Raw genomic sequence first — 54,652 nt, 5'->3', positions numbered from 1 at the left:
AAACATGCGGTCTAGGGCGGGCTTTTCCGTGGCCAGAAAAGCGACCCAGTCGGCATGGCGACGCAAGTCGGCGTACTCGTGGTAGTCCAAACCAGCTCGCCGCATGTGTTTGTCATCCATGGAAAACCCCAAGGGTTCAATCAGGTGCAGGGTGCAACCCGTGTTGGCCGCCAAGCGAATGACATTGCCGGTATTCGGGGGGATTTCGGGCTCAACCAAGACGATATGAAACATGGTTGGTATTGTGCCTGCCCTCAAAATTCCTCTGGAGCCTCGGTGCGTGCCAGCACCAAAGCACTGACTTTGGCTGCCCCCGCTTGTCGCAAAACCTGTGCGGCGGTGTGCAAGGAAGCCCCGCTGGTCATGACGTCATCGATCAAGACCACGTTTTTGCTGCGCAATTCGCAGGCCCGCAAGGGCTCCACTGCAAACGCCCCCACCAAATTGGCCAAGCGTTCGGCTCGGGGCAGGGTGCGCTGCGAAGGCGTGTCCCGTGTGCGCAGCAGCAAGTGGGCATCGGCTTTGCTGGGGCTGAGTTGCTTGGCCAATTGCCAAGACTGGTTGTACCCACGTTGCGCCAAACGTTGCGTCGACAGGGGAATGGGCAGAACCCAATCTGCTGCGTCCAGCGCGTCCTCGACCCCTGCTGCACTCAGCATCAAGGTGGCCAAAGGGCCGTCCCAACCCGCTTGTTCTTGAAATTTAAAGCGCGTGATCAGATCTATCCAAGGCCATTCGTAGCTGATGGCGGTGAGACACAGGTCCAAGGGCGGAGGGCTGCGCAGGCAGGCGCCACAACGTTTGATGCCTAAGGGTAAGGACAGTGCGCAGCTCAGACATCGGTGCTGGGGTTGTGCAAAGCGACTGATGCAAGCTTCACACAAGGGCGCATGTGGCCAGTTTTGGCAGATGGCGCAGCGACTGGGCAAGGCGTGCCAGAGTGGCGCTGGCCCGATCCAGTGGAGCTTTGAAACCACCCTTTGAAACCATGGAGATCGCATGAAATCAATATACTGCGGCCTGCCCCTGACCACAAGCCGACCATGACGCTTGATGTTTGCAGGCCTTTTTCCCTCTTTGCCTTGGCCATGTCTGCACCTGAACGCCCCCCCTCGTTGGACCCTGTTGCCGCTGCCCGGTGGTCGACGTACTGTGCGGGGGAGGCTTCGCCTTGGCTGCATGAAGAAGTGGCTTCGCGCATGCAAGACCGGCTGGAATTCATCAAGCTTCAGCCCACGCGCTGGGTCCATTGGGGCCCATGGCAGGGTGGCATGGCCGCCCACGCCGCTTTGCAAAAGCGTTACCCCGAGGCACAAGCCTGGCTCAGCAGCGAGCACCCTCAGCAGGATTTGGCGGCCCAAGCGGTGTTGCAAGGCAAATGGTGGCAAGCCAAGCGCTGGTTCGGTCCGCGTCTTCATTCGGGCATGCCACCAGAAGGTCAAGCCCACATGTTGTGGGCCAACATGCAGTTGCACAATTCAGCCCAGCCTCAAAACCTGCTCAAAACATGGCACCGTGCCTTGGCCGTGGATGGGTTCTTGATGTTTTCATGCTTGGGGCCCGATACTTTGCGTGAGTTGCGCGAAGCTTATGTTCAGCAAGGTTGGCCCGCTCCTGCCCATGAATTCACCGATATGCACGACTGGGGTGACATGCTGGTGGAAGCCGGTTTTGCCGAGCCTGTGATGGACATGGAGCGCATCACGCTCACCTATGAAACGCCAGAGCGTCTGCTGGCCGAGTTGCGCAGTTGGGGGCGAAATCTGCATGTGCAGCGTTTTTCGGGTTTGCGGGGGCGCCGATGGCTGGCGCAGCTCAAACAGGTGCTCATGACCTTGGCCAAGCCCGAGGAAGGTGGGCGTTTGACGTTGAGCTTTGAAATTGTGTATGGACACGCCCTCAAACCATCACCCCGCGTTCCCGTCAGCGCCCAGGCGGCGATTGGGCTCGATCAGATGCGGCAAATGCTGCGCAGCGGTGCCCGGATTCCCGACAAAGTTTGAGATGAATCAAAACCCCCTTTGTTCTCGGGTAAAATCCGCCCGGTTTCAGAGGCATTTGGTGCCTCCCGGCGTGTTAGTTTATTGAAAGTTGACGCGTGTCAAATCCAACTTATCAGTTTGCTCAGGAGTCTGGACCTGCCATCCATTGGCAGTTACGGCGCAATTGTTCGGTAACGCCTACCCAATTGGGTTGGTTTTATGTTTCTTTGTGCATGTTCTCTTTGGCCATTGGTTTGTTTTTTTGGTATCTGGGTGCAACGCTGGTTTTGGCGTTCGCTGGTCTTGAAATCGCGGTGGTGGGCGTGGCATTTTTGATTTATGCGCGCCATGCCACCGACGGTGAAAAGATTTCGATCCAAGGTGGCCAGCTGGTGGTGGAGTGTGAGTCTGCTGGTCGCTTGGAGCGGGCAGAGTTTGCGCGTCAATGGGTGAGGGTAGAGCCCAAATCGGGTGACCACAGCTTGATCGAGTTGTCGGGCCAAGGTCGATCGATTCAGGTGGGGCGCTTTGTGCGGCCCGAGTTGCGCCAAGTGTTGGCGCGAGAAATCAGAAAGGCGTTGCGTTCAGCGTGATGTCTGGCGGCAAATGGGGCGAAGCCCGGTTTGCCTGAGGTGTGAGTTCAACAGTGTCTTGGAAGTTAGTGAGAACCATGAAGAATATTTCCAACCAATTGGCTTCGCTGCTATCCCGCGCGGGCATCTTTGCAGGCGCATGGGCAGCCACTGCGGCCTACGCGGTCAATGATCTGCCGGGCGGCCCTGCTGTCAATCAGCTCAATTTGCATCCAGCAGCCACCAAAATTGCTGAAGAACAGCAATGGCTGCACTGGTTCATGCTGATCATTTGCACGGTGATCTTCATTGCCGTGTTTGCGGTCATGTTTTATTCCATTTGGAAGCACCGCAAATCGGTCGGTCACAAGCCTGCCACCTTCACGGAATCCATCACGGTGGAAGTGATTTGGACTGCCGTACCCTTCCTGATCGTGATTTTGATGGCGCTGCCTGCAACCAAAGTGTTGGTGGCCCAAAAAGACACCACCAACGCCGACCTGACGATCAAGGCCACCGGTTACCAGTGGAAGTGGGGTTACGACTACATCAAGGGTGAGGGCGAAGGCCTGAGCTACATCTCGACCTTGGATTCTGGCCAGCGCGCCATGTCCGATGCGGGTAAGCCAGAAGGCGACAACTATTTGCTCAAAGTGGACAACCCTTTGGTGGTCCCTGTGGGCCAAAAAGTCCGCGTCATCACCACGGCCAATGACGTGATCCACGCATTTGCAGTGCCAGCCTTCGGTATCAAACAAGATGCGATTCCGGGTTTTGTGCGCGACACATGGTTCCGTGCTGAGAAAACCGGTGACTTCTACGGCCAGTGCCAAGAACTGTGCGGTAAAGAGCACGCCTACATGCCCATCCATGTGAAAGTGTTGTCTGCACAAGACTATGCGGCGTGGGTGGTGGGTGAAAAGAAAAAACAAGCGGCCAAGGCAGACGACCCTGCCAAAGTCTGGGCTTTGGACGACCTGTCCAAGCGTGGTGAAAAAGTGTATGCGGCCAATTGCGCAGCTTGCCACCAAGCTACGGGTAAAGGCGCTGGCGCCATCAAAGCCATTGACGGTTCTGCCGTGGTGCTCGATGCGGACAAGTCCAAGCAAATTGCTGTGCTGCTCAATGGCCAAAACAATGGCGCCATGCCTGCATGGAAGCAGTTGTCGGACACTGAAATTGCCGCTGTGATCACTTACACCAAGAACAACTGGTCCAACAAGACCGGGCAAATCGTGCAACCGGCTGAAGTTTTGGCCGCTCGCAAATAAGCCGTACCGTATTCAAATCAAAGGAAATCAAGATGAGTGCCGTTCTAGACCATCACGATCACGCCCATGACGACCACGGTCACGCGCCTGCGGGCTGGCGTCGCTGGGTGTATGCCACCAACCACAAAGACATTGGTACTTTGTACTTGCTCTTCAGTTTCGCCATGCTGATGATTGGCGGTGTGTTGGCTTTGGGCATCCGCGCTGAGTTGTTCCAGCCTGGCCTGCAAATTGTCAACCCTGAATTGTTCAACCAATTCACCACCATGCACGGCATCATCATGGTGTTCGGCGCGATCATGCCGGCCTTTGTGGGCTTTGCGAACTGGATGCTGCCCCTGCAAATTGGCGCGTCTGACATGGCCTTTGCCCGCATGAACAACTTCAGCTTCTGGCTGATGATTCCTGCTGGCGCCATGTTGGTGGGTTCCTTCTTCATGCCTGGCGGCGCACCCGCTGCCGGCTGGACTCTGTATGCCCCCCTGACCCTGCAAATGGGTCCATCGATGGACGCTGGTATTTTTGCCATGCACATCCTGGGTGCTTCGTCCATCATGGGTTCGATCAACATCATCGTGACCATCTTGAACATGCGCGCCCCTGGCATGACCTTGATGAAGATGCCTATGTTCGCTTGGACATGGTTGATCACCGCTTACTTGCTGATTGCTGTGATGCCTGTGTTGGCCGGCGCGATCACCATGACACTGACAGACCGCCATTTCGGTACCAGCTTCTTCAACCCCGCTGGTGGTGGTGACCCGGTCATGTACCAGCACATTTTCTGGTTCTTCGGACACCCTGAGGTGTACATCATGATCTTGCCGGCCTTCGGCATCATCAGCCAGATCGTGCCCGCTTTTGCGCGCAAGAAGTTGTTCGGCTATGCCTCCATGGTGTACGCCACTTCGTCCATCGCTATTTTGTCGTTCATCGTGTGGGCTCACCACATGTTCACGACCGGCATGCCTGTGACGGGTCAGCTGTTCTTTATGTACGCGACCATGTTGATCGCCGTGCCGACCGCTGTGAAGATCTTCAACTGGATCGCCACCATGTGGCGTGGCTCCATGACTTTTGAAACCCCCATGCTGTTTGCAGTGGGCTTCATCTTTGTGTTCACCATGGGTGGCTTCACGGGTTTGATCTTGGCCATGGCCCCGATTGATATTCAGTTGCAAGACACTTATTACGTGGTGGCGCACTTCCACTACGTCTTGGTGGCCGGCTCCTTGTTTGCCTTGTTTGCCGGTTTCTACTACTGGGTGCCCAAGTGGACCGGTGTGATGTACAACGAAGGTCGCGGCAAAATCCACTTCTGGTGGTCCCTGATCTCGTTCAACGTGACCTTCTTCCCAATGCACTTCTTGGGTCTGGCCGGTATGCCACGTCGCTACGCCGACTACCCCATGCAATTCGCCGACTTCAACATGATCGCTTCGGTGGGTGCATTCTTCTTCGGTTTTGCTCAGGTCTACTTCTTCTTGTTCGTTGTCTTGCCAACCATGATGGGCAAAGGCGCGAAGGCTTCCCAGAAGCCTTGGGAAGCGGCTGAAGGTCTGGAATGGGAAGTACCTTCGCCTGCACCTTTCCACACCTTCGAGAACCCACCCAAGCTGGATGCGACAGCAACCCGCGTGATCGGTTGATCGACATGGCCATGACACCTGAACAAAGAAAAAGCAATGTGCGATTGGGCCTGATTTTGGCGTCGGTCGCATGTGCAGTGTTGATTGGTTTTGTGGCCAAGTTGATGCTCTTGAATTCCTGAAAGACCCAAGATGAACCTGCGTGGTGAAAATCTGAAGATGGTGGGCAAGCTGGCGGTTGTGACCGCAGGCATGTTCTGCTTCGGATACGCGTTGGTGCCCATCTACAAGGCCATTTGCGAAATGACAGGGATCAACATCCTGTCGATTGCTGAAACCCAAATTCCGGGCAGTGCCAAGTCGGGTAAAGCGGCCGAAGTGCTGCGCAACACCCAGGTCGATACCACTCGCACCATCACCGTCGAGTTTGACGCCAACGTGCGTGGCCCTTGGGAATTCAAGCCTGAAAAGCGTTCCATGCAAGTTCACCCCGGTGAGCTGAGCACGGTGATGTACGAATTTCAGAATGTCCAAAACCGCCGAATGGCGGCCCAAGCCATTCCGAGCTACGCACCTCGTCAAGCGGCCAACCATTTCAACAAGCTCGAGTGTTTCTGTTTCAACCAGTACACCTTGGAGCCGGGCGAGAAGAAATCATGGCCAGTGGCCTTTGTGATCGACCCCAAGTTGTCCAAAGACGTGACGACCATCACCCTGTCTTACACCTTCTTTGAAGTGGGTGGCAAAACACCGGCGGCACCTACGGCGCCTTTGGCTGCAGCTGTGCAAACACTGCCAGCCAAGACAGGATGGGGTTCATGAACACACCGGTTCACAAAACTTCTTGGCTGCGCACCGTTCAAGCGGTGTTGTGGTCGTTTGTCGGACTTCGTAAGAATTCCGAGTACCAGCAAGACATTGAAAAGCTCAACCCGTTCCACATCATTGGTGTGGCCATCGGTGCGGCATTGTTGTTTGTTTTGGGTTTAATTGCCTTGGTCAATTGGGTGGTTGTCCAACCAACTGGCCTTTAAACCCCAAAGTTTGATTTCGAATAAGAGAGCAGGAGTTCCTATGAGTTCAGCAGCACACGGCACCACGCCTTATTACTACGTACCTCACGAGTCGCGTCATCCCGTGATGGCAGCTATCGGCTTGTTTTTTCTGATTCTGGGCGCAGGTCAGTGGATCAACGGCGCTGATTGGGGCATGTATTGCCTGTTTTTCGGCATGGCTTGGTGGTTGATTGTTCTGTATCAGTGGTTCTCTGAAGCGATTCAAGAGAGTGAAGGCGGCATGTATGGCCGCAAGATCGACCTCTCATTCCGTTGGAGCATGACCTGGTTCATCTTTTCCGAGGTCATGTTCTTCGGTGCCTTCTTCACGGCACTCTGGTGGGCCCGTTCGCATTCAGTGCCTGCTTTGGGCAGCCTTGAAAACGCACTGCTTTGGCCTGACTTCAAAGCCGCATGGCCCAGCGTGGTAGCCGGCGCTACCACCTCGCCCGCGGGCTTTGTGGAGCCCTTCCAAACCATGGGCCCATTTTGGTTGCCCACCATCAACACCGCCTTGTTGTTGACATCTGGCGTGACCTTGACCATCGCCCACCATGCTCTGCAGGTTGGTGATCGCAGCAAAACCATCAAGTTCATGTGGATGACGGTTTTGTTGGGCGTGGCCTTCCTGTTTGTTCAGGGTTACGAATACGCACATGCTTGGAGTGATCTGAACCTGAAGTTGTCCTCTGGCATTTACGGCTCGACCTTCTACATGCTCACCGGCTTCCATGGCTTCCACGTTTTCGTGGGCATGTTGATGCTGCTGTTCATCACCTTGCGCTTGCAAAAAGGTCATTTCACCAAAGACCGTCACTTCGGTTTCGAAGGTGCAGCTTGGTACTGGCACTTTGTGGACGTGGTGTGGCTCGGTTTGTACATCTTGGTTTACTGGATGTAATCTGGCCGCGGCCCAACAAAAAAGCGCCTTTGGGCGCTTTTTTGTTGGGCGATTGGGGATTCAAAGGAGGCTGATTTCAACAGGAAGCCAATGGCCTTCCAGTGGTTTTCAAACCTCAAGCGCCAGCGGGAATTCCAGTGGGTTGGATCCAACCCATTTTCCAAGAAACAAGAACACAAATGAAGAGGACAATCGAGAAACCAACCCGAAAGGCGAGGGCGGTGGCCATGCTGCCTTTTTTAGGGGCTTGACCCTCAACAGGTGGCGTGTTGCCGCGCATCATGTAAACCAAAGCCGAGCCCAAGCTCAGCACGATGCCTATGAAGGCGATGACAACCAGTATTTTCATGATCACATTATCTTATGACTGACAAAGCCCCAGGATGGCAAAGATGGCTGGTCCTCGGCATGGCGGCTATGGGCGTGGCCATCACATTATCTTTGGGGCTTTGGCAGCTGGGCCGAGCCGCTGACAAAACGGCCTTGCAAAATGCCAAGCAACAGCAAGCTGAACAAGTCGTGCTGGATGGTCGCAGCTTGGGTTCGGCCGAGAGAGATGCACTGCAACGCCAAGCCTTGATCCACAGACGCATGACGCTCAAAGGGCAGTGGTTGCCAGCGCACACGGTGTTTTTGGACAACCGACAGATGAACGGTAAGCCAGGTTTTTTTGCGCTGACCCCTTTGCAGTTGGAGGACAAGGGGACGGTGGTGTTGGTGCAGCGTGGATGGGCACAGCGTTCGTTCACTGACCGAACGGCTTTGCCTGCGCTGCTCACACCCGCAGGCCCGGTAGAGGTGCAGGGGCATTTGGCCCCATGGCCTTCAAGGCTCTATGACTTCGGCGGGACCGAGACCGGCCCAATACGGCAAAATCTCGACTTGACTGCGTACCGTCAAGCCACGGGTCTGCCTGTGCTTGAAGTCACCTTGCTGCAGTCTGGTGCGGCCTCTGAGGGCTTGCTGCGCGAATGGCCCGTGGTGGCCAGTGGTGTTGAAAAACACCACGGATACGCTTTTCAATGGTTTGGCCTGAGTGGCCTGATCGCTTTACTTTATGTCTGGTTTCAAATTGTCCAACCCCGCCGCCAAAAAAGACTTGACTGACAGCCCTCTGGCCATGACCGTGCACGAGATGCCTTTCCCGGGCGATGTGGTGCAGGCTGACGCCCAACGCACCCGCATGGGCCGATGGAAGATGATCGCCATGATGCTGATTTGCGCATCGCCAGTCATCGCTTCTTATTTCACTTACTACGTGATCCGACCTGAGGGTCGCCGCAATCACGGTGAACTCATCCAACCTCAAAAAGACATGCCGCAAGTGGCAGCCAAAAACCTGCAAGGTGAAGTGGTGCCCTTGGCCAGTCTGAAAGGACAGTGGTTGCTGGTGAATGTGAGCACGGGCGCATGCGCAGAGCGTTGCCAAGAAAACCTGTATTTCCAGCGTCAGTTGCGCGAAATATTGGGTCGGGACAAAGACCGACTGGACCGTGTTTGGCTGATCACCGACGAGTCGCCAGTCGCTGAAACCCTGCTGCCAGCGCTCCACATGGCCCATGTGCTGCGCCTCGATTTGGCCACGTTGCAAAGCTGGATCCAACCAGCCGCTGGACATCAGTTGCAAGACCATCTGTATGTGATCGACCCCATGGGCAACTTCATGATGCGTTTTCCGGCGAACATGGATGTGACCGGCGCCTCCAAAGCCAAACGGGACCTGGAGCGCTTACTCAAAGCTTCTGCGTCTTGGGACCAGGCAGGGCGCTGAGACATGACGCAAGTCGACCTGTACAACTTGGCGCCAGTTTTCCAACTCATGGCGGTGGGCTTGGCCGTGGCGGCCTTGCCACTGGCTTGGTGGTTTTGGCGTCAACGAGGTGCCACACCTGCCAGCCGTTTGAAGGCTTTGACCCTGATCACCTTGTTCCTGACTTTTGACTTGGTGCTCTTTGGTGCGTTCACCCGTTTGACCGATTCCGGGCTGGGTTGCCCTGACTGGCCAGGCTGCTACGGCAGTGCCACCCCCATCGGCGCTCAAGTCGAGATCAACGCGGCTCAGACCGCCATGCCCACCGGACCGGTCACGCACGGTAAGGCCTGGATTGAGATGGTTCACCGTTACTTGGCCACAGGTGTGGGCGTGTTGATCCTGACGCTCGCCAGCATGACCTGGTGGCTGCGCCGCCGAAGTGCTGCGGTCAGCCCATGGTGGCCCACCTTCACGCTGGTTTGGGTTTGTTTGCAAGGGGCTTTTGGCGCCCTAACGGTGACCATGAAGCTCTTTCCAGCCATTGTCACCTTGCACCTGATGTTTGGTATTGGTTTGCTGGCACTGCTCATGGCCCAGGCTGTGCGCTATGACGGCGCCGGAACGCGGCCTTTGCCCGCGACATTGCGCACGGGTTTGTGGCTGGGGTTCGGGGTGCTGTGGCTGCAAATTGCTTTGGGCGGATGGGTCAGTACCAACTATGCGGTGCTGGCCTGCCCGGATTTTCCGACCTGCCACGGCCAGTGGGTGCCTGAGATGAACTGGCAAGGCTTCAGTGTTTGGCGCGAGTTGGGCCATACCCCTTCGGGTGAGTTGTTGCCATTCATCGCTTTGTCGTCGATTCATTTTGTACACCGGTCAGCCGCTTGGCTGGTGCTGGGCGTCTTGGTGTGGCTGGGTTGGCGCTTGCGTCAGCAACCGGGATTGTCTTCCGCTGGCCAATGGTTGCTGGGTTTGTCGGCCCTTCAATTCATCACCGGTCTCAGCAATGTGGTGCTGGGCTGGCCATTGTTGGCCGCCGTCATGCACACAGGCGGTGCCGCCGCCATGGTCCTCAACTTGACCTGGGCCTTGAGCATCAGTCGCACCGATAATCCCCGGTCTTCTTCCAATTTCAAAAAGTCTGCTCCATGACCGCCGCCACAGCCCCGTTGCCTACTTCTGCATGGCGTCAGTACTATGCGCTGACCAAACCGCGTGTGGTTCAGTTGATTGTTTTTTGTGCCTTGATCGGCATGGTTTTGGCTGTGCCCGGCGTGCCCAGTTTGGCCGAGTTGATGCTCGGTTTGTGGGCCTGTATCGGCATCTGGTTGGTCGCAGGGGCTGCCGCGGCTTTCAACTGCCTGGTTGAAAAAACCATCGATTCCAAAATGAAGCGCACGTCTTGGCGCCCCACCGCTAAAGGGGAACTGAGCGACCGTCAGGCGCTGTTGTTTTCGGCAGTGCTGTGTGCATTGGGCTCGGCTGTGCTCTACGTCTTGGTCAACCCCCTCACCATGTGGCTGACCTTTGCCACCTTCGTGGGCTATGCCATCATTTACACCGTGATCCTGAAGCCACTCACCCCGCAAAACATTGTGATTGGTGGGGCCAGTGGGGCCATGCCCCCTGTGTTGGGTTGGGCCGCCATGACGGGACAGGTTGGGCCTGAGGCGCTCATTTTGTTTTTGATCATCTTTTTGTGGACGCCGCCGCACTTTTGGGCCTTGGCGCTTTACCGCGTGGAGGATTACCGCAAGTCGGGTCTGCCCATGTTGCCCGTGACGCACGGCAACGAATTCACGCGCTTGCAAATTTTGCTCTATACCATCGTGCTCATGGCCTCTTGCTTGATGCCTTTTGTGTATGGCATGAGCTCATGGCTATACCTGGTGGCGGCGGTGGTGCTCAGCATCGGTTTCATTGGCTATGCGGTGGCGTTGTACCGTGAATATTCGGATGAGCTGGCCCGTAAGACCTTCCGCTTTTCATTGGTCCACCTGAGCGCCTTGTTTGCCGCTTTGCTGCTTGACCACTACATTTTTTAAGGCCTGAACATGTCGCGCAGAGTTTTTGCAAAAGCCGCTGTGGCGCTGGGCGTGGCCGCAGTCATGGTCGGTTTGGTCGGTTGTGGCCAAGATAAACCTGCTTTTCGGGGCGTGGACATCACCGGAGCCGATTACGCCCAAGGTTTTGAACTGAGCGACCAAAACGGCCAAGTGCGCACGCTTAAAGATTTTGCGGGCAAGGCGGTGGTGGTGTTTTTTGGCTATACGCAATGCCCCGATGTTTGCCCCACTGCTTTGCAGGAAATGGTTCAGGCCAAACAGCTTTTGGGCGCTGATGCAGACAAATTGCAAGGCGTATTCATCACGGTTGATCCAGAGCGCGATACACCCGAGTTGCTCAAGGCCTACATGGTCAACTTTGGGCCAGACTTTGTGGGCCTGCACCCCACGGCGGAGCAACTGCCCAAAGTGACCAAAGACTACAAGATTTATTTCAAAAAGGTGGAGGGCAAAACCCCGACCAGCTACACCATGGACCATTCCGCGGGCAGCTTCACCTTTGACCCCAAAGGCCGAGTCAGGCTTTACAACCGCCACGCCAGTGGCGCCGAGGCGCTGGCCGCCGACGTGAAGATCCTGCTCAGCGGCAAGTGAGGCCTGGCCTCATGGCCAGGGCTTGCATCTGCCGTTTCAACACCTCAGTTTTGTTCGATTTTCTGGCTGCGGATGATGTCACCCAGTGCTTTGGTGTCGGACTCAATACGGTTGCGCAAGCCTTCGGGTGAAGAGCCCACCACCTGCCAGCCTTGCTGGAACAAGCGCGCTCGCATCTCGTGCGCACGCACGATGTCACTGACCAGGGCCGATAGCTTGCTGGCCACAGCCGCGGGCATCGAGGCAGGGGCGGCCACCGCGTTCCAGATTTCGAGTTGGTAATCCTTCACGCCGATTTCTGACAGGCTGGGCACCTCGGCTGCCACGGGGCTGCGGCCCGTGCTGGAGGCACCGATGGCCCGCAGTTTGCCGCCGCGCACTTGCGCAGCTGAGAGCGCTGGAGGCAGCAAGGCCAGTTGCACCTGGCCACCCAACATGGCGGTGATGATTTGCGGGTTGCCGGGGTAGGGCACATGCACTGGGGCAATGCCAGCCTTGGTCTTGAGCAGCTCCATGCCCAGGTGCGCCACAGTGCCGACACCGGGCGATGCGTAACTGAGCTTGTCACCTGCTTTTTGGGCTTGGCTCAGCCATTCGGCGGCGGTTTGGCCAGGTGCATTGGCTGGGACAGTCAGCACCAAGGGCGCCTTACCGATCAGGCTGATGGGCGCGAGGTCTTTGAGCGGGTCGTAAGGCACCTTGGGGTTCAGGATGCGGGCAATCGTCATGTTGCCGTTGATCATCAGGCCCAGGGTGTGGCCATCGGTGGATTTGGCGACGAAGTCAGCGGCAATGTTGCCGCCAGCCCCCACTTTGTTCTCGACGATCACGTTTTGACCCAATGCCTTAGACAAGGGCTCTGCCAAAGCCCGAGCCGTCAGGTCGGGGCTGGATCCAGCCGGGAAGCCCACCACCAAGCGCACGGTTTGGATGGGCCATTGGGCCGCCCATGTCTGCATCGAGCCAAATAGCAAAACAGTCCCCATGGCTTGTGCCAGCAGACGGCGAGAAAAACGAGAAGTGGTGGGCTGGGGCATGGTCAAAAAATTTCTAACAAATTAAAAAACACTTTAGCGCAAAGCGGGCGAAAAAATACCCGGTCAAAACCGGGTACTTGAGCGTTAGACGCTACAAATGGAATAGGGCATCAAGCGAACTCGACCAGCGCCTTTTTCATTTTTTTCATGGCCGCGACTTCGATTTGGCGGATGCGCTCAGCGCTCACACCATATTCGTCAGCCAAGTCGTGCAAGGTCATGCCACCAGAGCCGTTGTCGTTGACCTTGAGCCAGCGCTCTTCCACGATGCGGCGGCTGCGTTCGTCCAGCGCATTGAGGGCAGTGACCAGGCCATCGCTCGCCATCACATCACGCTGATGTGCTTCGATCATGGCGGTGGGTTCGTGGTTCTCATCGGCCAGGTAAGCGATGGGACCAAAGGCCTGTTCACCATCGTCGGAAGGTGCCGGGTCCAGCAACACATCGCCGCCGGACATGCGCATTTCCATCTCCCGCACTTCCTCGCGTTTAACGTTGAGGCTGTGCGCCATCGAATCGACCTGGTCAGGCGTCAGGGTGTCGCGGTGTGTACCTTCGTCGGCATCGGCTTTGTAGCCCTGCTTCATGGATCGCAGGTTGAAGAACAGTTTGCGCTGAGCCTTGGTGGTGGCCACCTTGACCATGCGCCAGTTTTTCAGGATGTACTCGTGAATTTCGGCTTTGATCCAGTGCAACGCGTAACTGACCAAGCGCACGCCTTGATCAGGGTCGAAACGTTTGACGGCCTTCATCAGGCCCACGTTGCCTTCTTGAATCAGATCGCCGTGGGGCAAGCCGTAGCCCAGGTATTGGCGCGACACCGACACCACCAAGCGCAGGTGCGAGAGCACCAGTTTGCGCGCGGCTTCCAAGTCGTCGTTGGCTTTGAGTTGTCGTGCAGCCTCTTGCTCCTCCTCAAGGGTGAGCATGGGCATGCGGTTGACCGCAGAGATGTAAGCGTCCAAATGGCCGAGCGAGGGCACGACCGCCCAAGGATTGCTCAGCGCGATGGCTGTGGCGGGCGAACCAGTTTGAATGTTCATACCAGAACTCCTTTCAGAATACCCCAATATTAGCACTCTCTGGTGAAGAGTGCTAAAGGACAGCGTTGAGTGCTGTTTGCTCCTCGGGTTTTCCCTGATTTTAAGGATTGCGGCTGGCGCGTCTGTGCGTTTGGGAACGTCGAGTGTTTGGGGGCTCAGCTCAGCAGGGCTTGGGCAAACTCGCGGGCATTGAAGGTTTCCAGGTCTTCCAGCTTCTCACCCACGCCAATGAAGTACACCGGAATCGGCTTTTCGCGGGCGATGGCGCACAACACGCCGCCCTTGGCGGTGCCGTCCAGTTTGGTCACGATCAAGCCCGTCAGGCCCAGCGTGTCGTCAAACGCTTTGACCTGGGCCAAAGCGTTTTGTCCGGTGTTTCCATCGATGACCAGGAGCACCTCATGCGGGGCGGTGCCATCGGCCTTTTGCACCACGCGCTTGATCTTTTTCAGCTCTTCCATCAGGTGGGTTTGGGTGGGCAGACGGCCCGCCGTGTCCACCAGCACCACATCACGCCCGCGTGCACGGCCAGCGCTGACCGCGTCAAAACTGACGGCAGCCGGGTCGCCGCCTTGTTGGCTGACGATCTCGACCGTGTTGCGGTCGGCCCAAACGGCGAGCTGCTCCTTGGCGGCGGCACGAAAGGTGTCGGCGGCGGCCAGCAGCACGCTCAGACCCTCATCGGCCAGGTGTTTCGTCAGTTTGCCAATGGACGTGGTTTTGCCCGCGCCGTTGACGCCGGCCACCATGATCACGGTGGGGTGGTGGTCGCCAATGCTGAGAGGCTTTTGCAGGGGCGTCAACAAGTCGGTGATGGCGTCGGCCAGTAAGGTTTTGACTTGGGACGGCTCGGTGGCCTTGCTTTCTTTCACGCGGCGCTTGAGGTCTTGCAGCAAGTGCTCGGTGGCTTTCACCCCGGTGTCGGCCACCAGCAGCGCGGTTTCCAGCTCTTCATAGAGCTCGTCGTCGATGCGTGTGCCCGTGAAAACGGTGGTGATGCTGGAGCCGGTTTTGCGCAGGCCCGCTTTCAGGCGGTCCATCCAGCCCTGGCGGGCGGCCGGAGCGGGCGCGGGTTCAGCCTGCGTGGGGGGTGCTGCGACAGGCTGAGCCACAGGGGGTGCAGGCGTCACGGGAGGCGATTGCACCTCGGGTGGGGGGGATTTTTTTTTGAAGAAACTGAACATGGCGTGGATTTCAAGGATCATGCATTCTATGAAACCGAACTTTCTCTTGGGACTTTTGCTGGCAACAGCCCTGCTGGCCAGCAGCTTCAACGCCACCGCGCAGGCTACGCAAGGCACAGCCAACTCACAAGCCACAGGCAAAACCCCAACGTCCAGCGTGGCCCAAGTGCACACCTTCACTTTGGCCAACGGCATGGGCCTGTGGGTCAAGCCCGACCGCCGCGCCCCCACAGCGGTGCACATGGTGTGGCTGCGCGTGGGCTCCATGGACGAGGTGGACGGCACCAGTGGCGTGGCCCATGTGCTCGAGCACATGCTGTTCAAAGGCACGCCCACCTTGGCCGTTGGCGAATTCTCCAGGCGCGTGGCCGCTTTGGGCGGGCGCGAAAACGCCTTCACCGCCAAGGACTACACCGGTTATTACCAGCAAATTCCGTCGAATCAACTTGAAGCCGTGATGCGCCTCGAGTCGGACCGCTTTGCCAACAACCAGTGGCCCGATGCCGAATTTGCCAAAGAGCTGGAGGTCGTGAAAGAAGAGCGTCGCCTGCGCACCGACGACAACCCCCGTGCACAGTTGCACGAAATGCTGTCGGCCACCGCTTTGTCGGCCTCGCCCTACCGTCGCCCCATCGTTGGCTGGATGAGCGATCTGGAGGCCATGACCGCGCAAGACGCCCGTGACTTTTACCGCAAGTGGTACACCCCGGCCAACGCGGTGGTGGTGGTGGCAGGCGATGTCGATCCCCTGCAAGTCAAGGCGCTGGCTGAAAAATACTACGGTGTCATTCCCACCCGCGCCGTGCCTGAGCGAAAACCCCGTGACGAGCCCGCGCAACAAGGTCTGCGCCGCTTTGAATTCAAAGCCCCGGCCGAGCAGTCGTATGTGGCCCTGGCCTTCAAGGTGCCGCGCTTGGCCAGCCTCGCGGCTTCGCCTGAGCACGACGATGCCCTGGCCCTGACGGTGCTGGCCGCCGTGCTCGACGGTTACAGCGGTGCCCGTCTGGACCGTGCCCTGACCCAAGGTGAGAACCGACTGGCCGATAGCGCGGGCGCTTACAACGGCCTCATGGGCCGGGGGCCGCAGTTCTTTTATTTGGAGGGCGTGCCCGCTAAGGGCCAAACACCGCAAGCGCTCGAAGCAGCTTTGCGGGCACAGGTGCAGCGCGTGGCCAACGAGGGCGTGAACGAGGCCGAGCTGCAGCGCGTCAAAACCCAATGGGTGGCGAGCGAAATCTACAAACTTGATTCCGTGTTCAACCAGGCCCGCGAATTGGGCGTGGCTTGGACGCTGGGCTTGCCGCCGGACTACGGGGCGCAACTGATCGCCCGGTTGCGACAGGTCACGCCCGCCCAAGTGCAGGCCGTGGCGCAAAAGTATTTTGGTGACGACAGCCTCACCGTGGCCACCTTGCTGCCCCAGCCTTTGTCGCGCCAGCCCCGGGCGCGTCGCGCCCTGCCCGGTGCCCGCCATTAAGGCGCTTTATGAAAGTTTCGCACCCCATGTTCGTGATCACTTCCTTGAACGCCCAGGCTTGGCGGCGACCGGCCTTGGCATTGGCCTGTTGGGCTGCAGCCAGCTGGGCGCACGCTTCTTTGCCCATTCAACACTGGACCCAGCCCAGCGGTGCGCGGGTTTATTTGGTGGAGAGCCACGCCATCCCCATGGTCGATGTGCAGATCGACATCGACGCGGGCAGCCGCCGTGACCCAGCGGCGCAGGCGGGCTTGGCTTCGGTCATGGCAGGGCAAATGGCCAATGGCACCCGCGCCGAACCCCAAGTGCAAGGGCAGGGCCAAGGCCCTTACCCTAAGGCCATGGACGAAAACCAGATCGGTGAAGCCTGGGCCGACCTGGGGGCGAGTTTTGGCGCGAGTGCAGGCTCAGACCGCATGAGTTTTGGCCTGCGCAGCCTGAGTTACCCCGATCTTCTGAGCAAAGCCGCCGCCTTGGCTGCTCGCCAAATGGCGCACCCGGCATTCCCCGAAGCCATGTGGCTGCGCGACCTCGAACGCATCAGCGCGTCCATCCGCGAATCGCTGACCAAGCCCGGCACCGTGGTGCAGCACCGCTTTGCCGAGGCTGTGTATGGCGTGCACCCCTATGGTTACCGAGTCACACCCGAGAGCCTCTCGCGCATCACCGCACAAGACCTGAAAAATCTGCACGCACAGGCCCTGCGGGCTTGCCGCGCCACAGTCAGTGTGGTGGGGGCTTTAACCCGAGCCCAGGCCGACGACTTGGTGCAGCGCCTGCTGGCGCAGTGGCCCCGTGAGTCAGGCTGCCCCAGCTTGCCGCCCGTGCCCGAAGTGGCACCACTTGCCGCTGCACAAAGCCTGAACCTGCCCTTTGACTCGGCCCAGGCCCATGTGCTGATCGGCCAGCCCGGCTACAAGCGCACCGACCCCGACTTTTTTGCCTTGCTGGTGGGTAACCACATTTTGGGCGGTGGCGGTTTTGTCTCGCGCCTGACCGAGCAAGTGCGAGAAAAACGGGGTCTGAGCTACAGCGTCTACAGCGGTTTTGCACCAGGCCTGCACGCCGGGGCCTTCACGGTGGGGCTGCAAACCCGACCTGACCAGGCCAAGCAAGCCGTGGCCGTGGCCCAAGAGGTGGTGCAAGACTTTGTCCGCCAGGGCCCAACCGAAGCCGAGCTGACTGCGGCCAAATCCAATCTGGTGGGAGGCTTTGCGCTGCGCATCGACAGCAACCGCAAGCTGCTGGACAACGTGGCCAACATCGCCTGGAACCGTTTGCCGCTGGACTATTTGAGCGGTTGGACGCGGCAGATCGAGCGCGTCAGCGCGGCCGATGTGCAACGCGCCATGGCCCGTGTGTTGCAGCCTGAGCGCATGGTGACGGTGGTGGTGGGTGGTCAGCCCTGAAGGAGACGTCAGGTGACAAGGCTTTGGGCCTTTACACTCACAAGCTATGTCCTCAGCCTCTTCCAAACGACCCCCACTGACCGGCGCAGCCCGTCATGCCGCCGAGAAAAAACCGAAGAACCCGGTGCCCAAAGGCCCGTCTTCTCATGAAATTCGCATCATCGGCGGTCAGTGGCGGCGCACACGGCTGAAAGTCATCGACAAACCTGGCTTGCGGCCCACACCCGACCGGGTGCGCGAGACCTTGTTCAACTGGCTGGGCCAGGACCTGAGCGGCTGGCGCTGCGTGGACGCGTTTGCGGGCACAGGCGTGCTGGGACTGGAAGCCGCATCGCGGGGTGCTGCCCATGTGCTGATGGTCGAGCAGGACGCTGTGCTGGTGCGCGATTTACAAGACAACGCCACCCGCCTCAAAGCCGGTATGGTCAGCGTGCAGCGCGGCGATGGCGTTGCCACTTTGCTGCGCCTGCCATCGGGCAGTGTGGACTTGGTCTTCATCGACCCACCGTTTGACGGACCGTTGTTTGAACCTGCCTTGAAAGCCGCTGCCCGAGCCGTGCCTGTAGGCGGCTGGATTTACCTGGAAGCGCCTGTGGCCTGGCCTGCCGATGCGCTGGAGGCTTTGGGGCTGCAGTGCGAGCGCCACCTGAAGGCAGGCGCGGTGCATGCGCATTTGTTGCAACGGGTCAGTTCTGAGTCTGTGCCCACCCCAGCTGCCAACCCTGTTGAAGGAGAAACACCATGAGCCGATCTGCAAACACCGCTGTGACCGCTGTTTACTCCGGTACCTTCGACCCACTGACCCTAGGACATGAAGATGCCATCCGCCGAGCCGCGCAGATGTTTGACCAGGTCATCATCGCCGTGGCCCGGGCACACCACAAGAACACCATGTTCACCCTGGATGAGCGGCTGGCGCTGGCCCAAGCCGCCTTGGCCGATTGCCCCAACGTCAAGGCCCTGCCTTTTGATGGTTTGATCGTGGAGTTTGTGCGAGCGCAAAACGCCCAGGTGATCGTGCGCGGCCTGCGCTCGGTGACCGATTACGACTACGAAACGCAAATGTCGGGCATGAACCGCCACATGGCCCCGGAAGTGGACACCGTGTTTTTGCACACCAGCGCCCATGTGCAGCACATCAGCAGCACGCTGGTTCGGGAAATCTCCAAGCTCGGCGGCGATGTGTCGGGCCTGGTGTCTGCTCCCGTGCTCAACGCCTTGCAGGCCAAAGTCGCGACCAAGCATTGAGCCATCGGGGGTTTTAAAGCTCAGCGCCTTCCACCAAAAATCGCACCCGCTTTTGGCCTTGCCACTCGTCGGCGTCCAGCCTGTAGGCCAGTTTCACCCGCGCAGGCAGCGGCTCGGTGCGGCCAAACCAGATACCCTCGACCGGCTGGCCTTGGTGCTTCATTTTGAGTGACAGGTGCTTCTCGCCCACCAAGCGTTGCGACACGATCTCGATCTCTTCGCAAAACACGGGTGGTGCAAAGCCTTGGCCCCAGACCTCGTGGTGCAGCATCTCCACCAAGTCCACGCGGCGGTATTCGGCGGGCAGCGGCCCATCGGTTTCCAGGCGGCGCTGCAGCGTGGCGGCGTCCAGCCATTCCATGGCGACTTGGTTGAGCGTTTCTTCAAACACATCGAGGTGTTCTTCGGCAATCGTGCAGCCCGCCGCCATGGCGTGACCACCAAAGCGCAGCAACACGCCCGGGGCGCGTTTGGCCACCAAATCCAGCGCATCGCGCAAATGAAAGCCTGCGATGGAGCGGCCCGAGCCTTTGAGTTCATGCTCCTTGCCCGGTGCGCTGCTGGCCGCGAACACAAAGGTGGGGCGGTGCAGCTTGTCCTTGATGCGCGATGCCACGATGCCCACCACGCCTTCGTGAAAATCCGGGTCGAACACACAAATGGCGGGCGGCGGCTCGTCGCCTTCGTCAAACAGCGACTCGGCCATCTCCATCGCCATCTCGCGCATGTCGCCCTCGATCACGCGGCGTTCGCGGTTGATGGCGTCCAGCTGCTTGGCCAGTTCGTCGGCGCGGCCTGCGTCGTCGGTCAGCAGACACTCGATGCCCAGGGTCATGTCGGCCAGGCGGCCTGCCGCGTTGATGCGCGGCCCCAAGGCAAAGCCAAAGTCAAAGGTGGTGGCCTTGGCGGTTTCACGGCTGGCAGCCCGCATCAGCGCGGCCATGCCCGGCGGCAAGGCCCCGGCCCGCACGCGGCGCAGACCTTGCGCCACCAAACGGCGGTTGTTAGCATCCAACTTGACCACGTCGGCCACGGTGCCCAAGGCCACCAGCGGCAGGAGAGCGTCCAAGCGCGGCTGGTTGCTGGCGTCAAACACCCCACGCTGGCGCAGCTCAGCCCGCAGGGCCAGTAGCACATAAAACATCACGCCCACACCCGCAATGAATTTGCTGGTGAAGCTGCAGCCGGGTTGGTTGGGATTGACGATGACTTCGGCGCTGGGCAGTTCGCTGCCGGGCAAATGGTGGTCGGTGACCAGCACCTGCAGGCCCAGCGCTTGTGCGGTCTGCACACCCGCCACGCTGGCAATCCCGTTGTCCACGGTGATCAGCACATCCGCGCCTTGCGCGTGCACCCGCTCTGCAATGGGTGGGGTCAGGCCATAGCCGTCAACCACGCGGTCGGGCACCAAGTAGTTCACGTTTTGCGCCCCCAGCATGCGCAGGCCGCGCACACCCACGGCGCAGGCGGTCGCGCCGTCGCAGTCGTAATCGGCCACGATGCACAGGCGCTTGTTTTGCGCGATGGCGTCGGCCAGCAGCTTGGCCGCTTCTTGCGTGCCCAACATGCCTGCTGGGGTCAGCAGCAGGTTCAGCGCGTCATCGAGTTCGTCTTTAGACAGCACGCCACGCGCCGCATAGAGGCGGGCCAGCAGGGGGTGGACGCCCGCTTGTTCCAGCGCCCAGGCGCTGCGGGGGGGCACATCTCGGGTGAGTAAATTCATGGCGTGATTCAGGGGTGTTCAGGAGGTGATGAGCGCTTGAAGTGCCGCTGCTGGAGAAGGTTGGTTGAACAACCGGGTTAATGTGCGGGTGGTGCGCTGGTACCAAGCGACAGGTGCGGCGGTGTAGGTGTGGGCCGCGTGTTCGCTGCACAGGCTGAGCTGGCCTTGGCCTGTGGCTTTGACGTGTTGCAACAGCTCGGCCACAGCCGTGGCATCGAGTTTTTGCCAAGCTTGGCGCCAAGCTTGCTCGTTGCCGTGCAGGGCGCTGGGCCGCAGGTCGGTGGCCAGGGTGACAGGCTGCGCCGTGACCCGGGTGCCCTCGGGCAGCGTTCCTGCGCCGTGCAGCCAAAAGGCGTTGACGGTGTGCTGCCTGCGGGCGTCGCGGGCGTCGTTGACAGGGTGGTTGTAGAGCAGCATCTGCATCTCGCTTTGCAGGCGTTGCAGCGGCCGGGCAGCAGGGTGGTCCGGCATCCAATCTTTCACGTTTTGGTCAATCACCCGGTCGAGCGATGCGGTATTCAGTTCGGCCAGCAGCCGTCCTTGGGCATGCCAGAGCAAGGCGCTGTGCCAAGTCACTTGCAAGCCGTCTTCTTGCAAAAACGGTTGCATGGCCTGCAGCAGTTGCTGCGACTCTTCGTCTGAGAGGTGCAAATGCGCGGGGTCGGCCATCACCACTTGGTCCATGCCGACTTGCCAGTGGCAGGGCGTCATCCAGGCTTGGGGGGCGGTGCTGAGCAGGCCTTGTTGCGCTTGGTGCCAAGCGGCCCAAGGCAGGTTTTTTGCATCAAGAGGCCAGTCCAAGGCTTGAGCTTGCAGGCGTTCGTGTGGCAGATGCAGTGCGGGACCCTCAGGCGCTTGCAAGGCCTGCTCTCGCTTCATCAGGCCGAGCAGATCTTGCAAATGGGGCAATTGCAAATTGGCCCACACTTCGGGGCCGGAGAGCGCGTGGCTGGCTGCGTAAGGAATGATCAGGTGCATGGGCCATCATTGTCGCAGGCCCCCCAATGACCTTGCGCGGCTGAACTTGGCAAGCTTCAGGCGGCGTTCATGCCGTAAATCACCGCCAAGGCGATCGCCAAAATCACCGCCCAAATGGCACGGTTGTTTTTTTCGATGAATTTGAGCACCACGTCTTCAAGGCTTTTGGAGGTGTGCGGGGGACGATCGGGTTCCATCTGCGGCTTTCGGTGGGTAATGGGGGTGGCAATTTTTGGGGTCAAGCCCAGTCTTCGCCTGTATCCCAAGAACTGTCGCCCGCATCGTCTGACAAAGCCTGCTGGTTCACCAGGCCGGGCAAAGTGTCATCTTGGGCGTTGCTCAAAGGGGATGCGGCGTTGGACTCGGGCGAGGGTTTGGAGCCTCCCATGAGGTTTTGCACCCCCTGAAACAACAAGCCGCCCGCCACCACGCCCGCTGCGGTGGTCGCCATCTGGGCCATCATGCCGCCGCCCCAAGCGCTCGCAGGGGCTGGGGCAGGCATGGCCGCTGTTCGAGCAGCCACAGGCGCAGGGGGCGTGAAACGGGCGGTGGAACTTGGAATGGACTGTGCGGGTGTCTCTCCCCCACGGCCCCAGGCCTGTGAGCCAGATATCCAAGACCCGTTGGCGTCAGCTGCAGTGGCCGGGGTGGCCTGGTTTCTTTGGAGCTGGGCCAATTGGTCCAGCTGCTGAGCGCATTGGGCCTCCAGTTGCTGAATGCGGCTTTGGGCCGCATCCAGCGCGAGGCTCAAACCCATGGCCCGCTGCACCAGCAAATAGGGTGCATCGGCTTGCGAACGGACTGCTTCGCGGATCAAGTCGTCTGCTGTGGCGTCTTTCGGGTCAGCGCGGGTCTGGCGCAAAGCACTCAAAAATTGCTGCAATTGGTCACGTTCGGCGGCGTTCATAGGGGGCCTTTTTGGCAGTGGTTGGCTCATTATGGGTAAACAAAATGGGCCGGGTGCGGGGCGGATTTGAATCCGTTGATTGGCGAGGGCTTGCCTGCGTTCAGCGGGCTGAGCCCCCATCCGCTTGGTACGACAACAAAACGATCAAGGCGCAGGGCTTCAAAGGCACAATCAGAGGCATCTCAAAAAAAACGGAGACCCGATGAAAGAGACCCCTTATGCCTGGGTGGTGGTGTGGGCCACCTTTGTGTGCCTGGCACTGATCTTTGGGGTGTCGTATTCATTTGCCGCGTTTTTTGAATCGTTCGCAGCCGAATTTTCAGCGCAGCGGGCCGATGTGTCCTGGATCTTTGGTCTGTCGGGCTTTGTTTACTTTGTGCTGGGTGCGGGCGGCGGCATGCTGGCCGACCGCTTTGGACCCCGCATCGTGTGCTCGGCAGGAATGACCATGATTGCGCTGGGCCTGCTGGCCACAAGCTGGGCCACGTCCTTGCTGGCGGTGTATGTGAGCTATGGCTTGTTGGTGGGCTTGGGCATTGCGCTGGTGTACACGCCCTCCATTGCCAGCGTGCAGCCCTGGTTCACCACACGCAGAGGTCTGGCCGGGGGCATTGCCAGCTCGGGTGTGGGTGCGGGCACTTTGCTGGTGCCTGTGTTGGTGGCCATGGCGATTGGCCCCATGCCTTGGCGCGAGGCCATGCAGCTGCTGGCCTTGGCGGTCTTGGTGCTGGGCTTGTTGGCGGCGGGCTTGTTGCGCCGCGCCCCTGCAGCACCAGCTGCCCCCGGTGCAACCCCTGCAGGGGGCTCAGCCTCTGGCCTGAGTTTGCGCGAGACCTTGCGCAGCCCCACTTTTCGCTGGCTTTACTTGGCCACCGTGCTGGCCTCGCCCGTGATGTTCATTCCCTTTGCGCATGTGTCGGCCTCGGCACGCGATCTGGGTCTGGGCGAAGCCTTTGCCGTGGGGCTGGTGGGCCTGATTGGCGTGGGCAGTTTGGTGGGGCGCTTTGCAATTGGCCTGCTCGCTGATCGGCTAGGCCGGGCACAAACGCTGGTGCTGATGCAACTGTCCATGGGCGCGTCTTATCTGCTGTGGGGCGCGGCGGGCGGGCAGGCCATGCTGGTGCTGTTTGCGCTGTGGTTTGGCCTGAGTTATGGCTCCATCGTCTCGCTTTTGCCCGCCATTTGCATGGACTACTTTGGCGGCCGCTCGGTCGCCAGCGTGGTGGGCACGCTCTACAGCGGGGCGGCTGTGGGGAATTTGTTAGGCCCCGTATTGGCCGGTGCGGTGTTTGACCACAGCCGGCATTATCTGGGGGTGATGGTGGTGTGCGGCGTGCTGTCGCTCATGGCCACCTGGGCCTCTCGGCAAATGAAACGCAGCGGCCAAGCGCGGTATTGATTCTTGAGAAAGAAACACCTGATGCACAACAATTTGCACGCGCTGCGGCGCATCCTCAAAAGTTGCACCACCATCGCCGTGGTGGGGCTGTCTGCCGAGTGGCACCGGCCCAGCTATTTCGCGGCCAAGTACATGCAGTCGCACGGCTTCAAGATCGTGCCGGTCAACCCGCGCTATGCAGGCGGTGAGATCCTCGGTGAAGCTTGCTACGCCAGCCTGGGCGACATCCCGTTCAAGGTGGACATGGTCGATGTGTTTCGCCGCAGCGAAGACGTGCTGCCGATTGCCGAGCAAGCCGTGCAGATCGGCACGAAGTGCCTGTGGCAGCAGCTGGGCGTGGCCAACCCCGAGGCCGATGCGCTGGCAAGGCAGGCTGGCATGGATTCGGTGAGCAACCGCTGCGTGAAGATCGAGCACGCCCGGTTGTTTGGCGGCTTGAACTGGGTGGGCGTCAACACCGGCATCATTTCTGCGCGGCGGCTGGTGTGAGGCATGCCATCGCCCACGGGGGTGGGCTCCTTCATATTCAAGCCAACTTTTCAAACCGAACACCATGACCGACCGCCAATTCCATCCCGAGACCCTCGCCATCCACGCCGGGCAGATTCCCGATGCGGCCACGGGCGCTCGCGCCTTGCCCATTTACCAAACCAGCAGTTATGTGTTTGACAGCGCCGAGCATGCGGCGTCGCTTTTCAACCTGCAAACATTTGGGAATGTCTACTCGCGCCTGAGCAACCCCACGGTGGCGGTGCTCGAAGAGCGTGTGGCCGCGCTCGAAGGCGGGCGTGCTGCGGTGGCCAGTGCCTCGGGCATGGCGGCCGAAACCATGGCGCTGATGACCATTCTGCAAGCGGGCGACCATGTGGTGGCGGCTGGGGCCTTGTACGGCGGCTCGGTCACGCTGCTCGCCGTGAGCCTGGCCAAGTTCGGTATCGAGACCACCTTTGTGGACGCGACAAAACCCGAGGCATTTGCCGCCGCCATGCGCCCCAACACCCGGGCGGTGTATGCCGAGAGTCTGGGCAACCCGAGCATGGTGGTGCTGGACATCGCCGCCGTGGCCGAAGTGGCCCACGCCCACGGCGTGCCGCTCATCATCGACAACACCGTGCCCAGCCCCCTGCTGTGCAACCCGCTGGCACTGGGCGCAGACATCGTGGTGCATTCGGCCACCAAATATTTGGCTGGCCACGGCACCACCTTGGGTGGCGTGGTGGTGGAGGGCGGCAAATTCCCTTGGGACAACGGCAAGTTTCCGGGCATGACCGAACCGTCCAAGGGCTACCACGGCGTGAAGTTTTTCGAGACCTTTGGCGACTTTGGCTTTTCCATGCGCTGCCGCATGGAAAGCCTGCGCGTGTTTGGCGCATCGCTCAGCCCTATGAGCGCCTGGCAAATTTTGCAGGGCGTCGAGACTCTCCCGCTGCGCATGCAAAAGCACTGCGACAACGCTTTGGGCGTGGCCAAATTTTTGCAGGCCGATGCGCGTGTGGCTTGGGTCAATTACCCCGGCCTGCCTGACCACCCGCAACACGCCCTGATGCAGCGCCAGATGCGCGGCGCTTCAGGCTTGCTGTCGTTTGGTGTGAAAGGCGGTTTGGCGCAAGGCGTGACCTTCATCGAGTCGGCCCAGTTCATGAGCCACTTGGTCAACATCGGCGACACCCGCACCCTGATCAGCCACCCCGCCAGCACCACACACCGGCAGCTCGACGACGCCCAGCAACTGGCAGCGGGCGTGCCGCCCGACATGGTGCGCATTTCGGTGGGCCTCGAGAATCTGGACGACATCCTGTGGGACATCGACCAAGCGCTGGACAAGGCCAGCCGCTGAAAGCCCATGTCGGAGCTGAAGCCGCAGATTTGCGAAAACCGTAGGCCTTGTTTGTCAGCGCTTGAGGGCTGCAGCTTCGGCAGCGCAATCTGGCCGGTCTGACTTCAGGCCTTTGGCTCGGGCGGCGGCAATTTCGGCTTTTGCCAGTTGAGCTTGGGCCTGAAACACCGGATCGGCTTGCAGGCGTGCCACGGCGGCAGCGCCCACCACGCGTCCGGCTTCCAAGTCACTTTGCCAGTGCACGCCACACACCATCCGGCTGTCGCCAAAGGCCTGTGCACGTTGCAGCAGGGCATCAGCTTTGTCGGGCGCCACACTGGTCAGGATCAAGCCCCAAGCCCACCCCAGGGCAGCGTGGCCCGAGGGGTAGGAACCGTCTTTGGATAAATGGGCTTCTTCTTTGGGTGAACAGGTGGTGCCACCCAGCTCGGCAAAAGGCCGCTTGCGCTGGTAATGGTCTTTGGCTTTGTAAGTGGCAAATCCCGCATCAATCAGGCTTCGGCGCAGCAGCATGTTCAGGTGGGGCGTCGCCTCTTGCGAGATGGGCATGTCCAATGCACACGAGAACACCCCAGCCGCTTCAGGAAACTTCAGGTTCACGTCCTTGTAGGCCTGATCCCAGCGCGGCGTGTTGCGCAGGGCGCGGGTTTGCTGGTGCAACTGGACATCTGCCGCATGGCGGGCTGAGCCTGCTGCGGGCGGCGGTGGCACCAGGGCCAAGCTGTCAGGCAGGACCTTGCGGTCCAGATAACCGTTCAGATAGCCCGTGCCCTTGCGGAACTCACCCACCACTTCGGGTGAAGTCGGTGGTTCGGGCGGTTTTACTTGAGTCGTTTGACATGCACTCAGTACCAAGGCCGCTGTCAAAATGATGGATGCTGCGAAACTTGTTTTCATAGTTTCTCCAAGAGTTACTTTCAATGTGACAAGGCGCTATTTCAGCGCCTCTGCATCGTTCTAAACGTCTCGGCGGTGACTTTTGAATTCAAACAACATGAGCAGTCGACTGAGGCCGGGTGGTTTCTGGCTTCGATCAATTGGTCACAATAGCGGCTTATGTCTTTTTTAAAAAACATCCCCTATGAATTGTTGCTGGGCTGGCGCTACACGCGTGCAGGCCGTGCAACTCGGCGAAACGGCTTCATTTCTTTCATTTCTGGGGTGTCCATGATGGGCATTGGCCTGGGCGTGGCGGCACTCATCATCGTGCTGAGCGTCATGAATGGCTTCCAAAAAGAGGTGCGCGATCGCATGCTCGGTGTGGTGTCGCACATTGAGGTGTACGCGGCCGATGGCGCGGCCGTGGCCGATTTGCCCGCCTTGCTGGCCCGTTTGAAGGCCAACCCGCAGGTGTTGGGCGCGGCCCCCTTCATCACCGCCCAGGCCTTGCTGGCGCGGGGCGAGGACATGAAGGGAGTGCTGGTGCGCGGCATCGACCCGGCGCTGGAGCCCCAGGTCAGCGATTTGTCGAACGACACTCAAGCCGGGGTGCTGCAGCGCCTGCAGCCAGGTGCGTTCAGCCTGGTGCTGGGCCGCGATCTGGCCAACAACCTGGGTGTGCAGTCCGGCGACCCGGTGACGCTGGTGTCCCCATCTGGCCAGGTCACCCCTGCAGGTGTGGTGCCGCGTATGAAGCAAATGGCCGTGGTGGGCACCTTTTCTTCGGGTCACTACGAATACGATTCGGCGCTGGCACTCATGCACGTCGACGACGCGGCCCGCATGTTCAGGTTGGAAAGCCCGAGCGGCGTGCGCCTCAAATTGCGCGACCTGCACCAAGCGAGAGAGGTGGCGCGGGATCTCCAACTGGACTTGGGTCCGCGCTTTTTTGTGCGCGACTGGACGCAGCAAAACAAGACCTGGTTTGCCGCTGTGCAGGTCGAAAAACGCATGATGTTCATCATCCTTACCCTCATCGTGGCGGTGGCGGCTTTCAATTTGGTCAGCACGCTGGTGATGACGGTGACCGACAAACGCGCCGACATCGCGATCTTGCGCACCTTGGGGGCCAGCCCACGCAGCATCATGGGTATTTTTGTGGTGCAGGGCGCCACTGTGGGCGTGATCGGCACCATGAGCGGATTGGGCCTGGGGCTGCTGGTGGCTTTCAACATCGATGTCATCGTGCCCGCGCTGGAGAAGCTTTTCAACGCCAGCTTTTTGCCGCGCGACATTTACCTGATCAGCCGCATGCCCAGCGAACCGCTTGCCAGCGACATCTTGCCTGTGGCCATCATTTCCTTGGTACTGGCTTTTGTGGCCACGCTTTACCCCAGCTGGCGTGCCAGCCAGGTTAACCCGGCGGAGGCACTGCGCTATGAATGACACGACAAAACCCGTGGTGCTGCAGGCACAAGGTCTGACCAAGCGTTTCACCGAAGGCCGCTTGGACGTGACTGTGCTGCAAGGCGTGGACCTGACCGTGTACGCGGGCGAAACATTGGCGATCGTGGGGGCCTCGGGCTCGGGCAAAAGCACTTTGCTGCATTTGCTGGGCGGCCTGGACGCCCCTAGCCAAGGCTCGGTGCAATTGAAGAGCCAGTTGCTGTCGGCCCTGAGTGCGGCCGAGCAAGGTCAGTGGCGCAATCGCTACTTGGGCTTTGTTTACCAGTTCCACCATTTGTTGCCCGAGTTCAGTGCCTTGGACAACGTGGCCATGCCGCTGTGGATTCGCCGCCAAGACCGCGCCGAAGCCGCTGCCGTGGCCAGCCAATGGTTGCAGCGGGTGGGGCTGGGCGAGCGCCTGCACCACAGGCCATCTGAGTTGTCGGGTGGTGAGCGCCAGCGCGTGGCCCTGGCCCGCGCTTTGGTGAATGACCCGGCCTGCGTTCTGGCCGACGAGCCCACCGGTAACCTGGACCGCGAGACGGCGGACGGTGTGTTTGCGCTGATGCTGCAACTGGCCCGCGAGCGCGGCACCGCCTTTGTGGTGGTCACGCACGACCAGGCTCTGGCCGCTCGATGCGATCGGCAGCTGCACCTGGTCAAGGGCGTGCTGCAAGCGCCTGTTTGATTGGCGTGACGCGCCATGTGGATCGACACGCACTGTCACCTGGACGCGGCCGAGTTTGATGCCGACCGCGATACGGTGCGCGAAACGGCTCGTACCGCAGGTGTGGTGCGCTGCGTGATTCCAGCGGTCCACGCCGCCCACTGGCCCCAAGTCGCGCAGTTGGCTCTGCGGCATGGCGACGCCTATGCCTTGGGCATCCACCCTTTGTATGTGCCTGAGGCCCAAGAAAATGACTTGCTGGCGCTGGACCTCGCCTTGACCCAGCGCCGAGATGACCCGCGCCTCGTGGCGGTGGGTGAAATCGGTTTGGATTTTTTTGTGCCCGAGCTGTGCACGCCCCATATGCGCGAGCGGCAATGGTTGTTTTACACCGCGCAACTGAAGCTCGCGCAAAAGCACGACCTGCCCGTGATCTTGCATGTGCGCCGCTCGGCCGACCTCTTGCTCAAAGGCTTGCGCCAGTGCCGCATCTCCTCAGGCATTGCCCACGCTTTCAACGGCAGCGCCCAACAGGCGCAGGCCTTTGTGGACCTGGGCTTTGCGTTGGGCTTTGGCGGCACCTTGACCTATGAGCGCTCATTACAGCTGCGTCGCCTGGCCTGCGAACTGCCCTTGAGCGCCTTGGTGCTGGAGACCGACGCGCCCGACATCCCGCCGCAGTGGCTTTACCAAACTGCCGAGCAGCGGGCGCTGGGCGCAAAGCAGGGGCGCAACAGTCCAGCCGAGCTGCCGCGCATCGCACAGGTCTTGGCTGAACTCAGGGGTGTGTCGCTCAACGATTTGGCAGCCGCCATCACCGCCAATGCCTGCCGTGTTTTGCCCCAGTTGGCCGCTCTGTAACATCTCGCCCCATGACCCGAAAAAAAACCTCTGCCCCGAGCCTCGAACTGCCCGAAGTCAATTTCTCCGAAGACGGCGACATCCGTTACCTGCACCTGGGCACCGAATGGATTCAGGGCTCCATGTTTCTGGACCGGCCCTACGACATTGAGCTGGAATATGTGCAGCGCATGTTCGGCTGGCTGCTGTTTTTTCCACCAGCCGAAGTCAAGGGTGCACACGCCATGCAGCTGGGGCTGGGCGCAGGCACCATCACCAAGTTTTGCTACAAAAAACTCAAGATGACTTGCACTGCGGTGGAGTTGAACCCCGGCGTGTTGCACGCCTGCCGGGGTTGGTTCCGCCTGCCGCCTGACGACGAGCGCTTGCGCGTGGTGTTGGCCGACGCGTCCCTGGAAATCCAGAAGGAGGAGTGGCGCGGCACGGTCGATGCACTCCAAGTGGATTTGTATGACGAAGAAGCCGCGGCCCCTGTGCTGGACACGCCCGACTTTTACCGCCACTGCCGTGAGCTGCTCACCCAGCAAGGCTGCATGACGGTGAACTTGTTTGGCCGCTCGTCAAGTTATGCCGAAAGCGTGGAAAAAATATGCGCCGCTTTTGGCGAGGACGCCGTTTGGGCTTTCAAGCCCACCCGCGAGGGCAATGCGATTGTGTTGGCGCAGCGCACGGCCAGTCGCCCATCCCGTGAAGACATGACCCGCGCGGCAGAAGCTTTGCAAGCCCAGTGGGGATGGCCTGCCTCTTTGTGGCTCAAGGTGTTCAAGCCCTTGGTCAAGTGAATCGTGCGTCGCACAACAGCATGATTCAAGATACGGCATCAGGGTAAACCATGAATTAATTGGGGCCGTTCCGTAGGTGTAACCCACATTCACAAGCCCTGTTTAGTCCAACACAATGGGCCCAACTCAAATCAGAGGAGATATCTCGTGAACATCAAGAGTCAGAAAGACTTTTTCGCTGGGCTGTTCTACACCGTTGCCGGTGCAGCCTTCGCCATTGGCGCGACCAATTACAGCGTCGGAACGGGTGCCCGCATGGGCCCCGGTTATTTCCCCTTGTTGCTGGGCATTTTGTTGGCGGTCATTGGCGCCTTCGTCATGTTCAAAGCCTTGACTGTGGAAACACAAGACGGAGACAAGATCGGTGCATGGGCCTGGAAGCCTTTGGTCTTCATCATTGCCGGTAACGTGCTGTTCGGTATTTTGTTGGGCGGCTTGCCCAGCTTGGGTGTGCCCGCCATGGGTTTGATCGTGGCGATTTTCGGCACCACCTTGGTGGTCAGTTTGGCAGGTGACACCTTCAAGCTCAAAGAGGTCTTGATTTTGGCGACGATCTTGTCGATCGGTTGCTACTGTGCTTTCGTGTTGCTGCTCAAGTTGCAGTTTCCTGTCTGGCCTACCTTCATCACCGGTTGAGGAGAAATAATTCATGGAACTGTTTGACAACTTGGCTCTTGGTTTTGGGGTGGCTTTCACCTTTCAAAACCTGATTTATGCATTCATTGGTTGTTTGCTGGGCACCTTGATCGGTGTGTTGCCTGGCGTTGGCCCTGTGGCCACCATCGCGATGCTCTTGCCCGCCACTTACGCGCTGCCACCTGTGGCTGCGTTGATCATGTTGGCCGGTATTTACTACGGTGCGCAATATGGTGGCTCCACCACTGCGATTTTGGTCAACTTGCCCGGCGAGGCCTCGTCGGTGGTGACCATGATCGACGGCTACCAAATGGCCCGCAAAGGCCGCGCGGGTCCCGCTTTGGCGGCAGCGGGTTTGGGTTCGTTCTTCGCGGGTTGCGTGGGTACTTTGATCTTGGCTGCATTTGCTGCGCCTTTGACCGAAGTGGCTTTCAAGTTCGGTCCAGCCGAATACTTCTCGCTCATGATTTTGGGCTTGATCGGTGCGGTGGTGTTGGCTTCCGGCTCCCTCATCAAAGCGGTCGGCATGATCGTGTTGGGCCTGCTGATGGGCTTGATCGGTACCGACGTGAACTCGGGTGTGGCGCGTTTCAGCTTCGACATTCCTGAGTTGACCGACGGCGTCGGCTTCATCGTGATCGCGATGGGTGTGTTCGGTTACGGCGAAATCATCTCCAACCTGTCCAAGCCCGAAGAAGACCGCGAAGTCTTCACGGCCAAAGTGACTGGATTGATGCCCAATGCGGAAGACTTCAAGAACATGGTGCCAGCAGTGTTGCGCGGCACTTTCTTGGGCTCGGCTCTGGGCATCTTGCCCGGCGGCGGTGCCTTGTTGGCGGCTTTTGCGGCTTACACCATCGAAAAGAAAACCAAACTTCGTCCAGGCGAAGTGCCTTTCGGTCAGGGCAACATCCGCGGTGTGGCGGCCCCCGAGTCAGCCAACAACTCGGCCTCACAAACTTCTTTCATTCCTTTGCTGACACTGGGCATTCCACCCAACGCGGTGATGGCTTTGATGGTGGGCGCGATGACGATCCACAACATCCAGCCTGGCCCTCAGGTCATGACCAGCAACCCGGAGTTGTTCTGGGGCTTGATCGCTTCGATGTGGATTGGCAACGCGATGCTGATCATCTTGAACTTGCCTTTGATCGGCATCTGGATCAAGTTGCTGTCGGTGCCTTACCGTTGGTTGTTCCCAGCCATCGTGTTGTTCTGCGCCATTGGCGTGTACTCGACCAACAACAACACTTGGGACATTTGGATGGTGGCGATGTTCGGTGTGGTGGGTTACACCTTCATCAAACTGGGCATGGAGCCAGCGCCTTTGCTGTTGGGCTTCATCTTGGGCCCGATGATGGAAGAAAACCTGCGCCGGGCTATGTTGCTGTCGCGTGGTGACTGGAGCGTGTTTGTCACGCGCCCCTTGTCGGCTGGTTTGCTGGCTGCTGCGCTCTTGCTCTTGGTCATCGTGGCTTTGCCATCCATCAAGTCCAAGCGTGAAGAGGCTTTCGTCGAAGATTGACCGGGCTTCTTTGACAACGATCAACGGCCTCCTTTGGGAGGCCGTTGTCGTTCAAGGCCGCTGTTTTGCAGCGTGTGTGGTCTTGTCACTTGGGCGCTGCCCAAAACAGGCCGCTCTGAGAAAATACCGAATTGGTATCTGAGGATGTTGTCTTTGACAGGAGTACGGGCATGAAAAAGAGAAATTGGCTTCGTGGTATGTGTGCGATCACGCTTGCCTTGGCAGGCGTGGGCATGGCTCAGGCACAGTCTTATCCCACCAAGCCCGTGCGCTTGATCGTGCCCTTCCCAGCGGGTGGCGCGACCGACTTGTTTGCCCGCACCTTGTCGCAAAAAATTAGCGAAAAACTCGGCCAAACTTTGGTGGTGGAAAACCGCCCCGGCGCTGGCGGCACCTTGGGCTCTGACCTGGCCGCCAAAGCCACGCCCGATGGCTACACCTTGCTGCTGTCGACCTCCAGCACCCACTCGATCGGCCCCAACCTGAACCCGCGCATGCCCTACGATGCTGTGCGCGACTTCATCCCCGTTGTGCATTTGGGCAATGCGCCCAGCATCATGCTGGTGCCCAACAACTCGCCCGCCAAAACCGTCAAGGAATGGGTCGACTACGCCAAGAAAAACCCCGGCCGCCTGAACTACGCATCAAGCGGCAACGGCACCATCGTGCAGTTGTCAGCCGAGTTGTTCAAGGCATATGCAGACGTGTTCGTGGTGCACATTCCCTACAAGGGCACGGCGCTGGCCATTCCCGACCTGATTTCGGGCAAAGTAGACGTGCTGTTTGACAGCTTGCCCACAGGCATGCCGCATGTGCGCGACGGCCGCTTGCGTGCGCTGGGCGTGACCACGCTCAAGCCCACGGCGCTTGCACCCGGCGTTCCGCCCATTGCCGATGTTTTGCCGGATTATGAATCCAATACCTGGTTCGGTGTGTTTGGCCCCAAAAACCTGCCTGCCGAGGTGGTCGCCCGCATCAACACCGCCGCCAACCAAGTCCTCAAAGACCCTGAGGTGATGGACAAGCTTTTGCGCTTTGGCATCGAGCCGGTTGGTGGCACATCCGCCCAGTTCACCACCATGCTGGCCAGCGAATCGGCCAAGTGGAAAAAAATCATCACCGAGCGCAAGATCACATTGGATTGACATGAATTTCGATTACCAGTTCCCCTACACCAGCACCCGCTTGCCGCTGTTTGCGCGCAATGTGGTGTCCACCTCGCACCCTTTGGCTGCACAGGCTGGTTTGCGCATGATGCTCAAGGGTGGCAACGCGGTCGATGCTGCCATTGCCGCCGCCGCCGTCATCACATTGACCGAGCCGGTGAGTTGTGGTTTGGGCTCTGACGCGTTTGCCATCCTTTGGGACGGCAAAGAGCTGCACGGACTTAATTCCTCTGGTCCAGCGCCTGCAACCTGGACGCCCGACTACTTTCACCGCAAATACGGTGCTGAGACCAAAACACCGCCCAAGCGCGGTTTTGATTCGGTCACCGTGCCAGGTGCCGTAGCCGGATGGGTGGCCCTCAGTGACCGATTTGGCAAGCTGCCTTTTGCCGACTTGATGGAGCCCGCCATTGAGGTGGCCGAGCGCGGTTATTTGATCCCCGTGGTGGTGCAGCAAAAGTGGGCTGCTGCCACACCCGAGCTGCAGTCGCAGCCCGGTTTTGCGCAAAGCTTTTTGCCCTGGGGCCGTGCACCGAATGTGGGTGAGTTGTTCCAGTTCAAAAATGCGGCCCGGGGTCTCAGGGCCATCGCGGCCACCAAAGGCCAGGCGCTGTACGGCGGCGAGATCGCCGAGGCGATTGAAAAGTTCGCCAAAGAAAACGGCGGCAGCATCACCGCCAAAGACCTGGCCGACTTCAAGCCCGAATGGGTCAAGCCCATGGCGCAAGATTACCGCGGCTACACCCTGCACGAGATCCCGCCCAACGGCCAAGGCATCGCTGCGCTCATCGCACTGGGCATCTTGTCTAACTTCGATATGGCCAGCCACAAGGTCGACAGCGCCGATTCGCAACACCTGCAGATCGAGGCGATGAAACTCGCCTTTGCCGACACCTACCGCTACGTGGCCGATCCGCGCTTCATGGAGTTGCCACCCGAGCAAATGCTGGACCCGGCTTATCTCGCCAGCCGCGCCAAGTTGATCGACATGAACAAGGCGCAAGACTTCAAGGCGGGCAACCCGGTCAAGGGCGGCACAATTTACCTCACGGCGGCCGACGAAAACGGCATGATGATCAGCTTCATCCAGAGCAACTACATGGGCTTTGGCTCGGGCGTGGTCGAGCCCACTTATGGCATCAGCTTGCAAAACCGGGGCCACGGTTTCAGCACCGATTTGCAGGGCCAAAACCCCGCCAACTTGGTCTTGCCGGGCAAGCGCCCCTTCCAGACCATCATCCCGGCCTTCGTCACCAAAGACGGCCAACCCGTGATGAGCTATGGCGTGATGGGCGGCAACATGCAGCCCCAGGGCCACATGCAAACCCTGGTGCGCATGCTCGACTACGGCCAGAACCCCCAAGCGGCGTGCGATGCACCGCGCTGGCGCTACAACACGGGCCTGAACATCAACGTCGAAGCCGCGATGAACGGTCAAACGGTGCAAGACCTGATTGCCCGTGGGCACCAGCTCGACATCATCAACGACTCTTACCAAGACTTTGGTGCAGGCCAGTTCATCTGGCGCATGGGCGATCCGGCAGTGCAAGGCTACCAAGCCGCCAGTGACCCGCGGCGCGACGGTCAGGCAGTGGGATTTTGATGAGGCTGAGCTTGCGAGCTTGGTTGCTGCTGTGCACGGCTGTTTGCTGCAGCGCTGGAGCTTTGGCTCAACCTCAAACTTGCGCTGTGGTTTTGATGCATGGCAAATGGGGAACGGCACAGTCGCCTTATCTCAAGCCTGTGGTGGACAAACTGGAGCCCTTTTGCCAGGTCAAGATGCTCGAAATGCCTTGGTCTCGCCAGCGCTTGTATGACAAACCGTATGCGGATGCCTTGGTTCAGGTTCAAGAAGCTGTGAATGCATTTCGGCAATCGGGGGCGCAGTGGGTTGCGGTCGGTGGACAAAGTTTCGGTGCCAATGCCACTTTGGCCTACATGGCTCATGTGGGTGATGCCGATGCATTGCTCCCGATGGCTCCCGGCCATGTGCCCGAAGTTTTTTACGCCATGCCCGATGTGCGCCGCAGTGTTGACAAGGCCAGGCAATTGGTGGATTCAGGGCAAGGCAGCGACTTGGTGGAGATGACCGACATCAACCAGGGGCAACGCCGCCCCGTCCAACCGACAGCCAATGCCTTGTGGAGTTATTTCAACCCGCAAGGCTGGGGCAATATGCGCTTGAGCGCTGCGGCGTTCCGCAAGCCCGTGCCTGTGTTCTGGGCCATCGGCACGGCCGACTCACTTTATCCTGAAGGGTCCGCCGCCATTTACAAAAATATGCCGGTACACCCCGAAAGCCGTTATGAGGTGGTTCGCGCCAACCATGCCACCACACCCGAGGTGGCCTCTGATGCTTTGGTCGCTTGGGTCAAAGCCCGTGTTGGACGCTGAGCCATGGCGTTGTTAACTCCCCCGCACATGACTGCCGGACTGCTCATGGCCGTCGCCGGTTCCATTGCGTTCAGTGGCAAGGCCATCATCGTCAAATTGGCTTACCGCCACGGGGTGGATGCGGTCACCCTGCTCATGTTCCGTATGTTGTTTGCGCTGCCCATGTTCTTGCTGATGGCTTGGTGGGCTGGGCGTGGCAAAGGCCCGATCGCTGCGCGTGACTGGTGGGGCATTTTGGGTTTGGGTGTTTGTGGGTATTACCTTGCGTCGTTTCTGGACTTTTGGGGGCTGGAGTACATCAGCGCATCGTTAGAGCGTCTGATTCTTTACCTCAACCCCACATTCGTTTTGGTGCTGGGTTGGCTGCTTTATGGCCGAAAAATCTCCCGCCGCCAGGCTGTGGGCATGCTCATCAGTTATGCCGGTGTGTTGCTGGTGTTCGGCCACGAAGCGGCCCTGGATGGCCAGAACGCCTTGCTGGGCGCTGGGCTGGTGTTGGCCAGTGCGATCAGCTACGCGCTGTACCTGAGTTACAGCGGACAGTTGGTGCAGCGTCTGGGGTCTTTGCGATTGGCCGGCTGGGCCACATCGGTGGCTTGCGTGTTGTGTATCGGTCAATTTTTGCTGTTGCGACCGCTGGGTGCAGCCGAAGTGGCCGAGCCTGTGCTTTGGTTGTCGCTGCTGAACGCGACCGCCTGCACGGCGGTGCCCGTGCTGTTGGTGATGATGGCGATTGAGCGAATTGGCTCGAGCTTGACGGCGCAGACCGGCATGATTGGCCCCATGTCCACGCTCTTGATGGGTGTGCTGATTTTGGGCGAGCCGTTCAACGTATGGATTGTCGGCGGCACTGTGCTGGTGCTGTCCGGGGTGTTTTGGGTGACGCGTGCACCCAAAGTTTGAAACTAAGAGGAGATTGACATGGATTTGGGCATTGCAGGCAAATGGGCATTGGTGGGTGGCGCAAGCAAAGGCTTGGGCTGGGGTTGCGCACGGGCCTTGGCCATGGAAGGCGTGAATGTGGTCATGGTGGCACGCGGTGCTGAAGTGCTGAACAAAGCGGTAGACGACTTACGTGTCGAAACAGGTGGCCGTGTGCAGCTGATTGCCGTGGCGCAAGACATCACTACCGAAGCTGGACGCGATGCGATTTGGAACGTGGCGGGCGGCCCTGGCAAAGACTACGACATTGTGGTGACCAACGCAGGCGGCCCACCCCCTGGCGATTTCCGCGACTGGGACCGCGAGGCTTGGATCAAGGCGATCGACGGCAATATGCTCACGCCCATTGAACTCATCAAAGCCACCGTAGACCGCATGGCCGCACGGGGTTTTGGCCGCATCATCAACATCACCAGCAGCGCCGTCAAAGCGCCCATCGACGTGCTGGGTCTGTCCAATGGTGCGCGCAGTGGCCTCACGGGTTTTGTGGCGGGCGCCTCTCGCAGCAAAATTGCAGCGCAAGGCGTGACCATCAACAACTTGTTACCCGGTAAGTTCGACACCGACCGCATCCGCGCCACGTTGCCTGCGATGGCGCAAAAGCAAGGCAAAACCGTGGAAGAAATGCGTGCTATCCAGCAAGCGCAAATTCCGGCTGGGCGCTATGGCAACCCGCAAGAGTTCGGTGCGATTTGCGCCTTCTTGTGCAGCCAGCACGCGGCCTACATGACGGGACAAAACGTGCTGGCCGACGGCGGGGCTTACGCGGGAACGTTCTGACGTTTTTGGGGCCAAATCTTTGGCCCGGTTTCACTGCCGCGATGACACCCAGATTCCGCCAATGATGAGCGCAAAAGCCGCCACGTGGTACTGGTGCGGCAATTCGCCCAAAAACGCAGCCGACATCACCGCAGCAAACAGCGGTGTGAGGTTGGCAAAGAAGCCCGCCACCGTGGGGCCTGCCTGCTGGATGCCCAGGCCCCAGCAGCGGTAGGCCAGCACGGCTGGGCCCACGGCCACAAAGGCGAGGGTCGCGATCAGTGGCCAGCCCCAGGTGATGTGGGCATCGGTTAGGCCCCACTCCATGCCCGTGAACAGGCCTGACCAAGCCAGTCCAAAGACCACTTGCCCCAGCAAAAAGGCGGCCCAGTCGTTGCGAATGGTTTCGGGCTCGTCGCGTCGGCTGAGCAACCAGCTGTACCAAGACCAGCAGGCCGTGGCCAACAAAATGAAGAAGTCTCCGATGACCCAACGTACCGCCAAGAGCTGTTGCCAATCGCCGCGAGACAGCACCACCAGCACCCCGGTGACGGACAGCATCGCGCCCAGCAGTTGCTTGCGCCTAACCGGCGCTTTGAAAAACAGTGCGCCGATGACCAGCATCCAAAATGGCCCGCTGGCCGCGACGAGTGTCACGTTGAGTGGCGTAGAAGTTTGCAGCGCCAGGTACTGCAGCGCGTTGTAGCAGCCCACACCCAGCAGACTCAGCAAGGCAAAACGCCGCCAGTGCGACCACAGGCCGCTGGCTGGGCGCAGAACCCTCCAAGCCAGAGGCAGCAAAATGAAAAATGCGACCAACCAGCGCAGGAAGTTGAGCGTGATGGGCGGGACCAGGTCGGTGACCAAGCGGCCCACCACCGCATTGCCTGCCCACATGAGCGGCGGCACCGTCAGCAGCAATGCGGTGATCGGAGAGAGTTTTTGGGACATGGGGCACTGTAGCGGCACTCGGGTTTTCCCGCTGTCGCCGACCTGTCCCCACCCTGAACGCCGTCATGAGATTCGTGGCAAAGTCACGCATCGTTTGCTTTCACCCATTCAGGAGAATTCCATGAGCCTTGCAGTCCAGATCGACCAACACGGTGGTCCCGAAGTCATGAAACTGGTCGATGTCACCGTGGGCGAGCCTGGCCCTAGCGAGATCCGCATCCGCCACAAGGCCATTGGCCTGAACTTCATTGACGTCTACCAGCGCAGCGGCCTGTACCAGCTGCCCATGCCCCTCAAGTTGGGCATGGAAGCCTCGGGTGTGGTCGAGGCCGTGGGCGAGGGTGTCACGCACCTCAAGGTGGGCGACCGCGCAGCCTATGCCAGCCAGCCGCCCGGCAGCTACTGTGAAGTGCGTGTGATGCCCGCCAAGTGCGTGTGCAAGCTGCCCGATGCGATCTCTTTCGAGACGGGCGCGGCCATGATGCTCAAGGGCCTGACAGCGCAATATTTGCTCAAGCGCACGCTGCCCCAAGGCGGCCTGAAAGCCGGTGACTTTGTGCTGTTCCACGCCGCCGCAGGTGGTGTAGGCCTGATCGCTTGCCAGTGGGCCAAGGCGCTGGGTTTGCGCCTGATCGGCACAGCGGGCAGCGACGCCAAGTGCGCGCTGGCGCTGGCGAACGGTGCCGAGTTTTGCATCAACTATTCGACCGAAGACTTCCAGGCCAAAGTGAAAGAAATCACGGGCGGCAAGGGCGTCAAAGTGGTTTACGACTCGGTGGGCAAAGACACCTGGGACAAGTCGCTCGACTGCCTGGCCCCGTTTGGCCTGATGGCCAGTTTTGGCAACGCATCGGGTGCCGTGGCCCCATTTGCGCCGGGCATCCTTGGCCCCAAGGGTTCGATCTATGTGACCCGCCAGACCTTGTTCAGCCACATCACCACGCGTGAAAGCACTCAGGAAATGGCCGATGATTTGTTCGAAGCCGTGACCAGCGGAAAGGTCAAGATCCACATCGACCAGACCTTCCCCTTGGCCAACATCCAAGACGCGCACATTGCCTTGGAAGCCCGCAAGACCACAGGCTGCACTGTCATCACTTTGTAAAGGCACTGGCGCGGTTCAGCTTCAGCCCAGAATGAAAAAAACCGCTGTCCTGAAGGCAGCGGTTTTTTTATGGGGCGATTGATCTGAATCAGGCCGCCAGTTTGGCCTTGGGAGCAAGGGTTTCGAGCGCATCGCTCAGGTGCTGCAAGGTGCGCGGCACCTGGTGCCATTTGTCCAAGCCAAACAAACCCATGCGGAAGGTGCGGAAGTCGGCAGGTTCGTCGCACTGCAAAGGCACGCCAGCGGCGGTTTGCAGGCCCAGCGCCAGGAATTTCTTGCTGCTCTGGATGTCCGGGTCGGTGGTGTAGCTGACCACCACGCCGGGGGCTTCAAAGCCGGGGGCTGCCACACTGGGAAAGCCATGCTCCAACAGCAGTGAACGAACTTGGCGACCCAGGGCCATTTGTTCGTCACGCACCTTGGCAAAGCCGTAGGCTTCGGTTTCCAGCATGGTCTCTTGCAGGCGTTGAAGCGCGTCGGTGGGCAAAGTGGTGTGGTACATGTGGGCACCACTTTCGTATGTTTCCATCACTTGCAGCCACTTTTTGAGGTCCATCGCAAAGGTGGTGCTGGTGGTGCTGTCAATGGCTTGGCGAGCACGCTCGCTCATCATGACCATGGCGCAGCAAGGTGAGCTGCTCCAGCCTTTTTGTGGGGCACTGATCAGCACATCCACCCCCGTGGCTTTCATGTCGACCCACATGGCGCCCGAGGCGATGCAGTCCAGCACAAGCAAACCACCCACGGCGTGTACCGCATCGGCCACGGCTTTCAGGTAGTCGTCGGGCAGGATCATGCCGGCGGAGGTTTCGACGTGCGGGGCAAACACCAAGGCAGGTTTTTCTGCGGCAATAGCGGCTTTGACTTCTTCGATCGGAGCGGGCGTCCAAGCGGCCTGCGAGCTCTCAGACACGCGGCGTGCCTTGAGCACGCTGTGGCTCTTGGGGATCTGGCCCATGTCAAAAATTTGTGTCCAGCGGTAGCTGAACCAGCCGTTGCGGATCACCATGACGTGCTGGTTGGTGGCGAACTGGCGGGCCACAGACTCCATACCAAAGGTGCCGCTGCCGGGCACCAGCGCGACCGAGTGGGCACCGTAAACGCTTTTGAGCATGCGCGAGATGTCGGTCATCACGCCACCAAAGCGCTTGGACATGTGGTTCAAGGCGCGGTCGGTGTAGACCACCGAAAATTCGAGCAGACCATCGGGGTCAATATGGGGCAACAAGCCGGGCATGGGGAACTCCGTGTTTTTCAATCAGGGGAGAGAGCTTAACCGAGTTGACGGTTCTGTGGGGCGGGGGCCTGGGCCGGGTGCGAATGGCCTCATCAGTCGCTTCGCGCCAGCAAATCGGCCATCCGCACCCGACCCAGGCCCCTCTTGGTGGTGGTTGAAGGTTTCAGCGTCCGCGCCGGACCCGCAATATTTCGTCCAGGATCAACAAGGCCGCGCCCACGCTGATGCCCGCATCGGCCACGTTGAAGGCCGGGAAGTGCCAAGCACCCCAGTAAAAGTCCAGAAAGTCGACCACGTAGCCGTGCAGCAGACGGTCCACTACGTTGCCAATGGCACCGCCCAGGATGAGGGAAATGGCCAGGCTGAAGAGTTTTTGGCCAGCGTGCGAGCGCAACATCCAGACCATGAAGATGGCTGCGAAAACGCCGATGCCGGTGAAGAACCAGCGTTGCCAGCCGCCCGCACCTGCCAAAAACGAGAAGGCAGCACCGTGGTTGTGCACCCGCACCAGGTTAAAAAACCCGGTGATGGGCGTGCTGTCACCCAGCTGGAAGGCCCCCAGCACCAACACCTTGGTGAACTGGTCGATCAGCAGCACCAAAAGGGCAATGCCCAGCCAAAGCGCCATGCCTTGGGTTTTGCTGGCGTAGCTTTTGCCTATCTTTTTGCTGGTAGCCATGGGCTTGCCTTGTCTTTGTGTGGGTCGATCAGGCGACGAGGCGGGTCTCGCCCGCACCATGCAAGTTGCTCACGCAGCGACCGCAAATGGTGGGGTGGGCGGCGTCGCTGCCCACATCATCGGCATAGTGCCAGCAGCGCTCGCACTTGGTGGCTTGGCTGGGTGTGACTTTCACGGACAACTCATCGCCGACCATCAAAGACACTTTGGAGGTGATGAACACGAACTTGATGTCTGCGCCCAAGCTGGCCAGCAAGGCGTGGTCTGCGGCAGGCGCGGTCAGTGTGATCTCAGCTTGCAGTGAAGCACCCACTTGGCCTGCGGTGCGCAGATTTTCGATGTCCTTGTTCACCAGGTCGCGAATCTCACGGATGCGAGCCCACTTAGCGAGCAACGCTGTATCAGCTGTGCCAAAGTCACTGAAGGTTTCCAGGAAGATGGATTCGGAGCTGCCAAAGGTGCTCCAAGCTTCTTCGGCCGTGAAGGACAGGAAGGGCGCCATCCAGCGCAGCATGCCGTGGGTGATGCGCCACAAAGCGGTTTGCGCGCTGCGGCGGGCCAGTGACTTGGGCGCGGTGGTGTACAGGCGGTCTTTCAGCACGTCCAGGTAGAACGCGCCCAGGTCTTCCGAGCAATAGATCTGCAGTTTGGAGACCACGGGGTGGAACTCGTACTTGTCGAAGTGGGCGCGGATGTCGGCTTGCAGCTCGGCGGCGCGAGCCAGGGCAAAGCGGTCGATCTCCAGCAGTTGGTCGTTTTGGACAGTGTCTGACGCGGGGTCGAAGTCGCTCACGTTGGCCAACAAGAAGCGCAGGGTGTTCCGAACACGGCGGTAGCTGTCCACCACGCGGGCGAGGATCTTGTCGTCGATGTTCAGGTCACCGGAATAGTCGGTGCTGGCCACCCACAGGCGCACGATTTCGGCGCCCATTTTGGAGGTGATGGTTTGCGGCTCAACGGTGTTGCCCAGCGACTTGCTCATCTTGCGGCCTTGGCCGTCTGTGGCAAAGCCGTGGGTCAACAGACCCCGGTAGGGTGCGCGGTCATACAGGGCGCAGCCCAGCAGCAAGGAGCTGTGGAACCACCCACGGTGTTGGTCGTGGCCTTCCAAGTACAAGTCAGCCTCTGGGCCTTGGTCGTGGAAGGGAGCCACGCCGTAAGCGTCTTTGTGGCTGGTGCGCAGCACATGCTGGAAGGTGCTGCCCGAATCGAACCAGACTTCCAGAATGTCGGTGCTCTTGGTGTATTGCGGCGCGTCTTGTGCGCCCAAAATCTCTTCCACCGTCACGCGGCTCCAGGCTTCGATGCCACCTTTTTCAACGATGTCAGCGGCCTGGTCCAGGATGGCCATGGTGTTGGGGTGCAGCTCGCCACTGTCCTTGTGCAAGAAGAAGGGCACGGGCACGCCCCATGAGCGCTGGCGCGAAATGCACCAGTCAGGGCGGTTGGCGATCATGTCGCGCAGGCGGGTTTTGCCGTTCTCTGGGTAGAACTGGGTCTGCTCAATGGCGTCCAGCGCCAGCTGGCGCAGCGTCTTGGGCGCTTTGTCCTTTGTGAACACGCCTTCGCCTTCGTCCATGCGCACAAACCACTGGGCAGCGGCACGGTAGATGACGGGGGTTTTGTGACGCCAGCAGTGCGGGTAGCTGTGGGTGATTTCCACCGTGGCCATCAGGCGGTCGCTTTGGCCCAGCACCTCGATCACGCGGGCACAAGCTTTCCAGATGTGCTGGCCGCCAAAAAAAGGCAACTCTTGTGCGTACACGCCGTTGCCTTGCACCGGGTTCAAGATGTCGTCATATTTCAGCCCATTGGCCACGCAGGAGTTGAAGTCGTCCACGCCATAGGCTGGCGACGAGTGCACGATGCCTGTGCCATCGGTGGCGGTGACGTACTCGGCCAAGTACAGCGGCGATTTGCGGCGGTAGCTGTATTCTCCGCCCTCTTCGGCGGTCACGGTATCGTGCAGCGGGTGACGGAAGACCAGGCCGCGCAGCTTCTCGCCAACAGCGGTGGCAATCACAGAACCTTCGAGCTTGTAGCGTTCCAGGCATTTCTCGACCAGGCTCGCGGCCAGCATCAGCACGCCACGGGGCGTGTCCACCAGGGCGTACTCCAGCTCAGGGTGGGCGTTGAGCGCTTGGTTGGCTGGGATGGTCCAGGCGGTGGTGGTCCAGATGACGGCAAAGGCTTTTTTGCTGCCCTCGCCGGGCAGTTTGGGCAGGCCAAAGGCCGCGGCCAGCGCGGCGTTGTTGTCGGCTTCAAAAGCCACGTCGAGCGTGTCGCTCTTTTTGTCGGCGTATTCGATCTCGAATTCGGCCAAAGACGAGCCGCAGTCAAAGCACCAGTAAACGGGCTTCAGGCCCCGGTACACAAAGCCGCGCTCGATCACGCGTTTGAAGGCGCGGATTTCACCGGCTTCGTTGGCGAAGTCCATGGTGCGGTAGGGGCGTTCCCAGTCGCCCAGCACGCCCAAGCGCTTGAAGTCTTCGCGCTGTTGGCCGATTTGCTCGGTGGCAAAGGCGCGGCTCTTGGCCTGCATGTCATCACGGCTCAGGTTGCGGCCGTGCAGTTTTTCAATCGCGTTTTCGATCGGCAAGCCATGGCAGTCCCAGCCGGGGATGTACTGCGCGTCAAAGCCAGCGAGTTGCTTGGACTTGACGATCATGTCTTTGAGCACTTTGTTGAGCGCATGGCCAATGTGCAGCTTGCCGTTGGCATAAGGCGGGCCGTCGTGCAGCACAAACAGCGGAGCACCCTGGCGGGCGGCACGCAGTTTTTTGTACAAACCGCCATCGTTCCACTCGCTCACCCAGCCCGGCTCGCGCTTGGGCAGGTCGCCGCGCATGGGAAACGGCGTGTCCATCATGTTGATGCGGGTGTCGGGGTTCTGGGTTTTGTCGGTCATGGTGCGTCAGGTCGAGAGGGCTTCGACAAGCTCAGCCCGAGCGGCGGGCCGTTCGGAGAGATCAAGAGGGGGGGGCCGTGGAGGTCGTTTGCCCTGAGCCTGTCGAAGGCGGCAAACGTGGGCCGGATCGTCAAATTCGGTCGCGGGTGGTTTGGCGGCTGGTTTCACCATGGCGCGAAGCAAACCACGCCTGTGCATCGTCGCAGTCTTTGGCGATGCCCTTTGTCAGGGCGTCCAGACCGTCGTATTTGAGCTCGTCGTGTAATTTATGCAGCAAGTCCACGCGGATGATTTTACCGTAGCCCCCTTCGGCTCCCAGTTGGGCCGGCCAGTCGAAGGCATGGGTCTCCAGCAGCACGCGCCCGCCGTTCACGTCATTCGGGTCGAGTGAGGGGCGGATGCCCAGGTTGGCCACGCCCCGCAAGGGTTGGTTGGCCAAGCCATGCACCTGCACCACAAAGATGCCGCTGGCCGCAGGTTTCCAGTGTGAAAACCGCAAATTCAGCGTGCGAAAGCCGTCGCCCGCGCCTTCGGCCGTTGCCGCCAACTCTCGGCCGAGTTTGCGCCCGTGCACCACATGGCCGCTGATGCTGTAGGGGCGGCCCAGCAGGGCCTGCACTGCTGGCAAGTCGCCTTTGGCCAGCGCATCGCGCACGGCCGAGCTGGACACGCGCAGGCCGCGCACCTCGTAGCTGTTCATGCGGGCCACGTCAAAACCCAAGCTTTGGCCTGCAGCGTCGAGCATGGCGTAGTCGCCTGCGCGTTGGGCGCCAAAGCGGAAATCGTCGCCCACCAGCACATAGCGCACGCCCAGACCCTGCACCAGCACTTGCTGGATGAAGTCTTCGGGTGATTGGCTGGCCAGCCGGGCGTCAAAAGGCAATACCACCACTTGGTCCACGCCGCAGCGCTCGAGTTCTTGCAGTTTGTCGCGCAAGGTGGCGATGCGGGCCGGGGCCAAGTCGGGCTTGTTCAGCGCCTTGGCAAAGTAGTCGCGGGGGTGTGGTTCGAAGGTCATCACGCAGCTGGGCACGCCTCGGTGGGCGGCTTCGCTGCGCAGGAGTGCCAGCATGGCCTGGTGCCCGCGGTGCACGCCATCGAAGTTGCCGATGGTCACGGCGCAGGCAGGGGCCAGATCTGGGTGGTGAAAACCGCGAAAAACCTTCATGTGCTGGCGCCGATGTGTGTGCTGGACTTGGGACTTTGGGCCCTTGTCATGATTTTGAGAAATTCCAAGCGTATATTGTGACTGAGCCCGCTCCATCAGCGCCTTGGCACCCCGCCCGGCCTGACCGGAACGAGACAGTCCCATTTCCGTGTCCATGCTTTGCATCTGAGCCAAGGAGTTGTGTGTGAAGGTCTTGAAACTCTCAGCCCAAGGGCTGCCCCAGTCGTGGATCACACTGGAGCAAGCGGTGACCCATTACGCTGCTGACGAGGTGCGCTGGGAAGCGGGCCAGCAAGTGGCCGTTTTTCATGGCGGGCACAACGCCCTCACGGGGCAACAGTCGGTGATTGCCGTCAACAGCATCATCGGCACCCAAGGCGTGCCCCGCATCAACCCCTTTGATTTGTGTTCGGGCTTGACCAACCCCAAGCTGTTTGCACGGGACCGCAATGTCTGCGCGTATTGCGGTTGCACTTTCCATGAGTCGATCCTGACCCGCGAGCACATTGTTCCTGTGTGCCAAAAAGGCCCGGACCACTGGATGAACGTGGTGACCGCCTGCCGATCTTGCAATCACCGCAAAAGCAGCCGCACACCCGAGCAGGCCCATATGCCATTGTTGTATGCACCCTATGTGCCCAGCCTGTGGGAAGACTTCATCTTGCGCAACCGCCGAATTCTGAGCGATCAAATGGCTTTTTTGATGGCGCATGTGCCCAAGAGTTCGCGTTTGATGGCCTGAGCGTGCGGCCAAGCGAGGCGGCTTGCGTAGATCAGTAAAGCGTCGCATCATCACTTCCTGAAAACAAAAGATCCCATTCCTGCATGCCTTCAAGGCATGGGTCAGGTGATGGGGCCATCAGGGAGACCCGCCATGCCTAACCCACCCCCGGCCTTGCGCCAGCACCTTGCCAGCATGCCAGGCCTGAGCCGACGCGCCAGTTTGTCGGCATTGCTCTTGTCGCCCTGGCTGTTGCCACGTGTTGGCGCTCAGGTCGTGCAGCCCGTGGATTCCGGTGGGCACAGCGCCGTTCAGCTGGCCATGCCCTGGCCCGCTGGCCGATCTCCACAAGGTTTTGGGGTCAGCGAAAAATTCGACGGCGTCAGGGCCGTTTGGGATGGGCGCGTTTTGCGCTTTCGCAGTGGCAGGGTGATTGCGGCCCCTACTTGGTTTTTGTCTGCGCTGCCCCGGGTGGCGCTCGACGGTGAATTGTGGATCGGGCGCGGGGCGTTTGACCGGCTCTCAGGTGTGGTGCGCCAAGCCGAGCCCGACGACGAGGCCTGGCGGGCCGTGAAGTACCTGGTGTTTGATGCGCCCGGCCATGCCGCCCCGTTTGCGCAGCGGATGGCTTATGTGCAATCCACATTGGCGCAAGCGCAGCAGCCTTGGTTGATGCCGGTGCTGCAGCGCGAGGTGAAAGACGCCCGCGCTTTGCAGACCTTGTTGCACGACACGGTACGTCAGGGGGGCGAGGGGCTGATGCTGCACCGCTCCGATGCTTCTTGGCAGCCGGGCCGTACCGACGCGCTGTTCAAGTTCAAACCCGAGTTGGACGAAGAGGGTCTGGTGGTGGGCCACCAGCCGGGCAAGGGGCGTTTGCTGGGAATGACCGGGGCATTGCTGCTGCAAATGCCGTCGGGTCAGCGCTTTGCCTTGGGTACTGGCTTGAGCGATGCACTCCGACGCGACCCGCCGCCTGTCGGATCTTGGGTCACTTACCGTTACCGCGATCGCACGCCCTCGGGCTTGCCGCGTTTTGCATCTTTTTTGCGGGTGCGAGAGGCAGAGTGAGCATGAAAAAAGGCCCCTCTCGGGGCCTTCTTGTGGGTCTGCTCATTCAGAACATGCTGATCTTGAGCCGCAAGGCGGGAGGGCGGCGCGTTTCGGGCTCAGAGGCGTTTCGCTTCGCCACATCGCTCGACCCGCGCCGCCCTCCCGCCTTGCTCGGGTTCGCAGAACCTTCGCTTCAGGCGAACACGCCTGCTGTTTCTTGCATGCGTGCCGACACTTCGCCCAGCTGGTGCAGGGTGTCGCCAAAGGTCATGTCCAGCTGCGTCAATTTCTTGAAGTAGTGGCTGGCGATGTACTCGTCGGTGACGGCAATGCCGCCATGCAACTGCACAGCCTGCTGGCCAATGAAGCGCATGGACACACCCATTTGGTACTTGGCGCGGGCCAAGGCGCGGCGGCGCTCGTCAGCCGGGGCGTGCAGTTTCAGGCTGGCGTAGTAGCTCATCGAGCGGCCCAGCTCCAGCTGCATCTTCATGTCGGCCACGCGGTGGCGCAGGGCCTGGAAGCTGGCGATGTTCACGCCGAACTGTTTGCGGGTGTTCATGTAGTCCACGGTGATGGCCAAAGTTTTGTCCATCACGCCAACGGCTTCGGCGCAGGTGCAGGCGATGCCGATGTCCACGGCCTCTTCCAATGCGGTCAAGCCATTCAGGGTGATCAGCTGCGCGGGGGCCTTGTTCAACACCACTTCGGCAGCGCGTGAGCCGTCTTGTGTGCCGTAGGCCTGGGTGCTCACGCCGCTGGCGCTGCGTTCGACCAAAAACAAAGCGATTTGACCGTTGACGGTGGCAGGCACCACGAACGCGTCGGCTTGGTCGCCCACGGCCACCACGCTCTTGGTGCCGCTCACGGTCCATGCGCCGCCAGATTCGCTGGCCTGAGCGGCGCAGCGGTTCAGCTGATAACGGGCACCGCGTTCTTGCTGCGCCAACACAACGATGGCTTCGCCTGCCGCCATGCGGGGCAACCATGCGGCTTGCAGGGCTGCAGGCGCGTGGGTTTGCAGTGTGGCGCTACAGATCAGGGTCTGGGTCAGGGGTTCGAGCACGATGCCGCGCCCGAGTTCTTCCATGCTGACCATGGCTTCGGTCGGGCCCATGCCCATACCGCCGTGGTCTTCGCTCACGTAAAGGCCAGTCAAACCCAGCTCGGCCATTTCGCCGTAAGCGGCACGGTCAAAACCGCCTGCAGCGACGATGGCGCGGCGGCGGTCAAAGTCATAGCCCTTGTCCACCCATTTGCGCACGGCGTCGCGCAGTTGTTCTTGGTCGTCAGAAAAATCGAAATCCATGTGTGTCTCCTTAACCCAGAACTGTCTGAGCGACGATGTTGCGTTGCACTTCGTTGCTGCCGCCGTAAATGGTGGTCTTGCGCATGTTGAAGTAGTTGGCGGCCAGGGGCGCATTGGCCACCACACCGCCAGGGAAGTTGCCTTGCCAGCCTGCGTCCATGGCTTCGAAAATGAAGGGCAGGGCAAAAGGCCCTGCGGCCTGCATCATCAACTCGGTGTAGCGCTGCTGAATTTCGCTGCCCTTGATCTTCAAGAGGCCCGCGATGTCGAGGGAGTTCTTGCCAGATTTTTCGGCCGACAGGACACGCAGCACCAGCATTTCGAGGGCCACGATGTCCACTTCGAGCTTTGCGATCTCGTCACGGAAGCGCATGTCGTCGTACACACCTTCGGCTTTTGCAATGCGCTTCAAACGCTCCAACTCACGCTTGGCGCGGTTGACGTCGGCGATGTTGGTGCGCTCGTGCGCCAGCAGGTGCTTGGCGTAGTTCCAGCCCTTGTTTTCTTCGCCGATCAGGTTCTCAGCGGGCACTTCGACGTTGTCAAACCAGACTTCATTGACTTCGCACTCACCGTCCAGCAGCTTGATGGGGCGCACGGTGATGCCGGGCGACTTCATGTCGATCAAGAGGAAGGAAATGCCGGTCTGAGGCTTGCCTTCGTTGCTGGTGCGCACCAGGCAGAATATCCATTCGCCGTATTGACCCAGAGTGGTCCAGGTTTTTTGGCCATTGACAATGTATTTGTCGCCCACCCGCTCAGCGCGGGTTTTGAGGGACGCCAAGTCCGAGCCAGAGCCCGGCTCGCTGTAACCCTGGCTCCACCAGACTTCGCCGCTGGCGATGCCGGGCAAAAAGCGCTGCTGTTGCTCGGCATTGCCGAACGCCATGATCACGGGTGCCACCATCACCGGGCCAAAAGGCACCACGCGGGGGGCACCCGCCAAGGCGCATTCTTCTTCAAACAAATGCTTTTGCACAGCGGTCCAGCCGGGGCCGCCAAACTGCGTGGGCCAGCCCCAGCCCAGCCAGCCTTTTTTGCCCAAAATCTTGGCCCAGCGCTGCATGTCTTCGCGCGTCAGGCGCATGGCGGCATGCACTTTTTGGGAAATGTCGGCGGGCAAGTTGTCCTTGACCCAGGTGCGGATCTCGTCGCGGAACGCGAGTTCGTCGGGGGTGAATGCCAAATCCATGGGGTGTTCTCTCAAAATCAAACGGTCGTGCTTTTTATCATGCGCAGGCCTCTGTCCCCTGTCCTTGGGGCGACAAAACACCTTGTTACCAGGTTGCGCAGGGGATAATTCAGCCCTTCATGAAAAACATCGTCATCTTGATTTCCGGCTCTGGCTCCAACATGGCCGCCATCGTGCGTGCGGCCGAGCAGGGCCGCTGGGACCAACGCTTGAACGCCCGGGTGGCCGCCGTGCTGAGCAACCGGGCCGATGCCCAAGGCTTGGCTTTTGCACGTGACCACGGTATCTCGACGCAGGTGCTAGACCACAAGATTTTTGCCAGCCGGGAAGCGTTTGATGCGGCCTTGATGGCCGAAATCGACCGCTATGCGCCCGATTTGGTGGTGTTGGCGGGCTTCATGCGCATACTGACGCCTGGCTTTGTGGCGCACTACGCCGGGCGTTTGCTCAACATCCACCCGTCCTTGTTGCCCGCCTTTGCGGGGCTGAACACGCACCAGCGTGCGATCGATGCCGGTTGCCGCTTTGCCGGAGCCACGGTGCACCAGGTCACGGCGGAACTCGATCATGGCGCCATCCTGGCGCAGGCGGTGGTGCCAGTTTTGGCCGATGACACGGCCGACACCTTGGCGGCGCGTGTGCTCAGCCAAGAGCACTTGATCTACCCGCAAGCTGTGGCTGAGTTTCTGCTTGGCCTGCCTTCGTAGGTCGGTGGCTTCAGCCCCGACATGGGCTGCAGGCCAGAGATGCCTGTCGGGGCTAAAGCCACCGACCTACCAGACCCTCGTCAGTCCCCGATCCGGGTGAAGCGCGGCTGAACTTTTCCGTTGAATTCGGCCACATCGGCAAACATGGCGGCAGGCCTCACCCACAGGCCTTGCTCGCCATACAGCGCTTGGTACAGGGTCATGGGCTCCAGGTCTTCGCTGTGGCGCACGGTGCCGAGCACGCGGTATTGGCCGCCTTTGTAATGGCGGTAAAGGCCTTTGGGTGTTTCGATCATCGGTGGCAATGGTTCTGACATGTCTTTCCTGTGGTGTGTTTCTAATCAAGCGCTGAGGATGGGACAATGCATCCCTATGCATCCAAAAGCCCTTTTAGACGCCTGCGCCGATTTGGTCAGGCTGGTTCTCCAATTTGAACATCCTGCCGACGCCGTGGTGTCGCGCTATTTCCGTGAACACCGCTCCCTCGGCCCCCGTGAACGGGCTACCTTGGCTGAAACCGCCTTTGCGGTGCTGCGCAAAAAACTGCTGTTTGAGCAATTGGCCCGCTCCGGTTCGGGCGCCAAAGAACGCAAGCTGGCGATTTTGGGCTTTTTCGGCCCACGCGACTTTTTGGCCTCAGCCCTGAACGACACCGAGAAAAAATGGCTGGCCACCTGCGACGCCATTCCCACCGATGCCCTGATGGCCCCACACCGCCACAACCTGCCTGAGTGGATGGCGCAAGCCCTGCAAGCCCAATTGGGCGAGGATTTTTGGGCCTTGGCCGAGAACCTGCAACAAGCAGGCACGCTCGATTTGCGGGTCAACATGTTTCAGGCCAAACGCAGCGACATTCAAAAAGAGCTGGCGCAAGCCGGTATCGCTTCCACACCCACCCCTTATTCGCCTTGGGGTTTGCGCCTGGAAGGGAAACCCGCCTTGCAAAAGACCGATGCTTTCACCCGCGGCGCCATCGAAGTGCAGGACGAAGGCTCGCAGCTGCTGGCCTTGCTCGTCGACGCCCACCGTGGGGAGATGGTGGTGGACTTTTGCGCGGGCGCGGGCGGTAAAACGCTGGCGCTGGGCGCGGCCATGCGCAGCACGGGCCGTTTGTACGCCTTTGACGTTTCGGGGCACCGCCTCGATGCGCTCAAACCCCGCATGGCCCGCAGCGGCTTGTCCAATGTGCACCCGGCGGCCATTGCGCACGAGCGCGATGAGCGCGTGAAACGACTGTCGGGCAAGATCGACCGCGTGCTGGTCGACGCGCCTTGCTCGGGACTGGGCACTTTGCGCCGTAACCCCGACTTGAAATGGCGTCAAAAGCCCCAAGCTGTTCAAGAGTTGACCGAAAAGCAGCAAGCCATCCTCCAAAGCGCCTCGCGCATGGTCAAGTCGGGCGGCCGGTTGGTGTATGCCACCTGCAGCGTGTTGCCCGAAGAAAACGAGCTGATCGCGCAAGCCTTCAGCGCCGCCAACCCCGATTTTGTGCCTCTGAATGTGGCCCAAGAGCTGGACAGGCTCAAGGTGCCGAATGCGGCCAGTTTGTGTTCCCCCGCTCCAGGGGGTGAGCCCCAGAGTGAAGCCCCCTCGGAAGGTACTTTTCTCCGACTTTGGCCGCACCGACATGCCACGGACGGTTTTTTCGCGGCAGTCTGGGTTAAGAAGTAATTGTTTTTAATTGCTTTTTGGTGAGTTGACTTGAAACAGCTGTCCTTTGTCAGCTGAAAAACTTAAAATTGAGAAATTGCCTGAAATCAGGCGTACGTAGAAAGACAAACTCATGTTCTTGCCTGATTCGGCTTTTTTGGATTCGATCATCCAATGGATGGGCCACGGCTTGTTCGATTTTTCTTGGTGGCAGATGGTGTTGATCACCTTGGGGCTCACCCACATCACCATTGCCAGTGTCACGATTTTCCTGCACCGCCACCAAGCCCACCGCGCTTTGGACCTGCACGCCATTCCTTCGCACTTTTTCCGTTTTTGGCTGTGGTTGACCACCGGTCAGGTGACCAAAGAGTGGGCAGCCATTCACCGCAAACACCACGCCAAGTGCGAGCAGGCCGAAGACCCCCACAGCCCCCATGTGCACGGTATCAAAACCGTGTTGTTCACGGGCGCTGAGCTGTACCGTAAAGAGTCCAAAAACCTCGAAACCATGAAGCGTTTTGGTCACGGTACGCCTGACGACTGGATCGAGCGCAACCTGTACACCCGCTTTTCATGGCAAGGCGTGGCCTTGATGCTGATCATCGATGTGGCCTTGTTCGGTTTCTTGGGCCTGACGGTCTGGGCGGTGCAAATGGCCTGGATCCCGATCACGGCCGCCGGCATCATCAACGGTGCTGCCCACTACTGGGGTTACCGCAACTTTGAGGCGCACGACGCCAGCACCAACATTTCGCCTTGGGGCATCTTGATCGGTGGCGAAGAGTTGCACAACAACCACCACACTTACCCCACATCGGCCAAGTTGTCGGTCAAGCCTTACGAGTTCGACATCGGCTGGCTCTACATCCGCATTCTTGAAACTCTGGGCATGGCGACCGTCAAGAAGACACCTCCCCGCTTGGCCTACGGCGACATCCGCCCTGTGGCCGATGAGAAGACTCTGGAAGCCCTCATCGCCAACCGTTATGAAGTGATGGCTGGTTACGCCCGCAATGTGCGCGCCGTGATGCAGGAAGAAGCCGGCAAACTCAAACTCGACGCCGACGCCGTGCAAACCGCCAAGCGATGGTTGCACCGCGACGCTGCCAAAGTGCCAGCCGCTGCGCAGGCGCAACTCAAATTGGCCCGAGCAGCCAGCCCGGTGCTCGACAAAATGGTGCAAATGCGTGAAGAGCTGAGCCAGATCTGGCTCAACACCTCTCACTCACGCGAGCAGCTGGCAGCCGACCTGCAAGCTTGGTGCCGCAGCGCAGAGGAAAGCGGCATCGCCGCCTTGCGTGACTTTTCGGTCAAGCTGCGTGCAGCGCGCCAACCGGCCTGAGCTTTCTAAGCGCCTAACCCATCAGGGCCTTCGGGCCCTGTTTTTTTGTGCTGCTGTACGGGCAGTACCTTGACCCCAACTGGACCTAACGGCACTAAGGGGAGCGGGCAACAAAAAACCCGCCAGAGGCGGGTTTTCGGTGAGAAGAATCGGGCTGAATTACTTCAGTTTGATTTCTTTGTATTCAACGTGCTTGCGAGCTTTGGGGTCGAACTTCATGATCGACATTTTCTCGGGCATTGTTTTCTTGTTCTTGCTGGTCGTGTAGAAGTGACCAGTGCCAGCTGTGGATTCCAGCTTGATTTTTTCGCGTCCGCCTTTGGTTGCCATGGTGTATGACTCCTAATATTCTGGGTTTAGGCTTGACCGCGTGCGCGCAGGTCTGCGAGCACGGCATCAATGCCGTTTTTGTCGATCAGGCGCAGAGCAGCGCTGGAAACGCGCAGACGCACCCAACGGTTTTCTGTTTCAACCCAGAAACGACGGTATTGCAGGTTCGGCAGGAACCGGCGCTTGGTTTTGTTGTTGGCGTGGGAAACGTTGTT

At 59.9% G+C, this 54,652-nt stretch carries 58 protein-coding genes (1 of these 58 cut by a window edge); 37 read left to right on the top strand and 21 right to left on the bottom strand.

Annotation, left to right across the window (positions count from 1 at the left end):
- Together trmL and SWE17_RS04865 are read right to left on the bottom strand one after the other, a co-directional pair.
- Window positions 1-234 carry the start of a tRNA (uridine(34)/cytosine(34)/5-carboxymethylaminomethyluridine(34)-2'-O)-methyltransferase TrmL gene (gene trmL / locus SWE17_RS04870; protein ID WP_322991988.1) on the bottom strand. The gene continues 240 nt to the left of window position 1, outside the view, so the window shows 234 of its 474 coding nt (coding positions 1-234); it begins with the start codon at window positions 232-234; its stop codon lies off the left edge, out of view.
- Between the two features lie 20 nt (window positions 235-254).
- On the bottom strand, window positions 255-1,001 hold the full coding sequence (locus SWE17_RS04865; RefSeq protein ID WP_416234968.1) for a ComF family protein: 747 nt from the start codon (window positions 999-1,001) through the stop codon (window positions 255-257).
- 87 nt (window positions 1,002-1,088) lie between these two features.
- Here SWE17_RS04865 and SWE17_RS04860 point away from each other — a divergent pair, with 87 nt between their 5' ends.
- The 8 genes from SWE17_RS04860 to SWE17_RS04825 all read left to right on the top strand — a co-directional run bounded on the left by SWE17_RS04860 (window position 1,089) and on the right by SWE17_RS04825 (window position 7,370).
- On the top strand, window positions 1,089-2,003 hold the full coding sequence (locus SWE17_RS04860) for a biotin synthase (protein ID WP_322991986.1): 915 nt from the start codon (window positions 1,089-1,091) through the stop codon (window positions 2,001-2,003).
- A 95-nt stretch (window positions 2,004-2,098) separates the two neighbouring features.
- Complete coding sequence (locus SWE17_RS04855) at window positions 2,099-2,575, top strand: DUF2244 domain-containing protein (RefSeq protein WP_322991985.1); 477 nt, start codon at window positions 2,099-2,101, stop codon at window positions 2,573-2,575.
- Window positions 2,576-2,652: 77 nt separating this feature from the next.
- Window positions 2,653-3,825 carry a cytochrome c oxidase subunit II gene (gene coxB / locus SWE17_RS04850; RefSeq protein WP_322991984.1) on the top strand — a complete coding sequence of 391 codons (1,173 nt, stop codon included), beginning with the start codon at window positions 2,653-2,655 and terminating at the stop codon, window positions 3,823-3,825.
- Window positions 3,826-3,857: 32 nt separating this feature from the next.
- Window positions 3,858-5,474 (top strand): cytochrome c oxidase subunit I, encoded by a 1,617-nt coding sequence (gene ctaD, locus SWE17_RS04845; protein ID WP_322991983.1) that lies wholly within the window; start codon window positions 3,858-3,860, stop codon window positions 5,472-5,474.
- Complete coding sequence (locus tag SWE17_RS15360) at window positions 5,390-5,596, top strand: cytochrome oxidase small assembly protein (RefSeq protein ID WP_416234967.1); 207 nt, start codon at window positions 5,390-5,392, stop codon at window positions 5,594-5,596. Before ctaD ends, SWE17_RS15360 begins: the two co-directional genes overlap by 85 nt.
- A 10-nt stretch (window positions 5,597-5,606) precedes the next feature.
- A complete protein-coding gene (locus tag SWE17_RS04835; RefSeq protein WP_322991982.1) occupies window positions 5,607-6,236 on the top strand; it encodes a cytochrome c oxidase assembly protein in 630 nt (209 codons plus the stop codon).
- Window positions 6,233-6,448, top strand: coding sequence for a DUF2970 domain-containing protein (locus SWE17_RS04830; RefSeq protein ID WP_322991981.1), 216 nt, complete (start codon window positions 6,233-6,235; stop codon window positions 6,446-6,448). The genes SWE17_RS04835 and SWE17_RS04830 overlap by 4 nt, the downstream gene beginning before the upstream one ends.
- Before the next feature lie 40 nt (window positions 6,449-6,488).
- On the top strand, window positions 6,489-7,370 hold the full coding sequence (locus SWE17_RS04825; protein WP_322991980.1) for a cytochrome c oxidase subunit 3: 882 nt from the start codon (window positions 6,489-6,491) through the stop codon (window positions 7,368-7,370).
- Between the two features lie 115 nt (window positions 7,371-7,485).
- Here SWE17_RS04825 and SWE17_RS04820 read toward each other — a convergent pair whose 3' ends face one another.
- Complete coding sequence (locus SWE17_RS04820) at window positions 7,486-7,719, bottom strand: twin transmembrane helix small protein (protein WP_100118439.1); 234 nt, start codon at window positions 7,717-7,719, stop codon at window positions 7,486-7,488.
- 14 nt (window positions 7,720-7,733) lie between these two features.
- On the opposite strand from SWE17_RS04820, the gene SWE17_RS04815 reads away from it, so the two are divergent.
- The 5 genes from SWE17_RS04815 to SWE17_RS04795 are packed head-to-tail and all read left to right on the top strand — an operon-like array spanning window position 7,734 to window position 11,783.
- Window positions 7,734-8,477 (top strand): SURF1 family protein, encoded by a 744-nt coding sequence (locus SWE17_RS04815; protein ID WP_322991979.1) that lies wholly within the window; start codon window positions 7,734-7,736, stop codon window positions 8,475-8,477.
- Window positions 8,428-9,141 (top strand): hypothetical protein, encoded by a 714-nt coding sequence (locus tag SWE17_RS04810; RefSeq protein WP_322991978.1) that lies wholly within the window; start codon window positions 8,428-8,430, stop codon window positions 9,139-9,141. The genes SWE17_RS04815 and SWE17_RS04810 overlap by 50 nt, the downstream gene beginning before the upstream one ends.
- Before the next feature lie 3 nt (window positions 9,142-9,144).
- Window positions 9,145-10,275 carry a COX15/CtaA family protein gene (locus SWE17_RS04805; RefSeq protein ID WP_322991977.1) on the top strand — a complete coding sequence of 377 codons (1,131 nt, stop codon included), beginning with the start codon at window positions 9,145-9,147 and terminating at the stop codon, window positions 10,273-10,275.
- Complete coding sequence (gene cyoE / locus SWE17_RS04800; protein ID WP_322991976.1) at window positions 10,272-11,168, top strand: heme o synthase; 897 nt, start codon at window positions 10,272-10,274, stop codon at window positions 11,166-11,168. The genes SWE17_RS04805 and cyoE overlap by 4 nt, the downstream gene beginning before the upstream one ends.
- A 9-nt stretch (window positions 11,169-11,177) precedes the next feature.
- Window positions 11,178-11,783: an SCO family protein gene (locus SWE17_RS04795; protein ID WP_322991975.1), complete on the top strand. Its 606-nt coding sequence runs from the start codon at window positions 11,178-11,180 to the stop codon at window positions 11,781-11,783.
- Between the two features lie 44 nt (window positions 11,784-11,827).
- Here SWE17_RS04795 and SWE17_RS04790 read toward each other — a convergent pair whose 3' ends face one another.
- From SWE17_RS04790 to ftsY, 3 genes are all read right to left on the bottom strand, one after another.
- On the bottom strand, window positions 11,828-12,820 hold the full coding sequence (locus SWE17_RS04790) for a Bug family tripartite tricarboxylate transporter substrate binding protein (RefSeq protein ID WP_416234966.1): 993 nt from the start codon (window positions 12,818-12,820) through the stop codon (window positions 11,828-11,830).
- Window positions 12,821-12,930: 110 nt separating this feature from the next.
- The gene (gene rpoH / locus SWE17_RS04785; protein WP_322991974.1) at window positions 12,931-13,863 is read right to left on the bottom strand and encodes an RNA polymerase sigma factor RpoH; all 933 of its coding nucleotides are present in this window, start codon (window positions 13,861-13,863) and stop codon (window positions 12,931-12,933) included.
- 155 nt (window positions 13,864-14,018) lie between these two features.
- Window positions 14,019-15,047, bottom strand: coding sequence for a signal recognition particle-docking protein FtsY (ftsY, locus tag SWE17_RS04780; protein WP_322991973.1), 1,029 nt, complete (start codon window positions 15,045-15,047; stop codon window positions 14,019-14,021).
- 28 nt (window positions 15,048-15,075) lie between these two features.
- Between ftsY and SWE17_RS04775 the strand changes: the two genes are divergently transcribed.
- From SWE17_RS04775 to coaD, 4 genes are read left to right on the top strand one after another with little or no spacing between them, the layout of a single operon-like run.
- Complete coding sequence (locus tag SWE17_RS04775) at window positions 15,076-16,524, top strand: pitrilysin family protein (RefSeq protein ID WP_322991972.1); 1,449 nt, start codon at window positions 15,076-15,078, stop codon at window positions 16,522-16,524.
- A gap of 26 nt (window positions 16,525-16,550) precedes the next feature.
- Complete coding sequence (locus tag SWE17_RS04770; protein ID WP_322991971.1) at window positions 16,551-17,933, top strand: pitrilysin family protein; 1,383 nt, start codon at window positions 16,551-16,553, stop codon at window positions 17,931-17,933.
- Between the two features lie 46 nt (window positions 17,934-17,979).
- Window positions 17,980-18,678, top strand: a complete 699-nt coding sequence (gene rsmD, locus SWE17_RS04765; protein WP_322991970.1) for a 16S rRNA (guanine(966)-N(2))-methyltransferase RsmD — start codon at window positions 17,980-17,982, stop codon at window positions 18,676-18,678.
- Window positions 18,675-19,181, top strand: coding sequence for a pantetheine-phosphate adenylyltransferase (gene coaD, locus SWE17_RS04760; RefSeq protein ID WP_322991969.1), 507 nt, complete (start codon window positions 18,675-18,677; stop codon window positions 19,179-19,181). Before rsmD ends, coaD begins: the two co-directional genes overlap by 4 nt.
- A gap of 13 nt (window positions 19,182-19,194) precedes the next feature.
- On the opposite strand, the gene recJ is transcribed toward coaD, so the two are convergent.
- Genes recJ through SWE17_RS04740 form a run of 4 tightly spaced genes read right to left on the bottom strand, consistent with a single transcriptional unit; the run spans window position 19,195 to window position 22,789 of the window.
- Complete coding sequence (recJ, locus tag SWE17_RS04755) at window positions 19,195-20,904, bottom strand: single-stranded-DNA-specific exonuclease RecJ (RefSeq protein WP_322991968.1); 1,710 nt, start codon at window positions 20,902-20,904, stop codon at window positions 19,195-19,197.
- Between the two features lie 18 nt (window positions 20,905-20,922).
- Window positions 20,923-21,882 (bottom strand): hypothetical protein, encoded by a 960-nt coding sequence (locus tag SWE17_RS04750; RefSeq protein WP_322991967.1) that lies wholly within the window; start codon window positions 21,880-21,882, stop codon window positions 20,923-20,925.
- A 56-nt stretch (window positions 21,883-21,938) separates the two neighbouring features.
- A complete protein-coding gene (locus SWE17_RS04745) occupies window positions 21,939-22,079 on the bottom strand; it encodes a hypothetical protein (RefSeq protein WP_322991966.1) in 141 nt (46 codons plus the stop codon).
- A gap of 41 nt (window positions 22,080-22,120) precedes the next feature.
- Entirely contained in the window at window positions 22,121-22,789 is a 669-nt protein-coding gene (locus SWE17_RS04740; protein ID WP_322991965.1) for a DUF2076 domain-containing protein, read from the bottom strand.
- 202 nt (window positions 22,790-22,991) lie between these two features.
- Here SWE17_RS04740 and SWE17_RS04735 point away from each other — a divergent pair, with 202 nt between their 5' ends.
- The 3 genes from SWE17_RS04735 to SWE17_RS04725 all read left to right on the top strand — a co-directional run bounded on the left by SWE17_RS04735 (window position 22,992) and on the right by SWE17_RS04725 (window position 26,025).
- The gene (locus SWE17_RS04735) at window positions 22,992-24,188 is read left to right on the top strand and encodes an MFS transporter (RefSeq protein WP_322991964.1); all 1,197 of its coding nucleotides are present in this window, start codon (window positions 22,992-22,994) and stop codon (window positions 24,186-24,188) included.
- 21 nt (window positions 24,189-24,209) lie between these two features.
- Complete coding sequence (locus tag SWE17_RS04730; protein WP_322991963.1) at window positions 24,210-24,677, top strand: CoA-binding protein; 468 nt, start codon at window positions 24,210-24,212, stop codon at window positions 24,675-24,677.
- A 64-nt stretch (window positions 24,678-24,741) separates the two neighbouring features.
- Window positions 24,742-26,025, top strand: a complete 1,284-nt coding sequence (locus SWE17_RS04725) for an O-acetylhomoserine aminocarboxypropyltransferase/cysteine synthase family protein (RefSeq protein WP_322991962.1) — start codon at window positions 24,742-24,744, stop codon at window positions 26,023-26,025.
- Between the two features lie 54 nt (window positions 26,026-26,079).
- On the opposite strand, the gene SWE17_RS04720 is transcribed toward SWE17_RS04725, so the two are convergent.
- Window positions 26,080-26,922, bottom strand: a complete 843-nt coding sequence (locus tag SWE17_RS04720) for a phosphatase PAP2 family protein (RefSeq protein WP_322991961.1) — start codon at window positions 26,920-26,922, stop codon at window positions 26,080-26,082.
- Window positions 26,923-27,081: 159 nt separating this feature from the next.
- Between SWE17_RS04720 and SWE17_RS04715 the strand changes: the two genes are divergently transcribed.
- The 11 genes from SWE17_RS04715 (at window position 27,082) to SWE17_RS04665 (ending at window position 38,103) form a co-directional block, all read left to right on the top strand.
- Window positions 27,082-28,350 carry a lipoprotein-releasing ABC transporter permease subunit gene (locus SWE17_RS04715; protein WP_322991960.1) on the top strand — a complete coding sequence of 423 codons (1,269 nt, stop codon included), beginning with the start codon at window positions 27,082-27,084 and terminating at the stop codon, window positions 28,348-28,350.
- Window positions 28,343-29,038 (top strand): lipoprotein-releasing ABC transporter ATP-binding protein LolD, encoded by a 696-nt coding sequence (gene lolD, locus SWE17_RS04710; protein WP_322991959.1) that lies wholly within the window; start codon window positions 28,343-28,345, stop codon window positions 29,036-29,038. Before SWE17_RS04715 ends, lolD begins: the two co-directional genes overlap by 8 nt.
- A gap of 15 nt (window positions 29,039-29,053) precedes the next feature.
- Window positions 29,054-29,878 (top strand): TatD family hydrolase, encoded by an 825-nt coding sequence (locus tag SWE17_RS04705; RefSeq protein ID WP_322991958.1) that lies wholly within the window; start codon window positions 29,054-29,056, stop codon window positions 29,876-29,878.
- 11 nt (window positions 29,879-29,889) lie between these two features.
- A complete protein-coding gene (locus SWE17_RS04700) occupies window positions 29,890-30,660 on the top strand; it encodes a spermidine synthase (RefSeq protein ID WP_322991957.1) in 771 nt (256 codons plus the stop codon).
- Between the two features lie 147 nt (window positions 30,661-30,807).
- On the top strand, window positions 30,808-31,296 hold the full coding sequence (locus SWE17_RS04695; RefSeq protein ID WP_322991956.1) for a tripartite tricarboxylate transporter TctB family protein: 489 nt from the start codon (window positions 30,808-30,810) through the stop codon (window positions 31,294-31,296).
- Window positions 31,297-31,309: 13 nt separating this feature from the next.
- A complete protein-coding gene (locus tag SWE17_RS04690) occupies window positions 31,310-32,821 on the top strand; it encodes a tripartite tricarboxylate transporter permease (RefSeq protein ID WP_100118415.1) in 1,512 nt (503 codons plus the stop codon).
- Between the two features lie 197 nt (window positions 32,822-33,018).
- The gene (locus SWE17_RS04685) at window positions 33,019-33,966 is read left to right on the top strand and encodes a Bug family tripartite tricarboxylate transporter substrate binding protein (protein WP_416234975.1); all 948 of its coding nucleotides are present in this window, start codon (window positions 33,019-33,021) and stop codon (window positions 33,964-33,966) included.
- Window position 33,967: 1 nt separating this feature from the next.
- Window positions 33,968-35,590: a gamma-glutamyltransferase family protein gene (locus SWE17_RS04680; protein ID WP_322991954.1), complete on the top strand. Its 1,623-nt coding sequence runs from the start codon at window positions 33,968-33,970 to the stop codon at window positions 35,588-35,590.
- Between the two features lie 11 nt (window positions 35,591-35,601).
- Window positions 35,602-36,381: an alpha/beta hydrolase gene (locus tag SWE17_RS04675; protein WP_322991953.1), complete on the top strand. Its 780-nt coding sequence runs from the start codon at window positions 35,602-35,604 to the stop codon at window positions 36,379-36,381.
- 3 nt (window positions 36,382-36,384) lie between these two features.
- Complete coding sequence (locus tag SWE17_RS04670) at window positions 36,385-37,284, top strand: DMT family transporter (protein ID WP_322991952.1); 900 nt, start codon at window positions 36,385-36,387, stop codon at window positions 37,282-37,284.
- An 18-nt stretch (window positions 37,285-37,302) separates the two neighbouring features.
- On the top strand, window positions 37,303-38,103 hold the full coding sequence (locus SWE17_RS04665; RefSeq protein WP_322991951.1) for an SDR family oxidoreductase: 801 nt from the start codon (window positions 37,303-37,305) through the stop codon (window positions 38,101-38,103).
- Between the two features lie 30 nt (window positions 38,104-38,133).
- Here SWE17_RS04665 and SWE17_RS04660 read toward each other — a convergent pair whose 3' ends face one another.
- Entirely contained in the window at window positions 38,134-39,033 is a 900-nt protein-coding gene (locus SWE17_RS04660; protein WP_322991950.1) for a DMT family transporter, read from the bottom strand.
- A gap of 121 nt (window positions 39,034-39,154) precedes the next feature.
- Here SWE17_RS04660 and SWE17_RS04655 point away from each other — a divergent pair, with 121 nt between their 5' ends.
- Entirely contained in the window at window positions 39,155-40,138 is a 984-nt protein-coding gene (locus tag SWE17_RS04655; protein ID WP_322991949.1) for a quinone oxidoreductase, read from the top strand.
- Window positions 40,139-40,226: 88 nt separating this feature from the next.
- On the opposite strand, the gene SWE17_RS04650 is transcribed toward SWE17_RS04655, so the two are convergent.
- The 4 genes from SWE17_RS04650 to SWE17_RS04635 all read right to left on the bottom strand — a co-directional run bounded on the left by SWE17_RS04650 (window position 40,227) and on the right by SWE17_RS04635 (window position 46,130).
- Entirely contained in the window at window positions 40,227-41,375 is a 1,149-nt protein-coding gene (locus SWE17_RS04650) for an aminotransferase class V-fold PLP-dependent enzyme (protein WP_322991948.1), read from the bottom strand.
- A gap of 163 nt (window positions 41,376-41,538) precedes the next feature.
- On the bottom strand, window positions 41,539-42,054 hold the full coding sequence (gene lspA / locus SWE17_RS04645) for a signal peptidase II (RefSeq protein ID WP_322991947.1): 516 nt from the start codon (window positions 42,052-42,054) through the stop codon (window positions 41,539-41,541).
- A 28-nt stretch (window positions 42,055-42,082) separates the two neighbouring features.
- Window positions 42,083-44,962 carry an isoleucine--tRNA ligase gene (ileS, locus tag SWE17_RS04640; protein ID WP_322991946.1) on the bottom strand — a complete coding sequence of 960 codons (2,880 nt, stop codon included), beginning with the start codon at window positions 44,960-44,962 and terminating at the stop codon, window positions 42,083-42,085.
- Between the two features lie 130 nt (window positions 44,963-45,092).
- Window positions 45,093-46,130 carry a bifunctional riboflavin kinase/FAD synthetase gene (locus tag SWE17_RS04635; RefSeq protein WP_322991945.1) on the bottom strand — a complete coding sequence of 346 codons (1,038 nt, stop codon included), beginning with the start codon at window positions 46,128-46,130 and terminating at the stop codon, window positions 45,093-45,095.
- Between the two features lie 184 nt (window positions 46,131-46,314).
- Here SWE17_RS04635 and SWE17_RS04630 point away from each other — a divergent pair, with 184 nt between their 5' ends.
- Window positions 46,315-46,872 carry an HNH endonuclease gene (locus SWE17_RS04630; RefSeq protein WP_100171997.1) on the top strand — a complete coding sequence of 186 codons (558 nt, stop codon included), beginning with the start codon at window positions 46,315-46,317 and terminating at the stop codon, window positions 46,870-46,872.
- 132 nt (window positions 46,873-47,004) lie between these two features.
- Window positions 47,005-47,922, top strand: coding sequence for a DNA ligase (locus SWE17_RS04625; RefSeq protein ID WP_322991944.1), 918 nt, complete (start codon window positions 47,005-47,007; stop codon window positions 47,920-47,922).
- 175 nt (window positions 47,923-48,097) lie between these two features.
- Here the strand turns inward: SWE17_RS04625 and SWE17_RS04620 are convergent, their stop codons facing one another.
- Together SWE17_RS04620 and SWE17_RS04615 are read right to left on the bottom strand one after the other, a co-directional pair.
- Window positions 48,098-49,213, bottom strand: a complete 1,116-nt coding sequence (locus SWE17_RS04620; protein ID WP_322991943.1) for an acyl-CoA dehydrogenase family protein — start codon at window positions 49,211-49,213, stop codon at window positions 48,098-48,100.
- Window positions 49,214-49,223: 10 nt separating this feature from the next.
- Window positions 49,224-50,405, bottom strand: a complete 1,182-nt coding sequence (locus tag SWE17_RS04615; protein ID WP_062406133.1) for an acyl-CoA dehydrogenase family protein — start codon at window positions 50,403-50,405, stop codon at window positions 49,224-49,226.
- 119 nt (window positions 50,406-50,524) lie between these two features.
- Here SWE17_RS04615 and purN point away from each other — a divergent pair, with 119 nt between their 5' ends.
- The gene (gene purN, locus SWE17_RS04610; RefSeq protein ID WP_322991942.1) at window positions 50,525-51,112 is read left to right on the top strand and encodes a phosphoribosylglycinamide formyltransferase; all 588 of its coding nucleotides are present in this window, start codon (window positions 50,525-50,527) and stop codon (window positions 51,110-51,112) included.
- An 80-nt stretch (window positions 51,113-51,192) separates the two neighbouring features.
- Here the strand turns inward: purN and SWE17_RS04605 are convergent, their stop codons facing one another.
- A complete protein-coding gene (locus tag SWE17_RS04605) occupies window positions 51,193-51,429 on the bottom strand; it encodes a DUF1653 domain-containing protein (protein WP_322991941.1) in 237 nt (78 codons plus the stop codon).
- Window positions 51,430-51,484: 55 nt separating this feature from the next.
- Between SWE17_RS04605 and SWE17_RS04600 the strand changes: the two genes are divergently transcribed.
- Together SWE17_RS04600 and SWE17_RS04595 are read left to right on the top strand one after the other, a co-directional pair.
- Entirely contained in the window at window positions 51,485-52,783 is a 1,299-nt protein-coding gene (locus SWE17_RS04600) for an RsmB/NOP family class I SAM-dependent RNA methyltransferase (protein WP_322991940.1), read from the top strand.
- Between the two features lie 112 nt (window positions 52,784-52,895).
- Window positions 52,896-54,107 (top strand): fatty acid desaturase, encoded by a 1,212-nt coding sequence (locus tag SWE17_RS04595; RefSeq protein WP_322991939.1) that lies wholly within the window; start codon window positions 52,896-52,898, stop codon window positions 54,105-54,107.
- A 159-nt stretch (window positions 54,108-54,266) separates the two neighbouring features.
- On the opposite strand, the gene rpmG is transcribed toward SWE17_RS04595, so the two are convergent.
- A complete protein-coding gene (gene rpmG / locus SWE17_RS04590) occupies window positions 54,267-54,437 on the bottom strand; it encodes a 50S ribosomal protein L33 (RefSeq protein ID WP_006298735.1) in 171 nt (56 codons plus the stop codon).
- 26 nt (window positions 54,438-54,463) lie between these two features.
- The coding region (gene rpmB / locus SWE17_RS04585) for a 50S ribosomal protein L28 (RefSeq protein WP_322991938.1) at window positions 54,464-54,652 on the bottom strand (189 nt) is incomplete at its 5' end.

It is taken from the genome of Limnohabitans sp., assembly GCF_034680285.1.
Taxonomy (GTDB): domain Bacteria; phylum Pseudomonadota; class Gammaproteobacteria; order Burkholderiales; family Burkholderiaceae_C; genus Limnohabitans_A.
The sequence above is the reverse complement of the archived record's forward strand: the minus strand, read 5'-3'. Positions and strand labels throughout refer to the sequence as shown.

Bases quoted from the DNA above. Each gene is read 5' to 3' on its own strand.
- SWE17_RS04865 (WP_416234968.1), bottom strand. From the start codon at position 1,001: ATGCGATCTCCATGGTTTCAAAGGGTGGTTTCAAAGCTCCACTGGATC.
- SWE17_RS04860 (WP_322991986.1), top strand. From the start codon at position 1,089: ATGTCTGCACCTGAACGCCCCCCCTCGTTGGACCCTGTTGCCGCTGCC.
- coxB (WP_322991984.1), top strand. From the start codon at position 2,653: ATGAAGAATATTTCCAACCAATTGGCTTCGCTGCTATCCCGCGCGGGC.
- ctaD (WP_322991983.1), top strand. From the start codon at position 3,858: ATGAGTGCCGTTCTAGACCATCACGATCACGCCCATGACGACCACGGT.
- SWE17_RS15360 (WP_416234967.1), top strand. From the start codon at position 5,390: ATGGGAAGTACCTTCGCCTGCACCTTTCCACACCTTCGAGAACCCACC.
- SWE17_RS04835 (WP_322991982.1), top strand. From the start codon at position 5,607: ATGAACCTGCGTGGTGAAAATCTGAAGATGGTGGGCAAGCTGGCGGTT.
- SWE17_RS04830 (WP_322991981.1), top strand. From the start codon at position 6,233: ATGAACACACCGGTTCACAAAACTTCTTGGCTGCGCACCGTTCAAGCG.
- SWE17_RS04825 (WP_322991980.1), top strand. From the start codon at position 6,489: ATGAGTTCAGCAGCACACGGCACCACGCCTTATTACTACGTACCTCAC.
- SWE17_RS04820 (WP_100118439.1), bottom strand. From the start codon at position 7,719: ATGAAAATACTGGTTGTCATCGCCTTCATAGGCATCGTGCTGAGCTTG.
- SWE17_RS04815 (WP_322991979.1), top strand. From the start codon at position 7,734: ATGACTGACAAAGCCCCAGGATGGCAAAGATGGCTGGTCCTCGGCATG.
- SWE17_RS04810 (WP_322991978.1), top strand. From the start codon at position 8,428: ATGTCTGGTTTCAAATTGTCCAACCCCGCCGCCAAAAAAGACTTGACT.
- SWE17_RS04805 (WP_322991977.1), top strand. From the start codon at position 9,145: ATGACGCAAGTCGACCTGTACAACTTGGCGCCAGTTTTCCAACTCATG.
- cyoE (WP_322991976.1), top strand. From the start codon at position 10,272: ATGACCGCCGCCACAGCCCCGTTGCCTACTTCTGCATGGCGTCAGTAC.
- SWE17_RS04795 (WP_322991975.1), top strand. From the start codon at position 11,178: ATGTCGCGCAGAGTTTTTGCAAAAGCCGCTGTGGCGCTGGGCGTGGCC.
- SWE17_RS04790 (WP_416234966.1), bottom strand. From the start codon at position 12,820: ATGCCCCAGCCCACCACTTCTCGTTTTTCTCGCCGTCTGCTGGCACAA.
- rpoH (WP_322991974.1), bottom strand. From the start codon at position 13,863: ATGAACATTCAAACTGGTTCGCCCGCCACAGCCATCGCGCTGAGCAAT.
- ftsY (WP_322991973.1), bottom strand. From the start codon at position 15,047: ATGTTCAGTTTCTTCAAAAAAAAATCCCCCCCACCCGAGGTGCAATCG.
- SWE17_RS04775 (WP_322991972.1), top strand. From the start codon at position 15,076: ATGAAACCGAACTTTCTCTTGGGACTTTTGCTGGCAACAGCCCTGCTG.
- SWE17_RS04770 (WP_322991971.1), top strand. From the start codon at position 16,551: ATGTTCGTGATCACTTCCTTGAACGCCCAGGCTTGGCGGCGACCGGCC.
- rsmD (WP_322991970.1), top strand. From the start codon at position 17,980: ATGTCCTCAGCCTCTTCCAAACGACCCCCACTGACCGGCGCAGCCCGT.
- coaD (WP_322991969.1), top strand. From the start codon at position 18,675: ATGAGCCGATCTGCAAACACCGCTGTGACCGCTGTTTACTCCGGTACC.
- recJ (WP_322991968.1), bottom strand. From the start codon at position 20,904: ATGAATTTACTCACCCGAGATGTGCCCCCCCGCAGCGCCTGGGCGCTG.
- SWE17_RS04750 (WP_322991967.1), bottom strand. From the start codon at position 21,882: ATGCACCTGATCATTCCTTACGCAGCCAGCCACGCGCTCTCCGGCCCC.
- SWE17_RS04745 (WP_322991966.1), bottom strand. From the start codon at position 22,079: ATGGAACCCGATCGTCCCCCGCACACCTCCAAAAGCCTTGAAGACGTG.
- SWE17_RS04740 (WP_322991965.1), bottom strand. From the start codon at position 22,789: ATGAACGCCGCCGAACGTGACCAATTGCAGCAATTTTTGAGTGCTTTG.
- SWE17_RS04735 (WP_322991964.1), top strand. From the start codon at position 22,992: ATGAAAGAGACCCCTTATGCCTGGGTGGTGGTGTGGGCCACCTTTGTG.
- SWE17_RS04730 (WP_322991963.1), top strand. From the start codon at position 24,210: ATGCACAACAATTTGCACGCGCTGCGGCGCATCCTCAAAAGTTGCACC.
- SWE17_RS04725 (WP_322991962.1), top strand. From the start codon at position 24,742: ATGACCGACCGCCAATTCCATCCCGAGACCCTCGCCATCCACGCCGGG.
- SWE17_RS04720 (WP_322991961.1), bottom strand. From the start codon at position 26,922: ATGAAAACAAGTTTCGCAGCATCCATCATTTTGACAGCGGCCTTGGTA.
- SWE17_RS04715 (WP_322991960.1), top strand. From the start codon at position 27,082: ATGTCTTTTTTAAAAAACATCCCCTATGAATTGTTGCTGGGCTGGCGC.
- lolD (WP_322991959.1), top strand. From the start codon at position 28,343: ATGAATGACACGACAAAACCCGTGGTGCTGCAGGCACAAGGTCTGACC.
- SWE17_RS04705 (WP_322991958.1), top strand. From the start codon at position 29,054: ATGTGGATCGACACGCACTGTCACCTGGACGCGGCCGAGTTTGATGCC.
- SWE17_RS04700 (WP_322991957.1), top strand. From the start codon at position 29,890: ATGACCCGAAAAAAAACCTCTGCCCCGAGCCTCGAACTGCCCGAAGTC.
- SWE17_RS04690 (WP_100118415.1), top strand. From the start codon at position 31,310: ATGGAACTGTTTGACAACTTGGCTCTTGGTTTTGGGGTGGCTTTCACC.
- SWE17_RS04685 (WP_416234975.1), top strand. From the start codon at position 33,019: ATGTGTGCGATCACGCTTGCCTTGGCAGGCGTGGGCATGGCTCAGGCA.
- SWE17_RS04680 (WP_322991954.1), top strand. From the start codon at position 33,968: ATGAATTTCGATTACCAGTTCCCCTACACCAGCACCCGCTTGCCGCTG.
- SWE17_RS04670 (WP_322991952.1), top strand. From the start codon at position 36,385: ATGGCGTTGTTAACTCCCCCGCACATGACTGCCGGACTGCTCATGGCC.
- SWE17_RS04665 (WP_322991951.1), top strand. From the start codon at position 37,303: ATGGATTTGGGCATTGCAGGCAAATGGGCATTGGTGGGTGGCGCAAGC.
- SWE17_RS04660 (WP_322991950.1), bottom strand. From the start codon at position 39,033: ATGTCCCAAAAACTCTCTCCGATCACCGCATTGCTGCTGACGGTGCCG.
- SWE17_RS04655 (WP_322991949.1), top strand. From the start codon at position 39,155: ATGAGCCTTGCAGTCCAGATCGACCAACACGGTGGTCCCGAAGTCATG.
- SWE17_RS04650 (WP_322991948.1), bottom strand. From the start codon at position 41,375: ATGCCCGGCTTGTTGCCCCATATTGACCCCGATGGTCTGCTCGAATTT.
- lspA (WP_322991947.1), bottom strand. From the start codon at position 42,054: ATGGCTACCAGCAAAAAGATAGGCAAAAGCTACGCCAGCAAAACCCAA.
- ileS (WP_322991946.1), bottom strand. From the start codon at position 44,962: ATGACCGACAAAACCCAGAACCCCGACACCCGCATCAACATGATGGAC.
- SWE17_RS04635 (WP_322991945.1), bottom strand. From the start codon at position 46,130: ATGAAGGTTTTTCGCGGTTTTCACCACCCAGATCTGGCCCCTGCCTGC.
- SWE17_RS04625 (WP_322991944.1), top strand. From the start codon at position 47,005: ATGCCTAACCCACCCCCGGCCTTGCGCCAGCACCTTGCCAGCATGCCA.
- SWE17_RS04620 (WP_322991943.1), bottom strand. From the start codon at position 49,213: ATGGATTTCGATTTTTCTGACGACCAAGAACAACTGCGCGACGCCGTG.
- SWE17_RS04615 (WP_062406133.1), bottom strand. From the start codon at position 50,405: ATGGATTTGGCATTCACCCCCGACGAACTCGCGTTCCGCGACGAGATC.
- purN (WP_322991942.1), top strand. From the start codon at position 50,525: ATGAAAAACATCGTCATCTTGATTTCCGGCTCTGGCTCCAACATGGCC.
- SWE17_RS04605 (WP_322991941.1), bottom strand. From the start codon at position 51,429: ATGTCAGAACCATTGCCACCGATGATCGAAACACCCAAAGGCCTTTAC.
- SWE17_RS04600 (WP_322991940.1), top strand. From the start codon at position 51,485: ATGCATCCAAAAGCCCTTTTAGACGCCTGCGCCGATTTGGTCAGGCTG.
- SWE17_RS04595 (WP_322991939.1), top strand. From the start codon at position 52,896: ATGTTCTTGCCTGATTCGGCTTTTTTGGATTCGATCATCCAATGGATG.
- rpmG (WP_006298735.1), bottom strand. From the start codon at position 54,437: ATGGCAACCAAAGGCGGACGCGAAAAAATCAAGCTGGAATCCACAGCT.